Source organism: Campylobacter concisus, from assembly GCF_001891085.1.
GTDB lineage: Bacteria > Campylobacterota > Campylobacteria > Campylobacterales > Campylobacteraceae > Campylobacter_A > Campylobacter_A concisus_O.
In genome coordinates, this window is the sequence record NZ_JXUP01000009.1 from 1 (window position 1) to 53,380 (window position 53,380).

The 53,380-nt window shown below is 36.7% G+C and carries 71 protein-coding genes, 5 tRNA genes and 3 pseudogenes (1 of these 79 cut by a window edge); 56 read left to right on the forward strand and 23 right to left on the reverse strand.

Features of this window, described 5'->3' with window-relative positions; all coding sequences use genetic code 11:
* Positions 1-254 precede the first annotated feature (254 nt).
* Positions 255-395, forward strand: a pseudogene (locus TH67_RS10220) (IS1595 family transposase); the annotation flags it as partial.
* A 14-nt stretch (positions 396-409) separates the two neighbouring features.
* On the opposite strand, the gene TH67_RS08425 reads toward TH67_RS10220, so the two are convergent.
* The 10 genes and pseudogenes from TH67_RS08425 to TH67_RS08465 form a co-directional block, all read right to left on the reverse strand.
* Positions 410-1,276, reverse strand: coding sequence for a TIGR01777 family oxidoreductase (locus TH67_RS08425; protein WP_072595195.1), 867 nt, complete (start codon positions 1,274-1,276; stop codon positions 410-412).
* A gap of 100 nt (positions 1,277-1,376) precedes the next feature.
* Positions 1,377-1,505: pseudogene (locus TH67_RS10395) on the reverse strand (hypothetical protein); the annotation flags it as partial.
* Between the two features lie 745 nt (positions 1,506-2,250).
* Positions 2,251-3,009, reverse strand: coding sequence for an aspartate carbamoyltransferase (locus TH67_RS08430; protein WP_072595196.1), 759 nt, complete (start codon positions 3,007-3,009; stop codon positions 2,251-2,253).
* Positions 3,010-3,060: 51 nt separating this feature from the next.
* Entirely contained in the window at positions 3,061-3,870 is an 810-nt protein-coding gene (locus TH67_RS08435; protein WP_072595197.1) for a phage antirepressor KilAC domain-containing protein, read from the reverse strand.
* Entirely contained in the window at positions 3,848-4,084 is a 237-nt protein-coding gene (locus TH67_RS08440; RefSeq protein WP_072595198.1) for a hypothetical protein, read from the reverse strand. Before TH67_RS08440 ends, TH67_RS08435 begins: the two co-directional genes overlap by 23 nt.
* Positions 4,085-4,088: 4 nt before the next feature.
* The gene (locus TH67_RS08445) at positions 4,089-4,358 is read right to left on the reverse strand and encodes a hypothetical protein (protein WP_072595199.1); all 270 of its coding nucleotides are present in this window, start codon (positions 4,356-4,358) and stop codon (positions 4,089-4,091) included.
* Positions 4,355-4,537 (reverse strand): annotated as a pseudogene (locus tag TH67_RS10860) (helix-turn-helix transcriptional regulator); the annotation flags it as partial. The gene TH67_RS08445 and the pseudogene TH67_RS10860, both read right to left, overlap by 4 nt.
* A 256-nt stretch (positions 4,538-4,793) precedes the next feature.
* On the reverse strand, positions 4,794-5,516 hold the full coding sequence (locus tag TH67_RS08455) for a hypothetical protein (protein ID WP_072595200.1): 723 nt from the start codon (positions 5,514-5,516) through the stop codon (positions 4,794-4,796).
* Between the two features lie 3 nt (positions 5,517-5,519).
* Positions 5,520-6,740 (reverse strand): tyrosine-type recombinase/integrase, encoded by a 1,221-nt coding sequence (locus TH67_RS08460; protein WP_072595201.1) that lies wholly within the window; start codon positions 6,738-6,740, stop codon positions 5,520-5,522.
* 191 nt (positions 6,741-6,931) lie between these two features.
* Positions 6,932-7,007 (reverse strand) — tRNA-Ala (locus TH67_RS08465).
* 106 nt (positions 7,008-7,113) lie between these two features.
* Here TH67_RS08465 and TH67_RS08470 point away from each other — a divergent pair.
* The 5 genes from TH67_RS08470 to TH67_RS08485 all read left to right on the forward strand — a co-directional run bounded on the left by TH67_RS08470 (position 7,114) and on the right by TH67_RS08485 (position 7,699).
* Positions 7,114-7,188 (forward strand) — tRNA-Gly (locus tag TH67_RS08470).
* Positions 7,189-7,196: 8 nt separating this feature from the next.
* Positions 7,197-7,283 (forward strand) — tRNA-Leu (locus TH67_RS08475).
* Between the two features lie 6 nt (positions 7,284-7,289).
* Positions 7,290-7,363: transfer RNA gene (locus TH67_RS08480), tRNA-Cys, on the forward strand.
* Between the two features lie 32 nt (positions 7,364-7,395).
* Positions 7,396-7,551 (forward strand): hypothetical protein, encoded by a 156-nt coding sequence (locus tag TH67_RS10400; RefSeq protein WP_167496266.1) that lies wholly within the window; start codon positions 7,396-7,398, stop codon positions 7,549-7,551.
* Positions 7,552-7,609: 58 nt separating this feature from the next.
* Positions 7,610-7,699 (forward strand) — tRNA-Ser (locus TH67_RS08485).
* Between the two features lie 523 nt (positions 7,700-8,222).
* Here the strand turns inward: TH67_RS08485 and frr are convergent.
* The 5 genes from frr to TH67_RS08510 all read right to left on the reverse strand — a co-directional run bounded on the left by frr (position 8,223) and on the right by TH67_RS08510 (position 11,202).
* Positions 8,223-8,780 (reverse strand): ribosome recycling factor, encoded by a 558-nt coding sequence (gene frr / locus TH67_RS08490; protein WP_072595202.1) that lies wholly within the window; start codon positions 8,778-8,780, stop codon positions 8,223-8,225.
* Complete coding sequence (locus TH67_RS08495) at positions 8,770-9,729, reverse strand: polysaccharide deacetylase family protein (RefSeq protein WP_072595203.1); 960 nt, start codon at positions 9,727-9,729, stop codon at positions 8,770-8,772. Before TH67_RS08495 ends, frr begins: the two co-directional genes overlap by 11 nt.
* A gap of 2 nt (positions 9,730-9,731) precedes the next feature.
* On the reverse strand, positions 9,732-10,061 hold the full coding sequence (secG, locus tag TH67_RS08500) for a preprotein translocase subunit SecG (RefSeq protein WP_072595204.1): 330 nt from the start codon (positions 10,059-10,061) through the stop codon (positions 9,732-9,734).
* A 66-nt stretch (positions 10,062-10,127) separates the two neighbouring features.
* Positions 10,128-10,511, reverse strand: coding sequence for a thiamine-phosphate pyrophosphorylase (locus TH67_RS08505; protein ID WP_072595205.1), 384 nt, complete (start codon positions 10,509-10,511; stop codon positions 10,128-10,130).
* Positions 10,504-11,202: a Bax inhibitor-1/YccA family protein gene (locus tag TH67_RS08510; protein ID WP_072595206.1), complete on the reverse strand. Its 699-nt coding sequence runs from the start codon at positions 11,200-11,202 to the stop codon at positions 10,504-10,506. The genes TH67_RS08505 and TH67_RS08510 overlap by 8 nt, the downstream gene beginning before the upstream one ends.
* Positions 11,203-11,372: 170 nt before the next feature.
* Here TH67_RS08510 and TH67_RS08515 point away from each other — a divergent pair, with 170 nt between their 5' ends.
* Genes TH67_RS08515 through TH67_RS08530 form a run of 5 tightly spaced genes read left to right on the forward strand, consistent with a single transcriptional unit; the run spans position 11,373 to position 16,194 of the window.
* Positions 11,373-12,017: a carbonic anhydrase gene (locus TH67_RS08515; RefSeq protein WP_072595207.1), complete on the forward strand. Its 645-nt coding sequence runs from the start codon at positions 11,373-11,375 to the stop codon at positions 12,015-12,017.
* Positions 12,010-13,854, forward strand: a complete 1,845-nt coding sequence (locus TH67_RS08520; protein ID WP_072595208.1) for a mechanosensitive ion channel domain-containing protein — start codon at positions 12,010-12,012, stop codon at positions 13,852-13,854. Before TH67_RS08515 ends, TH67_RS08520 begins: the two co-directional genes overlap by 8 nt.
* Positions 13,855-13,864: 10 nt before the next feature.
* The gene (locus tag TH67_RS10405) at positions 13,865-14,023 is read left to right on the forward strand and encodes a hypothetical protein (protein WP_180371751.1); all 159 of its coding nucleotides are present in this window, start codon (positions 13,865-13,867) and stop codon (positions 14,021-14,023) included.
* A 46-nt stretch (positions 14,024-14,069) separates the two neighbouring features.
* On the forward strand, positions 14,070-15,149 hold the full coding sequence (locus TH67_RS08525) for a GGDEF domain-containing protein (protein WP_257638067.1): 1,080 nt from the start codon (positions 14,070-14,072) through the stop codon (positions 15,147-15,149).
* Positions 15,142-16,194 carry a GGDEF domain-containing protein gene (locus TH67_RS08530; protein WP_072595210.1) on the forward strand — a complete coding sequence of 351 codons (1,053 nt, stop codon included), beginning with the start codon at positions 15,142-15,144 and terminating at the stop codon, positions 16,192-16,194. The genes TH67_RS08525 and TH67_RS08530 overlap by 8 nt, the downstream gene beginning before the upstream one ends.
* Positions 16,195-16,219: 25 nt before the next feature.
* On the opposite strand, the gene TH67_RS08535 is transcribed toward TH67_RS08530, so the two are convergent.
* The 3 genes from TH67_RS08535 to TH67_RS08545 are packed head-to-tail and all read right to left on the reverse strand — an operon-like array spanning position 16,220 to position 19,047.
* Positions 16,220-17,503, reverse strand: coding sequence for a TRAP transporter large permease (locus TH67_RS08535; protein WP_072595211.1), 1,284 nt, complete (start codon positions 17,501-17,503; stop codon positions 16,220-16,222).
* A gap of 9 nt (positions 17,504-17,512) precedes the next feature.
* On the reverse strand, positions 17,513-18,055 hold the full coding sequence (locus TH67_RS08540) for a TRAP transporter small permease (RefSeq protein ID WP_072595212.1): 543 nt from the start codon (positions 18,053-18,055) through the stop codon (positions 17,513-17,515).
* On the reverse strand, positions 18,055-19,047 hold the full coding sequence (locus tag TH67_RS08545) for a DctP family TRAP transporter solute-binding subunit (RefSeq protein ID WP_072595213.1): 993 nt from the start codon (positions 19,045-19,047) through the stop codon (positions 18,055-18,057). The genes TH67_RS08540 and TH67_RS08545 overlap by 1 nt, the downstream gene beginning before the upstream one ends.
* 445 nt (positions 19,048-19,492) lie before the next feature.
* Between TH67_RS08545 and sodB the strand changes: the two genes are divergently transcribed.
* Positions 19,493-20,110, forward strand: coding sequence for a superoxide dismutase [Fe] (gene sodB, locus TH67_RS08550; RefSeq protein ID WP_072595214.1), 618 nt, complete (start codon positions 19,493-19,495; stop codon positions 20,108-20,110).
* Positions 20,111-20,601: 491 nt separating this feature from the next.
* Here sodB and TH67_RS08560 read toward each other — a convergent pair whose 3' ends face one another.
* Positions 20,602-21,768, reverse strand: a complete 1,167-nt coding sequence (locus TH67_RS08560) for a MalY/PatB family protein (RefSeq protein WP_072595216.1) — start codon at positions 21,766-21,768, stop codon at positions 20,602-20,604.
* 99 nt (positions 21,769-21,867) lie between these two features.
* Between TH67_RS08560 and TH67_RS08565 the strand changes: the two genes are divergently transcribed.
* The 3 genes from TH67_RS08565 to tpx all read left to right on the forward strand — a co-directional run bounded on the left by TH67_RS08565 (position 21,868) and on the right by tpx (position 24,221).
* A complete protein-coding gene (locus TH67_RS08565; protein WP_072595217.1) occupies positions 21,868-22,323 on the forward strand; it encodes a DIP1984 family protein in 456 nt (151 codons plus the stop codon).
* A 216-nt stretch (positions 22,324-22,539) separates the two neighbouring features.
* A complete protein-coding gene (locus tag TH67_RS08570) occupies positions 22,540-23,682 on the forward strand; it encodes a trans-sulfuration enzyme family protein (protein ID WP_072595218.1) in 1,143 nt (380 codons plus the stop codon).
* A gap of 14 nt (positions 23,683-23,696) precedes the next feature.
* A complete protein-coding gene (gene tpx / locus TH67_RS08575; RefSeq protein WP_072595219.1) occupies positions 23,697-24,221 on the forward strand; it encodes a thiol peroxidase in 525 nt (174 codons plus the stop codon).
* Between the two features lie 45 nt (positions 24,222-24,266).
* Here tpx and TH67_RS08580 read toward each other — a convergent pair whose 3' ends face one another.
* The 4 genes from TH67_RS08580 to TH67_RS08595 form a co-directional block, all read right to left on the reverse strand.
* Entirely contained in the window at positions 24,267-24,818 is a 552-nt protein-coding gene (locus TH67_RS08580; RefSeq protein ID WP_072595220.1) for a ribonuclease HII, read from the reverse strand.
* The gene (locus TH67_RS08585) at positions 24,818-25,672 is read right to left on the reverse strand and encodes an S-adenosylmethionine tRNA ribosyltransferase (RefSeq protein WP_072595221.1); all 855 of its coding nucleotides are present in this window, start codon (positions 25,670-25,672) and stop codon (positions 24,818-24,820) included. Before TH67_RS08585 ends, TH67_RS08580 begins: the two co-directional genes overlap by 1 nt.
* A 78-nt stretch (positions 25,673-25,750) precedes the next feature.
* On the reverse strand, positions 25,751-26,845 hold the full coding sequence (locus TH67_RS08590) for an ATP-binding protein (RefSeq protein WP_072595222.1): 1,095 nt from the start codon (positions 26,843-26,845) through the stop codon (positions 25,751-25,753).
* Between the two features lie 36 nt (positions 26,846-26,881).
* Positions 26,882-29,866, reverse strand: a complete 2,985-nt coding sequence (locus TH67_RS08595) for an Eco57I restriction-modification methylase domain-containing protein (RefSeq protein WP_072595223.1) — start codon at positions 29,864-29,866, stop codon at positions 26,882-26,884.
* A 257-nt stretch (positions 29,867-30,123) separates the two neighbouring features.
* Between TH67_RS08595 and rpsJ the strand changes: the two genes are divergently transcribed.
* The 41 genes from rpsJ to TH67_RS08800 all read left to right on the forward strand — a co-directional run.
* Positions 30,124-30,432: a 30S ribosomal protein S10 gene (rpsJ, locus tag TH67_RS08600; protein ID WP_009295257.1), complete on the forward strand. Its 309-nt coding sequence runs from the start codon at positions 30,124-30,126 to the stop codon at positions 30,430-30,432.
* 20 nt (positions 30,433-30,452) lie between these two features.
* The gene (rplC, locus tag TH67_RS08605) at positions 30,453-31,031 is read left to right on the forward strand and encodes a 50S ribosomal protein L3 (protein WP_002941563.1); all 579 of its coding nucleotides are present in this window, start codon (positions 30,453-30,455) and stop codon (positions 31,029-31,031) included.
* Positions 31,028-31,642, forward strand: a complete 615-nt coding sequence (gene rplD / locus TH67_RS08610) for a 50S ribosomal protein L4 (RefSeq protein ID WP_012140561.1) — start codon at positions 31,028-31,030, stop codon at positions 31,640-31,642. Before rplC ends, rplD begins: the two co-directional genes overlap by 4 nt.
* Before the next feature lies 1 nt (position 31,643).
* Positions 31,644-31,925 (forward strand): 50S ribosomal protein L23, encoded by a 282-nt coding sequence (locus TH67_RS08615; protein WP_002941535.1) that lies wholly within the window; start codon positions 31,644-31,646, stop codon positions 31,923-31,925.
* A gap of 1 nt (position 31,926) precedes the next feature.
* Entirely contained in the window at positions 31,927-32,760 is an 834-nt protein-coding gene (gene rplB / locus TH67_RS08620; RefSeq protein WP_002941522.1) for a 50S ribosomal protein L2, read from the forward strand.
* A gap of 2 nt (positions 32,761-32,762) precedes the next feature.
* Complete coding sequence (gene rpsS / locus TH67_RS08625; RefSeq protein ID WP_002941639.1) at positions 32,763-33,044, forward strand: 30S ribosomal protein S19; 282 nt, start codon at positions 32,763-32,765, stop codon at positions 33,042-33,044.
* Positions 33,045-33,055: 11 nt separating this feature from the next.
* A complete protein-coding gene (gene rplV / locus TH67_RS08630) occupies positions 33,056-33,388 on the forward strand; it encodes a 50S ribosomal protein L22 (RefSeq protein WP_009295259.1) in 333 nt (110 codons plus the stop codon).
* A 1-nt stretch (position 33,389) separates the two neighbouring features.
* Entirely contained in the window at positions 33,390-34,088 is a 699-nt protein-coding gene (gene rpsC, locus TH67_RS08635; RefSeq protein WP_002941650.1) for a 30S ribosomal protein S3, read from the forward strand.
* Positions 34,089-34,090: 2 nt separating this feature from the next.
* A complete protein-coding gene (rplP, locus tag TH67_RS08640; RefSeq protein ID WP_021091116.1) occupies positions 34,091-34,516 on the forward strand; it encodes a 50S ribosomal protein L16 in 426 nt (141 codons plus the stop codon).
* A complete protein-coding gene (gene rpmC / locus TH67_RS08645; RefSeq protein WP_002941625.1) occupies positions 34,503-34,697 on the forward strand; it encodes a 50S ribosomal protein L29 in 195 nt (64 codons plus the stop codon). Before rplP ends, rpmC begins: the two co-directional genes overlap by 14 nt.
* Before the next feature lies 1 nt (position 34,698).
* The gene (gene rpsQ / locus TH67_RS08650; RefSeq protein WP_021091107.1) at positions 34,699-34,950 is read left to right on the forward strand and encodes a 30S ribosomal protein S17; all 252 of its coding nucleotides are present in this window, start codon (positions 34,699-34,701) and stop codon (positions 34,948-34,950) included.
* Positions 34,950-35,318, forward strand: a complete 369-nt coding sequence (gene rplN, locus TH67_RS08655; RefSeq protein WP_021091075.1) for a 50S ribosomal protein L14 — start codon at positions 34,950-34,952, stop codon at positions 35,316-35,318. The genes rpsQ and rplN overlap by 1 nt, the downstream gene beginning before the upstream one ends.
* A complete protein-coding gene (rplX, locus tag TH67_RS08660) occupies positions 35,318-35,554 on the forward strand; it encodes a 50S ribosomal protein L24 (RefSeq protein ID WP_002941666.1) in 237 nt (78 codons plus the stop codon). Before rplN ends, rplX begins: the two co-directional genes overlap by 1 nt.
* A 5-nt stretch (positions 35,555-35,559) precedes the next feature.
* Positions 35,560-36,105 carry a 50S ribosomal protein L5 gene (gene rplE / locus TH67_RS08665; RefSeq protein ID WP_002941643.1) on the forward strand — a complete coding sequence of 182 codons (546 nt, stop codon included), beginning with the start codon at positions 35,560-35,562 and terminating at the stop codon, positions 36,103-36,105.
* Position 36,106: 1 nt separating this feature from the next.
* Positions 36,107-36,292 (forward strand): type Z 30S ribosomal protein S14, encoded by a 186-nt coding sequence (locus tag TH67_RS08670; RefSeq protein WP_002941532.1) that lies wholly within the window; start codon positions 36,107-36,109, stop codon positions 36,290-36,292.
* 9 nt (positions 36,293-36,301) lie between these two features.
* Entirely contained in the window at positions 36,302-36,697 is a 396-nt protein-coding gene (rpsH, locus tag TH67_RS08675) for a 30S ribosomal protein S8 (protein WP_021091129.1), read from the forward strand.
* Positions 36,698-36,887: 190 nt separating this feature from the next.
* A complete protein-coding gene (gene rplF, locus TH67_RS08680; protein WP_054197279.1) occupies positions 36,888-37,424 on the forward strand; it encodes a 50S ribosomal protein L6 in 537 nt (178 codons plus the stop codon).
* A 10-nt stretch (positions 37,425-37,434) separates the two neighbouring features.
* The gene (gene rplR, locus TH67_RS08685; RefSeq protein ID WP_072595224.1) at positions 37,435-37,791 is read left to right on the forward strand and encodes a 50S ribosomal protein L18; all 357 of its coding nucleotides are present in this window, start codon (positions 37,435-37,437) and stop codon (positions 37,789-37,791) included.
* A 15-nt stretch (positions 37,792-37,806) separates the two neighbouring features.
* Positions 37,807-38,250 (forward strand): 30S ribosomal protein S5, encoded by a 444-nt coding sequence (rpsE, locus tag TH67_RS08690; protein ID WP_002941646.1) that lies wholly within the window; start codon positions 37,807-37,809, stop codon positions 38,248-38,250.
* A 15-nt stretch (positions 38,251-38,265) separates the two neighbouring features.
* Positions 38,266-38,667, forward strand: coding sequence for a 50S ribosomal protein L15 (gene rplO / locus TH67_RS08695; protein WP_021089212.1), 402 nt, complete (start codon positions 38,266-38,268; stop codon positions 38,665-38,667).
* The gene (secY, locus tag TH67_RS08700) at positions 38,667-39,929 is read left to right on the forward strand and encodes a preprotein translocase subunit SecY (RefSeq protein WP_072595225.1); all 1,263 of its coding nucleotides are present in this window, start codon (positions 38,667-38,669) and stop codon (positions 39,927-39,929) included. Before rplO ends, secY begins: the two co-directional genes overlap by 1 nt.
* Before the next feature lies 1 nt (position 39,930).
* Complete coding sequence (gene map, locus TH67_RS08705) at positions 39,931-40,689, forward strand: type I methionyl aminopeptidase (RefSeq protein ID WP_072595226.1); 759 nt, start codon at positions 39,931-39,933, stop codon at positions 40,687-40,689.
* A gap of 34 nt (positions 40,690-40,723) precedes the next feature.
* On the forward strand, positions 40,724-40,942 hold the full coding sequence (gene infA, locus TH67_RS08710; RefSeq protein WP_002848031.1) for a translation initiation factor IF-1: 219 nt from the start codon (positions 40,724-40,726) through the stop codon (positions 40,940-40,942).
* Between the two features lie 189 nt (positions 40,943-41,131).
* A complete protein-coding gene (gene rpmJ, locus TH67_RS08715) occupies positions 41,132-41,245 on the forward strand; it encodes a 50S ribosomal protein L36 (RefSeq protein WP_002941545.1) in 114 nt (37 codons plus the stop codon).
* 3 nt (positions 41,246-41,248) lie between these two features.
* The gene (rpsM, locus tag TH67_RS08720) at positions 41,249-41,617 is read left to right on the forward strand and encodes a 30S ribosomal protein S13 (RefSeq protein WP_002941610.1); all 369 of its coding nucleotides are present in this window, start codon (positions 41,249-41,251) and stop codon (positions 41,615-41,617) included.
* Positions 41,618-41,639: 22 nt separating this feature from the next.
* Positions 41,640-42,032, forward strand: coding sequence for a 30S ribosomal protein S11 (gene rpsK / locus TH67_RS08725; protein ID WP_021091081.1), 393 nt, complete (start codon positions 41,640-41,642; stop codon positions 42,030-42,032).
* Positions 42,033-42,057: 25 nt separating this feature from the next.
* On the forward strand, positions 42,058-42,684 hold the full coding sequence (gene rpsD, locus TH67_RS08730) for a 30S ribosomal protein S4 (protein ID WP_072595227.1): 627 nt from the start codon (positions 42,058-42,060) through the stop codon (positions 42,682-42,684).
* A gap of 14 nt (positions 42,685-42,698) precedes the next feature.
* A complete protein-coding gene (locus TH67_RS08735; RefSeq protein WP_072595228.1) occupies positions 42,699-43,715 on the forward strand; it encodes a DNA-directed RNA polymerase subunit alpha in 1,017 nt (338 codons plus the stop codon).
* Positions 43,716-43,726: 11 nt separating this feature from the next.
* Positions 43,727-44,083 (forward strand): 50S ribosomal protein L17, encoded by a 357-nt coding sequence (rplQ, locus tag TH67_RS08740; RefSeq protein WP_072595229.1) that lies wholly within the window; start codon positions 43,727-43,729, stop codon positions 44,081-44,083.
* Between the two features lie 275 nt (positions 44,084-44,358).
* Entirely contained in the window at positions 44,359-45,363 is a 1,005-nt protein-coding gene (locus TH67_RS08745; protein ID WP_072595230.1) for a hypothetical protein, read from the forward strand.
* A 123-nt stretch (positions 45,364-45,486) separates the two neighbouring features.
* Positions 45,487-46,095 carry a hypothetical protein gene (locus TH67_RS08750; RefSeq protein WP_072595231.1) on the forward strand — a complete coding sequence of 203 codons (609 nt, stop codon included), beginning with the start codon at positions 45,487-45,489 and terminating at the stop codon, positions 46,093-46,095.
* Complete coding sequence (locus tag TH67_RS08755; protein WP_072595232.1) at positions 46,092-46,841, forward strand: ABC transporter permease; 750 nt, start codon at positions 46,092-46,094, stop codon at positions 46,839-46,841. Before TH67_RS08750 ends, TH67_RS08755 begins: the two co-directional genes overlap by 4 nt.
* The gene (locus TH67_RS08760; protein WP_072595233.1) at positions 46,838-47,530 is read left to right on the forward strand and encodes an ABC transporter ATP-binding protein; all 693 of its coding nucleotides are present in this window, start codon (positions 46,838-46,840) and stop codon (positions 47,528-47,530) included. Before TH67_RS08755 ends, TH67_RS08760 begins: the two co-directional genes overlap by 4 nt.
* A gap of 76 nt (positions 47,531-47,606) precedes the next feature.
* Entirely contained in the window at positions 47,607-48,524 is a 918-nt protein-coding gene (locus TH67_RS08765; protein WP_072595234.1) for an NrtA/SsuA/CpmA family ABC transporter substrate-binding protein, read from the forward strand.
* Positions 48,525-48,732: 208 nt separating this feature from the next.
* Entirely contained in the window at positions 48,733-49,008 is a 276-nt protein-coding gene (locus TH67_RS08770) for a NifU family protein (RefSeq protein ID WP_021091089.1), read from the forward strand.
* The gene (locus tag TH67_RS08775; protein WP_021091130.1) at positions 48,995-49,549 is read left to right on the forward strand and encodes a hypothetical protein; all 555 of its coding nucleotides are present in this window, start codon (positions 48,995-48,997) and stop codon (positions 49,547-49,549) included. Before TH67_RS08770 ends, TH67_RS08775 begins: the two co-directional genes overlap by 14 nt.
* Positions 49,527-50,810: a UDP-N-acetylmuramoyl-L-alanyl-D-glutamate--2,6-diaminopimelate ligase gene (locus tag TH67_RS08780; RefSeq protein ID WP_072595235.1), complete on the forward strand. Its 1,284-nt coding sequence runs from the start codon at positions 49,527-49,529 to the stop codon at positions 50,808-50,810. The genes TH67_RS08775 and TH67_RS08780 overlap by 23 nt, the downstream gene beginning before the upstream one ends.
* A gap of 2 nt (positions 50,811-50,812) precedes the next feature.
* Positions 50,813-51,160, forward strand: a complete 348-nt coding sequence (gene panD, locus TH67_RS08785; protein WP_002941539.1) for an aspartate 1-decarboxylase — start codon at positions 50,813-50,815, stop codon at positions 51,158-51,160.
* A 3-nt stretch (positions 51,161-51,163) separates the two neighbouring features.
* Positions 51,164-51,478 carry a YbaB/EbfC family nucleoid-associated protein gene (locus TH67_RS08790; protein WP_002941513.1) on the forward strand — a complete coding sequence of 105 codons (315 nt, stop codon included), beginning with the start codon at positions 51,164-51,166 and terminating at the stop codon, positions 51,476-51,478.
* Positions 51,475-52,584, forward strand: a complete 1,110-nt coding sequence (locus tag TH67_RS08795; protein WP_072595236.1) for a DUF7488 domain-containing protein — start codon at positions 51,475-51,477, stop codon at positions 52,582-52,584. The genes TH67_RS08790 and TH67_RS08795 overlap by 4 nt, the downstream gene beginning before the upstream one ends.
* Positions 52,581-53,380, forward strand: the 5' portion of a protein-coding gene (locus tag TH67_RS08800) for a polyprenyl synthetase family protein (protein WP_072595237.1). Its footprint extends 100 nt past the window's final position; only the first 800 of its 900 coding nucleotides appear in the window; it begins with the start codon at positions 52,581-52,583; its stop codon lies off the right edge, out of view. Before TH67_RS08795 ends, TH67_RS08800 begins: the two co-directional genes overlap by 4 nt.

The window sequence follows — 53,380 nt, forward strand, 5'->3', positions numbered from 1 at the left end:
CACTTGTAACGTTACATACGTTACAAGTGTTACACACGTGTTACCGATAGAGTGACATATATGCACCCTAGGGTGTCAGCTGTGATGACATCCTTTAAAAGCTACCTAAATCTAACTTACCCAGCTCAACTTTGATCTTGGCTCTAACTACGTAAAATACGATATTTTTTAACATTTAGGGGCGTTTTTGATCTAACTAGATACGCCCTTTTAAAAAAGCTGTATGAATTTAATTCACCCAGCTCAAAATTACGCTATTTAAAGGGATAAGGAAAGAGATTTTCTTATTACATTTAAAAGAATGTGAATTTAAATATGATACTAAAACTACACAGGAAAACTTATATCAGAAACTACTAAAATTGATAAGAGAAAATCTGCTTAAGTTTTGTTGAGCCTTTAAAAAATCTCAGCTTAAAATTTCACTCAAAGCAGCGTTTAAATCACCAAATTTAAACTCAAAGCCCTGTTTTAGTAAATTTACAGGTCGCACATCTGCACCTTCAAGCAATATCGCCGAGCCTTCGCCAAATTTTAGCTGCAAAACAAAGCTTGGGACATTAAAAATGGCTGGGCGTTTAAGTGTGTTTGCAAGGGCCTTTGTGAAGCTTTCATTGGTAGCAAATTCTGGCGAAACAAGGTTAAAAATGCCTGAAATTTCATGATTTAGCACAAGCTCATAAGCTTTTAGCAAATCGTCCAGATGCACCCACGAAAAGCTCTGCTTTCCGCCTGCCAAAACGCCGCCAAGACCTAGCTTAAAAATCGGCAACATCTTAGCCAAAGCACCGCCCGTTTTGCCATCAACCCCTCTGCCAAGCACTACGCCAAGCCTAAAAATCGCCGTTTTCACGCCAAGCTCACTGGCCTTTAACGCTTCATTTTCCCAAGCCACCGCCAATTTTCCCAAAAATCCTTTATTAAAATTCTGCGAACTTTCATCGTGTATTAAACCGCTCTCATAAATGCCAACCGCCGAAGTTGAGATGAAAATTTTGGGCTTTTTTGAAGTCTTTGAAAGTGCCAAAACAAGGTTTTTCGTACTTGCAATTCGGCTATTAAAAAGCTCATTTTTATAGCTTTGACTCCATCTTTGCGAGATGTTTGCACCAGCTAAATTTATTAGAGCATCACACTCTTGCAAAATCTCAGTCAAAGCTGAAATATCCGCATAAATCTCACGCTTTATTTTTAAAATTTCATGCCCTTTTGAAGCTAAAAACTCACACAAATTTGAGCCAACAAAACCACTCGTGCTATTTATCGCTATTTTCAAGTTTATCCTTATCAAATTTTCTTAATTGCAATTTTCACTTTGCTTCAAAGCGTGTATTTTAAGAAGTTCATCCTTTTTTGGTTTTTTAGATTATACCAAGCATGATTTTAAATCTCTCTGACAAGCAATACTTTAAAAGTGAAGTGTCTTTGTAGTCTATAAAATCAATCTTTGCTTCTGTAAATTTGCAATTAACCCATCTCACTTTTTTTGTAAAAAAATTTCTCATTTTTAACCTTAATGTAAATATTTTTAGCCCCTTGATAATTAATTTTTTCATTTAAGGATAAAGGGAGATTTTTTGTAACAAAAAGGTCATTGTAGGGTAGTTTTATAAGGGCACACTATACGTTGCTTTTCTTAAATTGTGATTTTCGCTCGTGCGTGGCTTACGTGCTAAGCTCTAGCCCCTCGGTGCTGGCTTTGATTTTTGATTTTAAAAGATAGACGAAAAACGCTAAAAATATGGCAAGCGGTGGCAATCTCTGCAACTACCTTTTTTATCAAACCTTAAGCAAGCAAAAAAAGGGCTATTTTGGCTTAAGGTTAAAAGCCGTTTTCATTTTTTGGTGAAATCCATTTTTATTGCTAGGGTTTTCCCTTTTTTTATGGATAACCTGCTCCCCTTTTGTAAGGGGTAGGTATTTTTTACCCTCCCCTTGCTGCTATCGTTTCTCTTTTTTGGGAAACGATGAGGTAAGTTAAACTTAGGTCATCTTTTAAAGCTACCTATGTTAAACATAGCCAGCTTTTACGTTTCACTTGCAAGGCTCAGGCTTTGATAATAGGGTTGTTTGGGTTTCATTGTTAGAGCTAGTTAGACGGATAGCCTATTTTTAGGGGTCGGCTCGTGTCCTTAATTTTAAGGGGACGGACAAAGCTCACATTTAGGGGGCTTTGCTGCGTAAGCCAAAAATTAGGCTAACGCATAAAAATATCTGTGCGTTGAGGTAACGAGCCAAAATCTCGGCTGGTTATGCTCTTAGTTCTCTTTTATTCTCTTTTGACTTGTAGGGCTTGATTGTGCCTTGCTCTTTAGTGCTCTTATCCAGTATGGATTTAAACTCATCCAGGGCGTAAGGGAGTTGTAAATTTAGCCTTTGCTTGAGAGGCAAGGGGTTATCTTTACTTTTGGGATTTATGCTTACTACGGCTTCGACTCGGTAGATAGGCAAGTTTAAATTATTCTTTTTTGCCTTGTCATAAAAATACACCCTGGTTAATACATCGTTGTTTTTTAGATACTTGGTATTCTCAAAGCTAATAACCTCATCGCAAAAGGCTTCAAGGTTAAAGGGGCTATCCTTATCAAAACAAAGGTCAAGAGATGAAACGTTATTTATCACGCCTAGGAGCTCCGCTATTAGCTCTCGCGGTGGTGGTGTCTTGTTATACTGCCTAAGTCCATAAACTTCAAATAACGCCTTTTGTGGCTCATTGCCTGCGTTTTTTAATGTAGCATAGAAAATAGGCAAGTCGCTAAGCATATAAATATTAACTATCTCATAATCTCGAAACTCATAACGGCGTTCTATCTTGACGGCTTTTGCTGTCTGCTTATCCAGCTTTAGCCATTTTTTGCCATATTTTCGAGCGATTGACTTTAAAAGGTCAATTTTTTTATGGGTCTTTTGCGTGATAGCTTTTTTGTAAAAAGTCGCCCTTATCGTGTCTATGTAAATTTTGCTCTCGGCTGGGTTGATAATGCTCTCAACTTCTGCTAAAATATCCACGTTCGTAACCTTGTAAAGGGTGGCTGTCTGCTCCACCCTTTTTTGACTTGACTATTTACTTTTTATCGCATTTATTAATTTTTCGGCTAGCCTTACTTGTCCTTTTGGTGTTATTAGGGGTCTAAAGCTTAGACACCGCTCGCCGTTTGGCTTTGTAAATGGTTGTGGTTTATATTCAAAATAGCCCATATTTGAATATTTTTGATAAGGCTCGTTATTTTCTTTTAAAATCTTTAGCTCTCTCATCAATTCAAATAATCGGTTTTGTCCTGTATTTATGCCTTGCTCTTTATTGCAAAGCATTTTCGCATAATCGCCTATTTTAATACTGCCTTTACTGCTTTCAATTGTCTTAGCATATGCAATATAAGGCTTATTTTCTATCGCCTGAGCTTCGAGGCGGTTATTTTCCTCTAGTGTGTCGGCGTATCTTAGGGCTAGTTCTGCAAGTGAGCGAGGATTATCTAAAAGCTCTTGAATAGTAGTAGGGCGGTTATTGCTGTTTAGGATAAAATCGCTCGCCCAGTCCCTAAAAGCTATCGTTTGAGGTGTTTCGGTTAGCTTAAAGCCTAGAGTTATCACGCCCTTTTTAGTCCAAAACACCATTTTTTGACTATTAGACACCCCGCCCGATTTGTCCGGGGGTGTATCATATACGCCACCTTTGCCATCGTTATACATATCTTTGTAATAATAATGCACGCCCTCGATGTATTCGGTCGCACCTTGCGTTCTTTGTTTTCTTACTGCTTCTTGTGTAACTCCAAAGCCCTCGGCTACTTGTCTATCTGATAAGCTCCACGTATCTTTATACTCCAAAACTTCTAAATCTAAATTATTAAACGTTACTATTGCTTTCATCGTTGTATCCTTGTTCTGTTAGTTCTCTTACTTGCTTTCTTAGGTTTTTGTTGATGTAAAATAGGTCGTAAGCCATATTTATTAACCCTTGTGGTGCTTCTTTCACACTCGAAACGCCATAAGCTCTTAAATGGCTAGTAAATTCTTTTATCTTTTGAGGCTCGATAGCGATTATCGCTCCGCCTTTGCCTGCTGTTGTAATTTGAAGTTTCATCTTATTAACCTTTCTTGCGTTGAGGTGCATTACTCGACGGCTTAAAATTTAGCCGTCGTATTTCGTCCTCTAGTTCATTAATCTCTCTTGCTAGCTGTAGCGATGTATCGTAAAAGCTAAGGGCTATGTCTAGGGCTTCATCCGTTTGTTTGCTAGTTTCGCCCTCTTTTATGGCTTTAAGTAGGCTAGGGTTACGCTCTTTTACTATTAGCATAAAGCCTAAATAAAAATCCTCCTCGCTTAGCTTGTCATATCTTGGTTTTAGGGGCTTCATCTTTCGCCCCCTTGCTCTGGTATCGCTCCGCCTTGCTTTTTATACATAAAAGCTTCGAGGTCATCACGTTTAAAGCGTATGGTTTGATTTGTGTAGATGATAGGTTTTGGGAAGTCGCTTGATTTCTTGTATCTGTAAAGCGTCGATACTCCTATGCCTAAAAACTCCGCTGTTTCTCTTGAATTTAGTAATGCTTTGTTTTACATTTTTCAATCCTTTTATATGTAATTTTTCTCAAATGGTTAAGCCTGAATGCTTGCAAGCTTGATATGCTTAAGTTGATTTGATGTAAGAATTATGCGAGTTTTAAAAGGATAAGACAACGAAAAATATTTTTAGTCGGTAGTTAAAAAAGTGGTAAATTTTTATTATTTAGTTGAGATTGTAAGATATTAAAGCCCTCAATTTAGAGCTTATTATGGCGAAAAAATATTTTTAGTCAGCTTCTTTTGGGTAGTAAAATTTTACTACTGCATTAGCAAAAGCTGCTTTATTAAAAAAATCATAAGCGTCTATTTCATAAATTTCTATTAGCCTTAGCATCTCTTTTTTAAATTCATCTTTGGCTTTTTGGTTGTTGGAAAAAGCCTCAAAATCATTTTTAAGCTCTTTAGCAAATTGAAAATACTCGTTGCCTTTATGTTCTAAATCGTAAAAGGCTTTATTTAGCTCAGTTATCACGTTGCTCTTGTCTGGCATAAAATTACCAGAATACACATAAGGTTCATTTTCTCTGCCTGTTGGTGTGAAGTGAGAGGGAATGTTATCTTTTATGCTAAATGCTTCTTTTAATTGCTCTATGCTATTTAAAAATAATTCATATCTTTTTACTGCTAAAGGTTTTTTGGCTTTTGAGGTAGTTATTCTTTGAAAAAAAGTGCAAAAATTATTAATTGCTTTATCCATAACTTCGTGATATATATCGCCGACAAAGTTAAATTTAGTAAATATTGCAAAATCATCTATCGAAATATTTTTAACCTCGCCCTTTTCTACTTTTTTTAAAAAATCTAAAAAAATAGTTGCGGTTGTTAGGTCTTTTTGTTTATCTATCATAAAATTGCCAATAATATTAATAACTTCTCCTGCTTGTTCTTTTTTAATTTTCTCTGTAATTTCTTTGTTCTCTTGTATTTTATCGCTGTAACCTCTAGCCATTTTTCACTCATTTATTAAACTATCTAAATAATCGCTCCACCACTGCATTAATTTAGCCCTCTCGTCCAGCCTTTGGCTTCGGTCGTAAATAGCTTTTACACTCGTTCGCTCTTTATGGTCTAGGCAAAGCTCTATCACGTCGCTACTAAAGCCGTGATTTTTGATATTTTCATTTAGTAGAGTGCTTGCTGTCGTGCGTAAGCCGTGAAATACCATTTCATCGCCAAAGCCTAACCGCTTGATTGCTTGGTTTAGTGTGCTATCGCTTAGCGGTCTTGTTGCACTTATGCCACTAGGAAAGACAAAATCGCCCCTTTTATGCTCTAGCATTGTTTTTAAAAGCTTCTTTACTTGCTTACTAATAGGCATATAAAAAACTTCTCTCAATTTCATTGCCTCGGCTGGAAACGTGATTAAATTATTCTCAAAATCCACGTATTGCCATTTTAGTTCTCTCACGTTTGCACTACGTAAAAAGGTATGCACGCCAAATATTAACGCTTGCTGCGTGCAAAACGAGCCTTGATAGTCCTGCATTGCTCTTAATAGCTCTTTTAGCTTGCCTGGCTCGGTTATTGCCTTGTAGTGGTTATTTGATGAGGTTTTGAAAGTATCATTAAAAATAATATCTCGTGTTGGATTGTGCTCGATGTAGCCCTTATTTACTGCCAAATCTAAGATTTTACGGAGTAGCCTAAATGTTCGCTCTGATATTTCGTGGGTTAGCCCCTTTTTCGTTTCTCGCGCTTGTATCTGCTCGATTACCTGCATATAATCTCTACGCTTTAGAGCTGTTATCTCTTTACTGCCTAAATAAAAGATGAGATGATTTTTTACACGCCCTATTTGCTTATTAGTAGATACAAGGCTTTTGCTCTGCTCTTTTTCTATCCACTCATCGGCTACGTCTTTAAACGTGATAGCCTTTTGCTTTGCTGTGGCTAGCTGTAAATCCTCGCCCTTATCTCTTAGCCTTTCAAGCTCCAAAGCTTTTGCTCTTGCTTCTGCTAGCGTAATGCTTGGATATTTGCCTAGCCTGATCTGTTTTGTTGTTCGCTTCTCGTCGCTCTCTTGATATTTGAAATAAAATGTTTTGGTGGTTTCTTTTTTGGTTTTATATGCAAGCACATATAAAAATTTCACTCCGTCATCTTTTATCCACTCACGAATTTTATTTTTGAGTGTAAATTTTTTTAGTGCCAAATCGTTCGCAAAGCTTGCCATTTCGTAACCCTTGTTTTTGAGTGTAAAAAGTTAGAAAAAATATTTTTTTACACTCAGATATACACTCAAAAGAGTGATATTTGATGAAATGCAATGATAAGAGATGAGATCTTAAAAAGTGGTAAAAGCCCTAAATTTGGGCTTTGAAAAGCATTTTTTGACAAGGTTTGAAAACCCCTGAAATCGTCTATTGGTGGAGTTAAGCGGGATCGAACCGCCGACCTCTTGAATGCCATTCAAGCGCTCTCCCAGCTGAGCTATAACCCCAAAGTGGATTTTGACATTCTATCTTTTTATGGCTTACAATATTTTGAAATTCGTTTTAGTAAAATAAAATTTTAAGCAATTTTTGGATAACATTGCAAACTTTAACGCGGGAATAGCTCAGGGGTAGAGCACAACCTTGCCAAGGTTGGGGTCGCGAGTTCGAATCTCGTTTCCCGCTCCATTAACTTAGCCCGAGTGGCGGAATGGTAGACGCAAGGGACTTAAAATCCCTCGGTAGTTTTTACCGTACCGGTTCAAGTCCGGTCTCGGGCACCACAATATGGCGACATGGCCAAGTGGTAAGGCATGAGCCTGCAAAGCTTTGATCCCCGGTTCGAATCCGGGTGTCGCCTCCAAACTTCAAAAATAACTACTCAAAGGAATAACAGTGAGAAATTTATTTTTAGCAGCTTGTATAGCATTTTTTGTAGCTGGTTGTTCAAATACTTGGCATGGCGTAAAAGAAGATACTCATAATGCTAAAGAATGGACCAAAGAAAAGATAAATGATGGAGCTACATATATTAAAGAAAAAACAGAGTAAAATTTAGAGATTATAGTAAATTTTAAGCAAAGTTGGTTATAATCACAAATCTTTAATTCGGGAGATGGCTGAGCGGTCGAAAGCGGCGGTCTTGAAAACCGTTGAGGTGTGAAAGCCTCCTGGGGTTCGAATCCCTATCTCCCGGCCACCTATCTAATTCCTTGTTTATTTTATAAAGCATTACCTAGATTTATTATTCATAATGCCTATAAGAAAATTTCCATAAATATTCAGCTCAAAATTTACTAGAATTAAAAAAAATCAGTAAATTTCTTATTTAAAGTAAGACATTGTAAGATAAGGGAAAGTTTAAGAGTTTTTATATTTGATTTTTGGCTATCTTAAATTCTCAAAATAATATTTGTAGTAGCACATTCAAAATACATAATAGGTAGTAATCCCGTGTATAAATATACATAAAATTAATAATATTGAGTGAAAAAGTTAAGACAAATTCAAAATAAGAATTTAAATTAAAAATTCATGGAAATAGGTTAAAGACAAAGTGGTGGCTATGTTTTATGTAGTTAGGATCTATTTGTATTTAATAGGTAAAAACACAATAGACAAAAAATTAAACTACTTGCTGATAAATATTTTTCTGAAATATTATTTTGAGAGAATATCTAGCTACATAAAAGTAGCTAGATAAGGAGAAATTTCTAAAAAATTTAGATTTTTAAAAGCTCAGCCTCTTTCTCTTTTACAAGAGTATCGATTTTTGCAGTGTAGGTGTCAGTTATCTTTTGAACCTCATCTTGTCCCTTTTTGCTCTCGTCCTCAGTTATAGCTTTGTCTTTTTCAAGCTTTTTGACTTCATCGTTTGCGTCTTTTCTTACGTTTCTTATACTAACTTTGGCTTTTTCTCCCATTGATTTTGCATGTTTTGCATTTTCTTGGCGTTGCTCAACTGTCATAGGTGGAAAAAATAGCTTTACACTCTCGCCATCACTATTTGGATTGACGCCGATATTTGCTGCTTGGATAGCTGAAGAGATCGCTTTTATCATACTCTTTTCCCAAGGCGTGATAGCGATAGTTGAAGCATCGCTTGTAAGCACAGTGGCTACTTGGTTGAGTGGAGTCGGCGAGCCGTAATAATCAACCATTACATGATCTACAATATTAATGTTTACCTTGCCCGTTCTAAGCGTTGTAAAGTCGCGTTTTAATGAAGCTATTGCTTTCTCGCAGCCTTCTTTTTGTGTTTCGTAAATTTTATTTAGCATTGATGTCCTTTATTAGAAGTTTTGTGCTTCGTTGATGATCTACTTTTAGTGATATTAAAACTTTGCGTTTATCGAGAGGTGGGTTAAATTTACACTCAAAAACACCATTCGTCATAGGTACCTTTTTAAAGCCATTAAAGCCAGTCATAAAAAAACTACCTTCGCTAGCATTTGTATCAGTTTTTATAATAAGTTTGTCTATTGCATTATTTTGCGGATAGCCCTCTGGAAATATCCACTGGGCATTTAAAAATTTGCTATTAAACGTTAGTGATATTTTTGTACCGTTCATTACTGGTGTTCTATAAAGATCGTAAACATCACTCTTATCTGAAACCGCACCTGAGTTTTGATTTAAAAGCGCTAAAAAACCAAATTCTTTTGCAAGTTTTACAACTCGACTATCGATCTCACCATAAGGTACTGCAAAAAATTTTGGCTTATAGCCCATATGTTTTTCAAAGGTCTCTACGCCTTTTTGAAAATCCTCTCTTAATGCCTCATCGCTAAGTTTTGTCATCCTTGGATGGGCGTACGAGTGGTACCCAATCTCGCCATAAGCCTCAAGTTCTTTAATCTGATCAAAATCCAAATAATCGCCATATTTATTTGCACTGGCTTCCACATAAAGCATTAGCGCAAATGGATAGTTATACTCTCTAAATACGCTAAGGGCATTGTCATAGAAGCTTTTATAACCATCATCTACAGTGATGACAATCCAGTTATCAGGTATTTTTTCGCCAGCATTTACAGCATCGACTAGCTTTGAGAGTTTAACGACTTCATAGCCATTATTTTTGAAATATTCAAACTGCTCTCTTAAATTTTTAATAGAAATATCAGTGCTTGTGTGTCTTGGATCATCAAAGCGGTGATAAACTAGGATGTGAGCGTCTGCTAAAGCAAATGTTAGCGCCAAGAATGACGCTAAAAGTGTTTTTATCATTGTTATTTTGCTGGAGTTTGTGGTGCACTAGGAGCTGATGGTACGTCGTTTGACTTTGGTATGACTAGAGATTTACTATCGACGCTATCAACGATAGAGCGTTTTAGATCTTTGTTGTAAAAATATCCAAGTGCAAGTGTGTTTAGGATAAACAAAACGCCTACCACAAAGGTAAATTTAGCTAAAAATCCAGCTGGTCCTTTTGCTCCAAAAAGACTCTCGTTACTTCCGCTATATGCCCCAAGTCCGATAGATGAGCTTTTTTGAAGTAAAACAGCGATAGTTATGATGACAGCTAGAGCAAACTGTAAGATCAAAAATATTAAACTCACGAAATTTCCTTTAAATTTTTAAAAATAATTGGTTGCGATTATACAAGAAAAGATTTAAATTTTTAGTTAAAGTTCTTTTTCAAGCTCATAAAGCTCGTATCTTATGCCTTTAAAAAGCTCGGCTTGTTCTAAATTTACGAGCTTAAAGCACTCTTCAAGCACGCGAGCACTCTCCTGAGCACGCTTGAAATTTGCAGTGATTATCTCGTCTAAATTTTCTCTAGCTTGCTCGCTTTTTGTGCTAGTTTTTAAGACATCATTTTGAGAATTTCTAAATTTTAAAAATTCTTTTTGTGGGATCTTTGCTTTGTGGCGGAGGGATTTTATTTTGTAGGCGAGCTTAGCGTCATCAAAGACATATCTTTTTATATCTTCAACAACGCGAAGCCCTTCTTTTAGCCTATTTAGATTCGCATCTATTACTCGGTAGATGCGCTCATCTTTAGTCATTTCTATTAAAAATTCCTAAAATTTGTAGTAATGATGTAAATAGATTTATAAAATCAAGATACAAAGCAACTGCGCCTTCAACTGGAGTTTCATAGTTTCCACGGATAATATTTTGCGTATCAAAAAGTATATATGCACTAAATAGGATCGATGAAATACTTGCGATTACAAGTTGAAACATTGTACTTTTAACAAAAATATTGATAATAGCTGCTGCAACGATAACAATTAAGGTTATGAACAACATTTTACCCATTGTTGTAAAGTCACGTTTTGTATTCATTGCAAAGACACTTAATGCACCAAAAGCAACTGTTGTTAGTCCAAATGCTTGAGCTACAATACCAGCACCGCTTGGCATAGCAAGGATCGCTGAAAGTAGCGGAGTTAGCGTAAGGCCACTTATAAAAGTAAATGCAAATAGAAGTATTAAATTTAATCCCTCTTTACGTTTAGCTGCCATTAAGCCAAAAAGTAGTGCAAACTCGACTATAACAAGCCCCCAAAACAAAAATCTATTTGCCGCAAAAACGCCAGCAATGCTAATACCTACATAAGCGCCAGCTGTTGCTGAAAGTAGTGATGCTGCAAAAAGTTGATAAGTTTGTTTTATAAAAGTGCTTAGCGAGCTTTGAGAGTACGCAAGTTCTTCTTGATTTTGTTTTGCGTAGTTCCTATCATACAGACTCATTTTATCTCCTTATGAATTTTTGAATGAGTTTAGCCTAAAATAATTAAACAATGAATAAAAAGAATTTTAATAAATTATATTAGTTAAAAATTTATATATTAAAGTATTTTTTAGATTAAATAAAAGTTGCTATAATCGCGTAAAAATATAAAAAATGGAGATAAATTTCTATGGATGACTCGCTACTTGAAGGTGCGGTAAAATTTATGGAAGATGGCTTTTTAGAGCATGAAGAGCTCTTTAAAAGTCTACAAAATAGACAAGACCCACATACCCTTTTTATATCCTGTGTTGATTCAAGAGTAGTACCGAATTTGATAACAAACTGCCTTCCGGGCGAGCTTTTTATGGTACGAAATATTGCAAACATCGTGCCGCCTTATAGAGTGAGCGAGGAATTTTTGGCAACGACTTCTGCTATTGAATATGCATTAGAGCTTTTAAATATCAAAAATATCATTATTTGCGGGCACTCTGATTGTGGTGGATGTGCAGCGCTTTATATGGATGAAAAAAAGCTCAAAACTACACCAAATGTTAGAAATTGGATAAAGCTAATAGAACCAATTAAGAGAGAAGTTTTAAAATTTACAAGCGACGATCCAGCAAAGATGGCGTGGCTAACTGAGAGATTAAATGTGATAAATTCGATCGAAAATATAATGACTTATCCAAATGTAAAAGAGGAGTATGAAAGAGGAAACCTTCAAATTTATGGCTGGCACTACATTATAGAAACAGGTGAAATTTTCAGCTACGATTTAAAAGAGGGCACATTCAAACTTTTAGCAGATAAGAGGGGTGAAAATGCGTAAAATTTTAACCATCGTCTTGCTCTCATTTATAATGCTTTTTGGTGCTGAAAATAATAAAACTCAAGAAGAAAATATACTAAGCCTAACAAATCAAATTTTGACTTTAAACAATCAAATCCAAATCATAAAAGCACAGCAAAAAGATACGAACTCAACAAAAGCTGATAATTCAAATTTAGCTGGACTTCAAAAGAAAAAAAATGACCTTTTGGAAAAAATTCCACTATATGTTATGCAGATTGAAGTAACTCAAAACGATATTGATAAATTTATTTTGCAAAAAAATAATTTAGAAAAAAAAGTAGCTAGATTAGAGAAGCAATCAAATAAAGATGCTTACGTTCAAAGTGCTATTGAGCTTGAGAAAATGAAGATAGATTATGCTTATTTATCGGCTTTAATTAATCTTGAAGAGATATTTAAAAAAGGTGCTAAAGCAAACTCTATAAAAGAGGTTATAGATAACGGACTTTTAAATTTACAAACAAATTCTTACGTCAGCATAAAAGAGCTAAAAGATTCGCTAAATGAGACTTCAAGCTCTTACGATAACGCATTTGCCGAGCTTGATTTAAAAAAAGAGACTGATGAGGAAATTTTAATCTATCTTAAAAACAATGCCGATCTTCTAAGCTCAAGCATGATCTTATCCGAGCTAAATTTAGTCGATACGGTCGAATATATAAATAAGCTAACTTCTATAAATTCGGCAAAATTTAACGTTGGTAAGATCGTAGTTATAATCGTAGTATTTTTATTTTTTGTCTCACTTACAAGAATTCTCGCCAAACTCACATACTGGCTTATGTCACTTATTGCATCAGGCGAAGGCGTAAAGGAGGCAAAGGATCAGATAGTAGATATCGTTAAAAAGCCTATCTCTGCACTTCTTATCATTTATGCGCTAAACATTTGTATCGGTGTTGGCTTTTATCCAGTGCCAGTACCACTAACTCTAGCAAATATCTTCTCAATCGTCTATATAGTCGCATTTTCATGGCTTGTTTTAACCATCCTAAATGGTTATGGCATAGTAATAATCGATAAAATCGCACAAAAGAGTAGACGAAAAGAGGTTGTAAATTTAGTTTTAAAAGTAGTCTATGTAATTGTATTAATAATCGCACTTTTACTAATTCTTCAAAAGCTTGGCTTTGATATATCAGCACTCATAGCTTCACTTGGTATCGGCGGTCTTGCTGTTGCATTTGCTGCAAAAGACATTATCGCAAACTTCTTTGCATCTGTTATGATGCTCTTTGATAACTCATTTTCACAAGGAGACTGGATAGTTTGTGGTGATATAGAGGGCACTGTCGTTGAGGTTGGCTTTAGAAAGACGACTATTAGAAGTTTTGATAACGCTTTAATCTTTGTGCCAAACTCAAAACTGGCAAGTGATCCTGTTAGAAACTGGAGCAGAAGAAAAGTCGGTAGACGTATCAGAATGGTTATCGGCATCGAGTATGGACCAACTACAGAAGAGATCAAAAAATGTGTAGATGACATAAAAACTATGTTGATAAATCATCCAGATATTGCTAAAAGCGAGGATATAACAGCCAAGAAAAAAGGGCTAAAATATAGACAAAGTATAGTTTCGGTTGATGATTATGCTGGATATAAATCAAATTTATTTGTCGTGGTTGATGATTTTGCAGATAGCTCAATAAATATCTTAGTTTATTGTTTTGCAAAGACTATCGTTTGGGGAGAGTTTTTAGATGTCAAGCAAGATGTAATGCTAAAGATTATGGATATTTTAAAGCAAAATGGTCTAAATTTCGCATTCCCAAGCCAAAGCTTGTATATTGAAAGTGTCAAAGATAAAATTTAAGGAGAAAACAATGAGTGATGAATTTGATTATGAAGAAGTAGAAGAAGACTACTCTGAATTTAATGACGATGAGGACGATAGTAGCGGTAGTTATGACTATAATTACGATGAAAATGATTACAACTACGAAGATAGTGATGAGGATGAAGATAGTTACGACTCTTATTAAAAATACTTAATGAAATTTAATGGAATAAATTTACAGGGAGTTTTGTTTGACACACGATTTTGTAGATCAAAGTAGTTATAAAGCGATCGATGATATCTATAAAACGATATTAGACGTTATGATAGCTGTGAATGCACTATCTTTGTTGCTTTTTATGATCATAGCTACACCGCTACTTTTTATGTGCTTATTATTTATAGCAGCTGGGATATTGCTTAGAATAAAATTTGACATAAAATATAGAGTATTAATATCTCTTGCATTTCACCTAAATATTATATTGCTTGTTACTATTATTGTTACTACTATGGGTTGGAATACTGGAATTTGGATAATACTTGTTGGTGTAATTTTTATAAACTACTTCCTAGCGTTTGATTCAAAGAGTCTTACTTATATAATGGCATTTTTAGAATTAATCTTGCTTATACTTCTTTATTTTATTCATAAAGATGAGACGCCGCTGATCCCATCAGCTATACGAGGGACGATAGTCGTGTGCAGTATTGTTTTTGCTTTTTTTATTGTTTTAAGACTTTCAATGTTTGCAGATGTTATCACGTCTAGTGGATATCAGCAAATAAGAAAAGAGACAGAAGAGCTTGAAAAGGACTCAAAGCATGATTTTTTAACGCAGCTTTTAAACAGAAGAACAATAGAAAAAACTTTAGGATTTGAACTAGTTGCTAATAAGGAAAGAAGCGGTAATACAAATTTAGTCATAATGCTAGGCGATATTGATAATTTTAAAAAAATAAACGATACATATGGGCATGACTGTGGCGACGAGGTCTTAAAAGATGTAGCCAGTGCTTTGAAGAAATCATTTAGAGGTAAAGACTATGTTTGCCGCTGGGGCGGAGAAGAATTTTTGATAATCTTGCCCGATACAAAGATAGAATTTATCCACGAAGTGAGTAAAAGGCTTAAAAAACAGATAAACAACGCAAAACTTCCAGATAAAACTCCAGTTACTATGACCTTTGGCATGCTAATATGTGCAAATGGTGTTGAGGTGGATTTTGAGCAAGCCATAACTTTAGTAGATAAGCTGCTTTATGAAGGAAAGCTAAATGGCAAAGACCGTATCGAATTAGAAATTTTAAAAAAGGGCTCGGATGCGTAGAATTTCACTCTATACGGCTCAAAAAATTATCATATTTTCAATATTATTAACTCACGTCTGTTATTTTTTCATTTTTTTATTTATGAAAGAAGAAATTCTAGCAGTTACGAATGTATTTTCAGTAGCAACCTATCTTTTTCTTTTAAGGCTTATTTACGATAGCCCTGAAAATAACAAGATAACAATGCTTATAGTCCAGCTTGAAATTTTATTTCATGCATTAGTTTGTATGCTGACACTTGGATGGGGATATGGATTTGGGTTATTGTTTTTAGCATCGTCACTAATACTATTTTTTACGTCATTTACCTATAAATTTTTTAACTACATAATAGTTGCAACGCAAATAATTTTATCCATAGTCTGCTATATATATTTAGATGGCCAGCCTGTAAAAGATTTTGACGGCTTTAAAGATCTACTTTTTGTTTTTAACTTAAGTATGGTTTGCGTATTTTCGGTTATCGTTTCGTACCTTTTGGAAAGCTCAAATTTATTTATATTTTTAAGCATCTTAGAGGAAAAAGAGGTGGCTGAAAATATCTTAAATCACGATCCATTAACAGGACTTTTAAATCGCACTTCAATGCAGAAAATTTTAAGTCAAAACGATCTTTATAAAAATAGGGACTTTGCTATCGTTATGTGCGATATTGATAACTTTAAAAAGATAAACGATACCTATGGACACGGCGCAGGAGATGCTGTTTTAAAAAGCTTATCAGGCATATTTAAAAGCACTTTTAGAGATAAAGATAGAGTAGCTAGATTTGGTGGAGAAGAATTTTTAGCAGTCGTCTTGGGTGTAAAAAAAGATGCAGCTGTAAGTATCGTAGAGCGTGTTAGAGAGACTTTGAGTAAAAATATAGTTGAGTTTGAAAACATAAAGATCAATGCAACTATGACTTTTGGAGTAGTTGCTCATGATGGTACGGGAGAATTTAGCTTAGAAAAGATGATAAAACAAGCCGATAATCTACTTTATGCTGGTAAACGAAGTGGTAAAAATATCGTTATGAGTGCGGATTACGACTCAAAAGCATAAATTTAGAGGCAAGAGCCTCTAAATTTTAATGTCCATACATTAGGTTTGGTAACCAAAGAGAAATTTGCGGTATATAAGTAACCAAGATAAGGCCAAAGAATAAAGTAAGTGTCCAAGGCAAGCATGCCATGATGACCTCTTTTAAGTTCATATTTGTAAGACCGCTTGCGACAAATAAATTTAGTCCAACAGGTGGAGTAACCATACCTATCTCCATATTTACAACTAAGATAATGCCAAAATGTATCGGATCTATGCCAAGTTGCGTTGAAATCGGAAGCAATAGTGGAACCATGATCATGATGACGCTTGAAGGCTCCATGAACTGACCCATGATAAAGAGTAAGATATTTACAAATATCAAAAATCCTATCATACCGATATTTGCGTCAAGTATCATCGAAGCGATCGCTTGTGGGATCTGTTCGCTAGTTAGCAAATATGCAAAAACAACGGCGTTTGCGATGATGAAAAATATCATAGCTGTTGTAAGGGCTGAGTCTAGGCAGATGTCCCAAAGATCTTTTATCTTTATATCTCTATAGATAAAAAGTGAGATAAATAGCGCATAGACCGCACTTGCCGCAGCAGCTTCAGTTGGAGTGAAAATTCCTCCATAAATTCCGCCGATGACCACAACGACGATCAAAAGCGCCCAAAATGCTTTTGCAAATTTTTGCACTCTTACTTTAAATGGTTCAGCTTTAGTTGCTTTAAAGCCAAGCTTTTTTGCGCCAACATAGGTTTGAACGAGCATAAAAGCGCCGAGCATAAGACCGGGTACAACGCCTGCCATAAAAAGCTTGCCGATACTTACCTCAGCAGTTACACCATAAACTATCATAACAACTGAAGGCGGGATCAAAATTCCAAGCGAGCCAGCCGTTGTTATGCCGCCCACTGCGTACTCTTTTGGATAGCCAGCCTCTTTTATAGCTGCAAACATAATTGAGCCAATGGCTACAACCGTCGCAGGCGAGCTTCCAGAGACCGCTGCGAAGATGATGCAGGCAAATATCGCACTCATAGGCAAGCCACCTGGCAAATGTCCGACCATAGACTTTGCAAAGTCGATGATACGCCTTGCTGAGCCGCCTTTACTTAGTAAATTTCCAGCCAAGATAAACATCGGTATCGCCATTAGCGAAAATTTATTGATACCATCAAATATGAGCTGTGGGATCGTAGCGATGTCGATATCTGTAAAAAATATCATCGTTAAAACAGTACTTGTGCCTAGCGAAACCGCCACTGGCACGCCTATTAGCATCAGTGCAAAAAGCAGGATAAATAAAAATGCTATTGTCATTTTTTCTCCTTAGTCTTTGACTACGCTGCCATGAGCTAGCTCGTGCGCTTCGTTGCTTACGACGTTTTCTGCAGGCGTTAGAGCTACTTTTATGGCTTTTTCGGTCGAGCGGTAGCTAGCTGTGACAAAGGCTATCGGGAGCACTAGCATAGGTACCCATTGTGGTATGCCAAGGTCTATTATCATCTGCTCGATCTCGTGAAGAATTTTAAGATAATCAATCGAATAAACTGCGATAAATAACAAAAACACAGTAGTTAGTACATGAGAAAAGATTAAACACGCTTTTGCAAGGGTTGGTGGAAATTTTTCCACCAAGATAGTTACGCTCACGTGAATACCCTTATTAAAGCCGTATGCCGCGGCAAAAAACGCCGACCAGATAAAAAGATAGTTTGATAGCTCGCTTGCCCAAGACCAGCTTTTGTCGAAAAAGTATCTAGCCATAACATTTGCAAAGGCTAGCAATGTTCCACTCGCGAGCCCAACTACTGCGATAGTTTTATTTAGTGAGGCTATCGCTATATCAAGGACATTAAAAAAGCTCTTCATTATTTTGTCCTAAGAGTCTTTTCTATGAGATCTTTACCGATAACATCGTAAAATTTAGGATAGATTGACTGCATAACCTTTTGCCATTCGGCCTTTTGTGCGTCATCGATCTTATAAATTTCTAGTTTTTTACTAGCAGCGATGTATTTTTCAAGTTCAGCTATGACGTGAGCGTCTTCTTTTGCTGTCTCTTCTCTCTCGAAAGCTGTTGCTTCGCTTAGAGCTTGTTTTACATTTGCTTTCAGATCATCTGGTAGCTTGCTCCAAAATTTATCGCTCATAACGACTAAATAGCCTAGATATCCGTGGTGTGAAAGCGTAAGAGAGCTTTGAACCTCGTGAAATTTAGAGTTATAGAAATTTGATAGTGGGTTTTCAGTCGCATCAACTACGCCTTGTTGAAGTGCAGAGTAAACCTCTGAAAATGGTAGAACTTGTGGATTGCCACCAACTACTTTGATCTGTTCTTCAAGTACCTTTGAGCTTTGGATTCTAAATTTTTGTCCTTTTGCATCTTCTGGCACAAGAACTGGTTTTTTGCTTGAGCTAAAATGCTTAAATCCAGCATCCCAATAATCAAGTGCCACAAAGCCTTTTTTTGTAACAAGGGCTTTTAGCTCCTCGCCAACTGCACCATCTTGAACCTTGTGAAGGTGGTCTGCATCTTTAAAGATGAAAGGCAGGTCAAATAGCTGAAACTGCGGCACGATAGGCGTAAATTTTGAAAAACTTGGAGCTGCCATTTGAACATTGCCAAGCTTTAACGCGCCAAAAACTCTATCGTCGTCAAGTAGCTGAGCTGATGGGAAGACTTGAACTTTTAATTTACCGCCGCTTAGCTCCTCAGTACGTTTAGCAAAAAAGTCAGCTGCCTTGCCTTTTGGTGTAGAAGCTGCAACAACGTGAGCAAATTTGATCGTATAGACCTTGTCTGCACCAAATGCTAAGCCACTGATGGCACAAGTAAAAAGTAAAGCTTGTAAGAATTTCATCTTTTATCCTTTGTAATGGTTTTGTTAAACGCATTATAAATTTCAAAAATAAAAATTTAGAAATTTTGTTTCGTAAATTCACAGCTATTTATTTTTATATGTGTATTTTAGTAACAATTGTGCTTTTAAAAGCTAATTTATATTTTCAAAAAATTTTTATAATTTTTCAATAACTAAACTTTTAAAGTATATTTGTTACTTTTTTACACATAAAATTTATTTTATTTTTACATTTAATAAATTTTTTTGAATCCATTTAACCAAATGCATGGGATATTTTGCCCTAAATTTTTCTTTTCTATAAGTTTAAAAGTCAGCCAAAAAATGTAAGTTTAGGTTTGCTTAAATTTAACCTATATTTTGTGGCTAAATTTAAAAGATTTTTATTTATTAATTTTTTATGGCTATAATACGAAACAACAAATTTTATTATTAAGGAATTATTATGTTTGAACTTAGAAAACTTCCATTTGATGCAAATAGCAATGCAGTAGTTAGCGCAAAAACCTGTGAATACCACTACGGCAAGCATCATGCAACTTACGTAGCAAATTTAAACAATCTTATAAAAGATACAAAATTTGCTAACGCATCTTTTTATGAAATTCTAACAAATAGCGAAGGTGGGCTTTATAACAACGTTGCTCAAGTTTACAACCACGACTTTTACTGGGACTGCATCGCTAAAAAAAGCGAGATGTCAAGCGAGCTAAAAGCTGCGATCGAAGCAAATTTTGCAAATTTCAAAGAGGAATTTTTAAAAGCAGCTACAACGCTTTTTGGCTCAGGCTGGGCGTGGCTTGTATTTGATCCAAGCAGTAAAAAGCTAGAGATCGTACAAACTAGCAATGCAAAAACTCCAGTGAGCGACGGCAAAGTACCGCTTCTAGTTGTTGATGTTTGGGAGCATGCTTACTACATCGACAACTTCAACGCTCGTCCAAAATACCTAGAGACTTTTTATGAGAATATAAACTGGGAATTTGTAAGCAAAGCTTACGAGTGGGCGCTAAAAGAGGGCCTTGGCTCAGTTGAGTTTTACACAAAAGAGCTTCATAAATAATATCTGGCGGGGCTTTCCCGCCTTTAAATTTCTACTTTTATCTAAATTTTTAAAATCATCAAATTTATCAGCAAGAACTACCTTGTTTTAAAAGAAAGTGCAACTTCAAAAATGGCTCAAAATTTTGTTTTAGCAAACAATTTCTCTTAAATTTAAAACCAGTACGAGATGGCTCATCTTTAAATTTTTGGTTTTAAACACACTGCTAAATTTATAAGCTACGGACACGATCTTTACCACTTCAAAAAGGCATAAAATGCTCGCTTTTATCGGTCTGCTACATTGTGGTTGGGCGGTTTTTGTACTTAAATTTAAAGCAACCAAATAAAAACTAGTGTAGGCCATCTTGTCTTTAAATTTATTAGCAAAACTTGATTTGATATTTAAAATGATGGGGCAATATTTACTGCTTCAAAAATGCCCCGAGCTGTATTAATATTAGGCAGGAGTAGCTTAAAATTCAAAAGCCACCCAGCCAAATTTGGTCAATTTTATTTTCTTGAAGTATATAAATTTATACCATTTTGCAAGCGTTTTAATCCTTCAAGCACTCTTTCACGCTGCGTTGCGATATTCATACGAAGAAAAAATTTATCACCCCTGTAAGCATTGCCGTCATTAAGCCAAAGTCCTGCTTTATCACGCAAAAAATTCATGAATTGGCTTGAGTCCTCACAAAACTCACTGCAATCGAGCCATAAAAGATAAGTTGCATTTGATGGCAGAAGTTTCACTGGTAAATTTTGCTCTTTTATAAAATTTGCAACGATTTTTTTGTTTTCAAAGAGATAATTTCTAAGCTCATCAAGCCATGTTTGACTATCATTAAATGCCGCTATTGTCGCAGTTATCGCAAATGCATTTGCTTCACCTATCTCATCATAATTTACAGCCGCATTTATTCTGGCGCGTATCTGTTTATTTGGCGTGACGATGGCTGAGCTTTGAAGTCCTGCGATATTAAAGGCTTTTGTAGGTGAGATGCATGTGATTGAGTTATTTTTACACTCTTCACTAACGCTGATAAATGGCACATAGCTTAGACCAGGATCAGTTATGTCGCAGTGGATCTCATCGCTGATAACCAAAACATCATGTTTGTAGCAAAGCTCGCCTATTTTTTTAAGCGTCTCTTTGTCCCAAATTTTTCCTATTGGGTTGTGAGGATTACAAAGAAGCATCATAGTTGTTAGCGGTTGAGCTAGCTTTGCCTCAAGGTCGTCAAAATCGATCTCGTAAGAGCCATCTTTATAGATAAGGTCATTTGATAAAATTTCACGACCATTATTTTTAATGCAGTTAAAAAATACGTGATATACGGGAGCTTGAACTAAAATTTGATCTCCTGGATTACTAAATCTTCTAATCGCAGTAGAAATCGCTGGTATAACGCCAGTGCAAAAGCACATCCAATCGTTTTCAAAGCTAACATCATGACGCCTTTTCCACCAGCCTTTAATCGCTTCGTTCCACTCTTTTGGGATAAATGAGTAGCCAAAGACGCCATTATCAAGACGCTTTTGTAGGGCATTTAAAATTTCAGGTGCAGCCTTAAAATCCATATCAGCAACCCACATTGGCAAAATATCGTTTTTCATTCGCCATTTTGATGAGTTAGTGCCATCTCTGCTAATAAGCGTATCAAAATCGTACTTCATAGCTTTTCCTTAAAATAAAATTTTAAATCAATTATAACCCAAAAGATACTAATATAATTTGAAATTTTCTCTCAATTTAATATTTCAAAAGGAAAAATGATGAAATTAGCTCAGGCTCTCATTTTAAGAGCCGATACACAAAAACGTTTAGAGCAGCTAAAAGGCAGGTTGCTTGATAATGCAAAAATACAAGAAAATGAAAGACCTAGCGAAGATCCAAAGCTTCTTTTAAAAGAGCTTGATAGGCTAAGTGATGAGCTATTTAGACTGATCTTGGCTATAAATTTAACAAACTCAAGTGCAAAATTTGAAGGCGCGAGTCTAACTGAAATGATCGCTAAAAAAGATACGCTAAGCCAAAAAGCAAGCGTGCTTAGGGAATTTGCCAAAAGCGCAAGCCAAAAGGTCGATCTTTACTCAAATAGTGAGATAAAAATTTTAAGTAGTGTTGATGTGGCTATGCTTCAAAAGCAAATAGACGAGCTTTCTAAAGAGATCAGAGAGCTAGATATGAAGCTACAAGAGGCAAACTGGCAAGTTGATCTTGTAGAGTAAAATTTATGGTGAAAATTTAGCTAAAGGCGAGTAAAAAGAAAAATTTATTAGGCTTGCGGGGAGAGAGCAAAAGTTTAAATTTATCCCAGCAATTTAAAAAATGCATTCTTAAAAATAAATGTTACTACCACTTACTGATTTAGCTACGTTTTGGGTGGGTTTGGGGAAGATTAATCTTTATTATGTAAGATTTCATAAAATTTTAAAAGGAAATTTATGAAACTTGACACCTTGATCGTAAAAGGCATTGAAGCTAAAAATAATCCAAATAAAGCGGTCATTCCGCCTGTTTTTTTAGCAAGCACATTTGTGCAAGATGATCTTGAAAATTTTCAAGAATTTGCATATTCTCGTGGTAGCAACCCTACAAAAAAAGCATTTGATGAAATTTTTGCAAAGGTTGAAGGCAGCAAATACGCTTTTAGCTTTGCTTCAGGCATGGCAGCAACAGCCGCGGCACTTAGCCTTATAAAAACTGGGCAAAAGGTCCTACTAAATAGTAACGTCTATGGCGGCACTTATAGATATGTCACGACCGTTTTTGAAAGCCACGGCATAAAGAGCGAATTTATAGACGATCTAAATTTTTTAAACGAAGATGACATAAGTGACGACGTGGCGGCGATATTTATCGAAACTCCGTCAAATCCTCTCTTAAGAGTGACAGATATCGCTAGAATTTCAAAGATCGCTCACAAAAAGGGCGCTCTAGTCATCGTGGATAACACATTTTTAACGCCTTATTATCAAAGAGTACTTGATCATGGAGCTGATATCGTGGTTTATAGCGCTACAAAATATATCGGTGGACACGCTGATGTGATCGCTGGTATCGTCACGCTAAACGATGATGCTTTGGCTGAGAAGATAAAATTTGCTAAAAACACTCTTGGTGGCATCATAAGCCCGATGGATGCCTACTACCTAATACGTGGGCTTAAAACGCTTAGCGTTAGGTTTGACAGACAAACGCAAAATACACATAAAATAATCAAATTTTTGCAGAATAATGACGCCGTTAGCGTGGTGCATTTTGCTGGCTCATATAGTGAGCAAGAGGCAAAGATGCAAGCGGCTCAAGCAAGTGACATCGGCGCGCTTATCTCATTTGAGCTTGATGAAAAATACGATGTAAATAAATTTGTAAAATCGCTAGAAATTTTTGATCTAGCAGTAAGCCTTGGTGGCGTAGAGAGTCTTATCTGCAGGCCTGCAACTATGACGCATGAGGCATTTCCAAAAGAGGTACTAGATAAGATCGGTATAAAGCAAAACTTGCTTCGATTAGCAATCGGTATCGAAAACGCTGATGATCTAATAGCGGATCTTGATCAAGCATTTAAAAAAGCAAAAAAATAATAAAGGAGACAGATATGGCAACTACAAAATTTAAAGGTAGTGAGGTAAATTTAAGTGGAAATGAGCTATTCGTCGGCTCTTATGCACCTGAGGCAAAAGTCGTAGCACAAGATCTTAGCGAGTTTAGCGTGGGTGGAAATAATGGTGTAGAAGTACTTGTTTGCTTGCCATCACTTGATACTGGCGTTTGCGCAGCAGAGGCTCGCAAATTTAACGAAAAAGTAGCTGGCAAACATGGTGTAAAACTTAGCATCATCTCAAATGATTTGCCATTTGCGATGGGTAGATTTTGCACGACTGAAGGCATAGAAAATTTACGTGTAGGAAGTGACTTTAGATACGGAGAATTTGCTAAAAACTATGGCGTTTTAATGAGCGATGGCCCACTAAAAGGACTACTTGCAAGAGCGGTATTTGTCATCAATGATGGCGTAATAATTCATAAGCAAATCGTCCCTGAAGTGACAGAAGAGCCAAACTATGATGCTGTATTTGATGCTATTAAAAGTAGTGGTAGTTGTGGTTGTGGCTGCCATTAAAAAGGACGTTATCTAAGCATCTATTTGATGCTTAGATAATTAATCTTAGTCAAATAGAGATTTTTCAAAAGACTTTACTACAAAGCTTTTTCTATGAAGGCTTGAATAGCCAAACTTGGCAATGGCATCTAGGTGAGCCTTTGTGCCGTATCCTTTGTGCCCCGCAAAGCCATACTTTGAGTAAATTTTATCCCAGCCTTTCATCAAACTATCACGACTAACCTTTGCTAATATGCTAGCAGCGCTTACCCCAGCGACTTTGCTGTCAGCTTTTATCATCGTTGTGATACCAACGCCATAGTCTAAATTTCCATCATAAATAATCTCAAAACCCTCAAAGTGCGCCTTAAAAATTTTGAGCGCTCGTCTTAAGCACTCGCTTAGCCCAAGTTCGTCTATTTGCGCATTTGAGAAGTAGATGATGAGAAAATTTGAGCTTTTTATGATCTCTTTAAAAAGCTCCTCACGCTTTTTTGCGGTTAGTTTTTTGGAGTCGTTTAGGCCTGAAATTTCTTTATTAAGCACGCAGGCCGCTACGCTTAAAGGCCCAGCTAAAGCCCCACGTCCAGCCTCATCTATGCCACAAATTTTTGCCATTAAAGTCCGATTTCATCGCTAAAGTAAGGTCTTAGCTCATCAAGTGGCACGCTAATTTGCTCCTCGTTTAAAAAGGTAAGCCCAAGTGGCGAAAGTACAAAATTTTCACTAACGCCTGCTGTTGCGAGGATTGCTTTTAGATGAGGGTCGTTCATATCTTTAAAAATCTGCTTTAACTTTAGCTTTTTGTTGGTTTTAAGTAAGACGACATCGCAGCTAGTTTTATTATTTTTATAGGTGCAGATGCTTTTTATTTTGTCATTTATATAGTAGATGTTATCTAGGCTCTCAAATTGGTTATTTGGCCATTTTTTACGCTCACTTTTTAGGTCATAAAGTGTCGAGAGTAATTTATTTTTATTTTTTTTAGCCGATTCTTTGGCAAATATATCGTTAATTATAGCTTCGTATCTCGTGCCATTTGCTTCGATCATTTGGATGCCAATATTTAGCATTTCATACTCTTTTTCTTTTTTAATAGTCGCATTATAGGCTTTGTTTTTAACGATTATTTTGCCCTTTAGCTCGCCATTTTCATTTTTAACGTCTAAATTTATCTTATCAGATACAGCATTTAGAGATGAAATTTCACTGCTATTTTGCTCAAGATTACCTTTTTCGTAGTCGTATTTTGTACCATCAAAAAAGATATGCCCGCCTATCTTGGCCGGCACTTTAAAGCTCTTACTTTGCTTAAAATTTTCAAATTCATCTTTAAAATAGTTCATATAAACTTCAAATTTTATACCATTTGCCTCGCCAATAAATTTATAAAATTTCGCCCAGTTTTCGTGATTTATCTCATAGCCAAATAGGCTTACTATAAGTATAAAAATCCCAATAAATGCTCTCATGTCCGTCCTTCATAGTTTTTTTGATTATAGCTTCTTTACTTTAAGCTTTTAAAACAATAATCAAATAAAGGTTTAAATTTATAAACCTAGACTCCACCTAGAAAATGGCAAAATTTCACATTTTATGCCCTCAAGGCTAAGCTCAGCTTGGTTTGCGACGCTGATTATCTGAAGCTTACTTACACCTAGCTCTTTTAAGCTTGCATGGAGTTTTTTAAATTTCAAAAAGATGATCTCTGGCGCAGAAAACGGCACACAGATGATTGCAATCTTCCTTTTATTAAGGAAGAAATCAATCTCTTTTGTGTAGTAAATTTCATCTTTAAATTTAAGCAATTCGCAAAAAACTACATTTGCAAAGACAGCTAAAAAATCCTTTTTTAGATACAAAGCGTTACGAAGTGCAAAATTTGTAAAGTAGAGCTTTTTGCTCGTGCTGCTCTCATCTAAATTTGGTACTAATTCTATAAAGCCATTTTCATTAAGGCTGGCTACCGCGTTATAGACACTATCTTTTGAGATTTTCATCTGTTCTTTTAGGTTTTTGTAGATACCAAAAGTACTAAGCACATCGTGGCATTTTGGAGCACATTCTTTTAAAATCGCAATGCTTTGCTCGCTTAAATTTGCTTTTAAGAGCTGCTGCAAGTGCGCTGTGACCTCACTCGAGTCCAAAAAAGCACTTGCTATCTCGTTGCCGTGAGCCAAAAAATAGCTAAAAAGCAGGTCTTGATCCAAATTTTTCTTAAAAAATAGTATAAATTCCTCGTAATCGAGATAGTTTAAATTTATGCGAGCAAAGCCGTCAATCGTGAGTGAAAATTCCTTGCTTGTAAGGATGATATTTTCAAGTGTTGCGCCCTTTAAAAAGCTTAAATTTATAAGATCAGTGGCTTGTAAATTTTCAACTGCGAGCACCTTTATCTGGGTATTTTTTTCTAAAAATTCTTTTAGATTTGCTAAAAGTAAGGCTCTGTCTATCCTTAGATCGTCTAAATTTACATAAAGTCTCTCCTCGCTTTTATAACGGCTCAAAAACTCATAAACAAGGGCTGTTTTGCCACTTGAAATGGCGCCTATTATAAGCGTCTTTGGCGAGATGATTTCGTATTTTCTGGGGATAAATTTACTTGATTTAAGCGGCTGATTGTAATAAAGCTCTAATTGGTTCATTTTTTCCCCTTTGTAAGATGTATATGTAAATTTTTGTTATACCGTCAATTTCCCCCCCCCTGTTATAAGCGCGATCTCATCGCTTGTTAGTTCATAAAGCTCAAAAACAAGTTTGTCTATTTTTTCGTCACTTGCTTTGATTTTGTCGTTTAGCGCGTCGATATTTTCTTTGGCTTCTAGCTTTTCATCAAGGCTTAAAGTAGGTATGTGCTTCTCGTAAAGCTTGATTTTTTCATTGGCTTTTAAAATTTCATCGACCAAATTTATTATCTCGTTTGCTAAATTTTCATTTTGTGGCGTGATTTGTGGGATAGGTAAAATTTCTAATCGATTTATTTTTATTTCGCCTTCAAGTCCGCCTCCAGCATAGAAAAAGTTAAAAATTTTATAAACAGCTGTTGAATTTAAAAAGGCTAATAAAAATTTTAAATTTTCGCCAGTTATGCAATATACAGTATTGTCTGGAATATTATTATTTATATCGTAAGCAAATTTTGGGCTTTGCACCATTCTGGCACATAAAATTTTCTCTTTTTCGAATTCCTCATAATAAGCGATGTTATCTTGCGTCTCAAACCATTTATTTGATGTTTTTTTGCGGCATTTTTTACCATTTATGGTTTCGCCACTTTGTGCTATATAAGGCAAGAAATTTTGTAAATATCCCTTAAGGCTTGGAAAAATTTCAATATCTATCTTTAACGCTGGAAATGTGCAAATGAGCCACAGCCCAGCCCACTCATAGTCATAACGCTTTATATCTCGACCTCGTAAGATCGGTCTAATGAGCTTTTGCGTCCGTTCTCTTTCTTCTCCAATGCAAGTGCTTAAAATTTTGTCACGAGTTTTGCTATCAATAATGAAAGCTTCGTTTAGCCCACTTTTGACACCATAATTGATATTCACACCCCAATCTTTTAATGGCTTTGCGACTTTTTCGATCTTGCTTTTTAGCTCAAATTTGCTCTTATCAAGAAAAGTGAAATTTGTTTTGTTTAGCGTGGATTGTGGTATTTGGATAAATTTTTGTGTTTTTAAATTTATGGTGCTTGAAGCTAGGAAATTAAATTTTGAATTTTCACCAGCTCTTATTTTTCTAAAAATAGTAATCGCACTATCTACGCTCGCATCTTCAAAAACTTTAACCCCAGCAAAATCAATAATGTGTGTTATTTGCGTATTTTCTAATATAAATCTGCGTAAATTTTCACCATAGCTGGCACGGAAAAATTTATTTGAACATATAAAACCTAAAAGCCCATTTTCTTTTAGATGTGTAATGCCAAGCTCATAAAAATAGACAAACAAATCAGCTGTGCCACTATAAACTTTATATTCTTGTAAGGCAGGCTTTTGCTCTTTTATCGCCTCTTGTCTGACATAGGGAGGATTGCCTATAACGACATCAAATTTAAAGTCAAAAGGAAATTCTAAAAGCGAGTTTGCTGCTACTAAATTTTTACTAAGATCTGTCAAAACTCGCCCCTTTGCAGCTGTGCGGAGCCAAAGAGATAGCCTAGCGATCTCGACTGCATCGGCATTTATATCTACGCCGTAAAGATTATTTTCTAAAATGGTGCTTTCTATATCGTAAAGTCCCAAGCCCTCGCCCTCATATACTTTGCGGTAAGTGTCTAATGTGCCATGCTCGCTAATTAGAAATTCTAAAGCTTGGTTTAAAAACGCACCAGAGCCACAAGCTGGATCAAGTATCTTAAGGGATAAGAGCCACTTGCGGTAAGCATAAATTTTGTCTTTGATCTCACTTTCTGCTTTGGTTAATTTTTTGGGATTTTTTGGTGCTAATAGCTCATTTAGATCAAGCCCTAGCTCATCTTTTTTGGCTTTACAAAGCGCACCAAGCGAATTTTCAATTATAAATTCTGTTATAAACTCTGGTGTATAAAATATGCCATCTTTTTTGCGTTTGCTCTGTTTGGCATCAAATTCATTACCATTTATTTGCGCATTTAGCTCTTCAAGGTCGTTTAGTGAGCTTTCAAAGATATGTCCTAGGATATTTACACCGATGTCGCTTAAAAAGTCATAGTCACTTAAAAACTGCGCTTCAAGCACGCTATCGTCTATCTTTAGTGCATCAAGCTCAGTATCTGTGGCAAAAAGTCCGCCATTGTAGCGTTTGATATCAAGACGTTCACTGCCTTCATCAATGGCTTTAAAGTAAATTTTGTAAAAGTCATAAAAACTAAGCTCAGTAACTTGGTTTTGAAATTTATCTTTTATCTCGGCTATCGTGCGAAGTCTTAGTAGTCCGCGGTCTTCAGCAAATAGTATAAAGACAAATCTATCACATAGTTTTTGAGTTAGGCTTAAAAGCCTATTTTTATCAATGCTAGTATTGTTTTTGCAAATATTTTTTAAAAGAGTGAGTCTAAATGCGCTAAAGTCTTTATAAAATTTATTTGAAATTTCGCGCTCGTGAGTGGCAAATTTCTCTTTTAGCTTTAGCGGCAGATCCGTGCTAATGCTCTCAAAGCTAAGCAGCAAATGAAGTCTTTTAAACTCGTCAAAGCTTGCTGTAAAAAGGTCAAATTTTTCAAATGTTGTTTTATTGCCGATGTAAAAACGCAGTTCATTAAAATTTGAAACAACGACATATTTGGCATTTTCATGCGAGATAAAATAGCGAAAGGCTTGATCTACCGGGCTAAGCTCGCGGTTGGACGGAGTTTTATCAAGATGCTGTGTGGTCTGATCTTTTAGCTCGATCACGCATCTAACTTCGCCATTTATCAGTATCGCCCCATCTGCTTTTTTGCCGTCAGTTTCGTTCTTTTTCTCGCGCTCAAGGTTAAAAGTTGTAGGATTAGTAGTGTCCAAAGTGTAGCCAAGGCAGTTTTCAAAGATATCTTTTAGAAACTGCGTTTGAAATTTCTCTTCTTTGAAACTCTTAATGTCGCTAGCTTTTGCCTGATACATTTGCAAATTTACATAACGCCTTTTAAGCTTTTCTTCGTCTTGATCTTGAGTTAATAAGAATTTTGTATTAAAGATCGGCATCTTTTCTCTTTAAAATTTTAATTTCTTGGAATTTTATCTTTTTAAATTTTATATCTTCCTTATTAAAAGGAAATAATTAATAAAAATTCATCAAAAAATAACGTTTTTCTTGACAACTATAATAGCTTTTTTGTAAAATCGCGTTCTCTTTACGAAAAGACAAGCGTCTTTGCTCGTACGATCGCTTGATCCTATGCGAGTTATTTTGATGTAAAGAGGTCGCGAGTTTGCGACAAGTTCTTTTTAAAGGAAAACACATGGAAAGAATCAGGTTAAAGCTAAAAGCTTACGACCATAGAGTTCTAGACCGCACTGTTGCAGCAATCGTAGAAGCTGTCAAACGAACAGGTGCCGACGTTCGTGGCCCGGTACCAATGCCTACAAAAATCAAACGCTATACAGTCTTAAAATCTCCACACATCAACAAAGACTCACGTGAGCAGTTTGAGATGAGAATACACGCTCGTATGCTTGACATCGTAGCTGCTACTCCAGAAACTGTAGATAGCCTAACAAAACTCGACCTAGCTCCAGAAGTTAATGTCGAAGTTCGTGCGATGAAATAAGCGGACAAAAGGATAAGAGTATGGAATATATTGTAGAAAAAATAGGCATGAGTAGAACGATTGCCACGAAGAGTACGCCAGTTACACTACTTAAGCTAGTTGAGGCTAAAGTATGTGAGATCGACGAAAACAAACGTGCTATCGTAGCGTATGCCCACACTAAAGCAAACAACAAAGCTATCGCTGGTCAGCAAAAGAAATACAATCTGACTGCAGAATTTAACAAATTTGCTACGCTTGAAGTAGCTAATAGCGAAGTTGGAAACCTAGACTTTACACCATTAAATGAGGCTAAAATTTTAAAAGTTAGCTTTAACTCAAAAGGCAGAGGCTACCAAGGTGTCGTAAAAAGACATGGTTTCGGTGGTGGTCCAAAAAGCCACGGCTCACGTTTCCACAGACGCCACGGTTCAATTGGTAACTGCGAATGGCCAGGTCGTGTTCAACCAGGTATGAAAATGGCAGGACACATGGGCAATGAGAAAGTTACTGTTAAAAACGAGCTAATAAGCTTTGACGCTCAAAATGGCATCGTAGTTGTAAAAGGTTGCGTTCCTGGTCACAATGGTGCAATGGGTAAAATAAGGATTGTAAAATGAGTAAAATTCACGTATTAAACGATAAATTTGAAAATTCAGGCGAGTTAGAGCTTCCTGCAAGCTACGCTGAAGTAAATCCGCACAACCTATATCTTTATGTAAAATCTTACCTTGCTGGTATAAGAGCAAATTCGGCTCATACTAAAAGCCGTGCTTTTGTAAGCGGTGGTGGTAAAAAACCATGGAGACAAAAAGGACGTGGTGGTGCAAGAGCGGGTTCAACTAGAACTAACGTTTGGGTAGGCGGTGCAGTTGCATTTGGTCCAACAAACGAGAAAAACTATTTTCAAAAAGTCAATAAAAAACAAAAAAGACTAGCTCTTGAGTACGCTTTGGCAGTAAAAGCACAAGATGGTAAAATTTTCGCAGTAGATAGCATCTCAATCGAGTCTGGAAAGACAAAAGATGCAGCTAATATCATCAAAAATTTAAAAGTAAAAGACGCGCTTATCGTTAAAGATTTACTAGACGATAAAACACTACTTGCTTTTAGAAATTTAGCAAACTGCTATGTAGTAGATGCAAATGAGGTAAATGCTTATCTTGTCTCTACATTTAGTTCGGTTATTATTGAAAAAGCTGCACTAAAAACTATAACAAAAGAGGGCTAAAATGGCGGATATAACTGATATCAAAACAATTATTTATACAGAAAAAACTCTAGGCCTTCAAGAACAAGGCGTTGTTGTTATCCAAACTTCACCAAGAGTTACAAAAAACAGCTTAAAAGCGGTTTTACAAGAGTATTTTGGAGTAACGCCTGTTCGCGTAAATTCACTTAGAATTAGCGGCAAGGTTAAGCGTTTTAGAGGAAGAGCAGGCCAACGTGACGAGATAAAGAAATTCTACGTTAAGTTACCTGAAGGCGTAAGCCTAGAAAATACGGAGGCGTAAGATGGCTATAAAATCATATAAACCATATACACCTAGTCGTAGATATATGACTGGACTAAGCTCTGAAGATATAACAGCTAAACCAAGCGTTAGAAGCTTGCTTGTTAAACTACCTGCAACTGGCGGTAGAAACAACAATGGTCGTATAACTTCAAGACATAAAGAAGCAGGTGCAAAAAAACTTTATCGTATCATCGACTTTAAACGTCGCAAATTTGGTATAGAAGGTAAAGTTGAAGCGATCGAGTACGATCCAAACAGAAACTGCCGTATCGCTCTTATAGCTTACAAAGATGGCGAAAAACGCTATATCATTAGACCAAATGGCCTAAATGTTGGCGACGTTATCGCATCTATCGATGAGGGCTCACTAGATATTAAACCAGGCAACGCTATGAAATTAAGATTTATCCCAGTTGGTACTATCGTTCATAACGTAGAGTTAAAACCCGGCAAAGGCGCTCAGATAGCTCGTTCAGCTGGCGGTTATGCTCAGCTAATGGGTAAAGAAGAGAAGTATGTTATCTTAAGAATGCCAAGTGGCGAGATGAGACAAGTACTAGCTGAGTGTATGGCAAGTATCGGTGTAGTAGGCAACGAAGACTGGGCTAACATCACTATAGGTAAAGCTGGACGTAATCGCTACCGCGGTATCCGCCCACAAACACGTGGTTCTGCTATGAACCCAGTTGATCACCCACACGGCGGTGGTGAAGGTAAGAAAAATTCAGGCCGTCACCCAGTTACTCCATGGGGTAAACCAACTAAAGGTGCTAAGACTCGCCGTAAAAAAGCTAGCGATAAGCTTATAATTTCAAGAAGGAAAGGAAAATAGAGATGGCAAGATCACTCAAAAAAGGTCCTTTCGTAGATGATCATGTAATGAAAAAAGTTATTGCCGCAAAAAATGCAAACGATAACAAACCAATCAAAACTTGGTCAAGACGTAGCACGATTGTACCTGAAATGATTGGACTAACATTTAACGTTCACAATGGCAAGAGCTTTATTCCTGTATATGTTACAGAAAATCATATAGGCTATAAACTTGGCGAATTTGCTCCAACACGCACATTTAAGGGTCATAAAGGCTCAGTGCAAAAGAAAATCGGCAAGTAAGGGAAGATAATATGAGTAAAGCAATTATAAAATTCGTAAGACTTTCTCCTACAAAAGCAAGACTTATAGCAAGAGAAGTTCAAGGCATGAATGCCGAGCTAGCACTTGCAAGCTTGCAATTTATGCCAAATCGTGGTGCTAAATTTATAGCAAACGCTATTAGCTCAGCAGTAGCAAATGGCGGATTTGAGCCAGAAGAGGTTGTAGTAACTAGTTGCCGCGTTGACGCTGGTCCTGTATTAAAGAGATTTAGACCAAGAGCAAGAGGAACAGCGAGCAAAATTCGCAAACCTACTTCTCATGTAATGGTAGAAGTATCTAAACCTGAAAAGAAGGAAGCATAATATGGGACAAAAAGTAAATCCAATAGGTCTTAGACTAGGAATTAACCGCAACTGGGAATCTAGATGGTTTCCAACCAAACAAAGTCTTCCTGAAAACATCGGTGAAGATTATAAAATTCGTGCATTTTTAAAGAAAAAACTTTACTATGCAGGAATTAGCCAAATTCTAATCGAAAGAACGGCTAAAAAACTTCGTGTAACCGTAGTTGCAGCTCGTCCTGGTATCATCATCGGCAAAAAAGGTCAAGATGTTGAAAACCTAAAGAACGAAGTTAGCAAACTTATCGGCAAAGAAGTAAATGTAAATATCAAAGAAGAAAGAAAAGCTCAAGCTTCAGCTCAACTTGCTGCTGAAAACGTAGCTATGCAACTTGAAAAGCGTGTCGCATTTAGACGTGCTATGAAAAAAGTTATCCAAGGTGCTCAAAAATCAGGCGCTAAAGGTATCAAAATTTCAGTTGCTGGTCGTTTAGGTGGCGCTGAGATGGCAAGAACCGAGTGGTATCTAGAAGGTCGCGTTCCGCTTCATACTCTTAGAGCAAAGATTGATTACGGTGTAGCTGAGGCTCATACGACTTATGGAAACATAGGTATTAAAGTATGGATTTTTAAAGGTGAGGTTCTTCAAAAAGGTGTTCAACCTGAGAAAACCGAAGAAGAAGCACCTAAGAAAACACGTAGAGCAAGAAGAGGTAAATAATTATGTTGATGCCTAAAAGAACGAAATTTCGTAAGCAAATGAAAGGTCGCAACCGTGGTTATGCGACTCGTGGAGCATCTTTAGCAACTGGCGAATTTGCACTTAAAGCTGTTGAGGCTGGTAGAATAAATTCTCGCCAAATAGAAGCTGCTCGTCAAGCTCTAACTCGTCACGTAAAAAGACAGGCTAAAATTTGGATTAGGGTTTTCCCTGATAAGCCACTTACTAAAAAACCTCTACAAACTCGTATGGGTAAAGGTAAGGCTGGAGTTGAAGAGTGGGTTATGAATATCAAACCTGGTCGTATAATATTTGAAATGGCTGGTGTTAGCGAAGAGTTGGCTCGTGAAGCTCTAACTTTGGCTTTACACAAACTTCCTTTCAAATCAAAATTTGTAACGCGAGAGAGTGAAAATGAAATATACTGAGTTAAAAGATAAGAGCGTTGCAGAATTAAACGCGTTGCTAAAAGAGAAAAAGGTGCTTTTATTTACTTTAAGACAAAAGCTAAAAACTATGCAGTTAAGCAACCCTAATGAGATTAGTGCTGTTCGCAAAGAGATAGCTCAGATCAACACTGCAATTAGTGCAACAAGACAAGGGGCGTAAAATGGCATTAAAAAGAGAAATTCAAGGTGTTGTTTTACAAAAAGCTGGAGATAAGACAGCTACTATTTTGGTAGAAAGACGCGTTATGCACCCAAGATACCATAAATTTGTAAAACGCTTTAAAAAGTATTTAGTTCACGATGAGAAAAATGAGACAAGAGCAGGCGATACAGTTGTTGCGATCGAGTGCAGACCACTTTCAGCTCGCAAGAATTTTCGCTTAAAAGCTGTATTAGCAAAGGGAGTTGAGTAATGATTCAAAGTTTTACAAGACTTGCAGTTGCTGATAATAGTGGTGCAAAAGAGTTAATGTGTATAAAAGTTCTTGGTGGCAGCAAAAGACGATACGCTACACTTGGCGATATTATAGTTTGCTCTGTTAAAAAAGCTCTTCCAAATGGTAAGATCAAAAAAGGGCAGGTTGTAAAAGCTGTTGTTGTAAGAACTAAAAAAGAGGTTCAAAGAGATAATGGTTCGCTAATCCGCTTTGACGAGAATGCAGCTGTTATACTTGATAGCAAAAAAGAGCCAGTCGGCACTCGTATTTTTGGACCAGTTGGACGTGAAGTTAGATATGCTAACTTTATGAAGATTGTTTCGCTAGCTCCGGAGGTTTTATAATGGCTAATGTAAAATTTAAAGTCAAAAAGGGCGATACTGTTAAGATCATCGCTGGTGACGATAAAGGCAAAACTGGTAAAATTTTAGCAGTTCTTGCAAAAAAAGGTCAGGTTATAGTTGAGGGATGCAAAATAGCTAAAAAAGCTATCAAACCAAGCGAAAAAACTCCAAATGGTGGTCACGTAAATAAAGAGATGCCAATTGACATATCAAATGTCGCGAAAGTTGAAGGATAAGAGATATGAGTAGATTAAAAGATAAATTTAACGAAACTATCAAGCCAGCTCTCGTAAAAGAATTTGACATCAAAAATCCAATGCTTATCCCTGCGCTCGAGAAAATCGTGATCAGTGTAGGCGCTGGAGACTCTGCTAAGGATCAGAAAGTGCTTCAAAATATGGCTGATACCATTTCACTTATCGCTGGACAAAAAGCAGTTATCACTGATGCTAAAAAATCAGTTGCTGGCTTTAAAGTTCGCGAGGGTTTTCCTGTTGGTATCAAAGTAACTTTGAGAAAAGAGCAAATGTATGCTTTCTTGGATAAGCTAATCAGCGTTGCTCTTCCAAGAGTTAAAGACTTCCGTGGTCTTCCAAAAAATGGTTTTGACGGACGTGGAAACTATAACTTCGGTCTTAGCGAGCAGCTAATGTTTCCAGAGGTTGAGTATGATAAAATTTTACGAACTCATGGTATGAATATTACGATTGCTACTACGGCTAAAAATGATAAAGAGGCATTCAAATTGCTAGAGCTATTTGGTGTGCCGTTTGCAAAAGGAAAGTAAAATGGCAAAGAAATCAATGATAGCAAAAGCTGCACGCAAGCCAAAATTTGCGGTTCGTGGCTATACTAGATGCCAAATTTGCGGTCGTCCGCACTCTGTTTATAAAGATTTTGGAATTTGCCGTGTTTGCCTAAGAAAAATGGCTAACGAAGGCCTAATACCTGGTCTTAAAAAAGCAAGTTGGTAAGGAAGAGAAATGTTAAACGATTTAATATCAGATGGATTAACACGCATTAGAAATGCAAGTATGAGAAAGCTTGAAACTGCGAAATTGCTTCATTCTAAGGTTGTTGAGGCTACTCTTTCTATCCTTGCAGCAAAAGGCTATGTAGAGAGCTACAACGTTATCGAAGAAGGTAACAAGAAATTTATAAACGTAGTTTTAAAGTATGATGAGTACGGCAGAAGCGTTATAAACGAGCTTAAAAGGGTTTCAAAACCTGGTCGTCGTGTTTATCAAGGCAAAGACGACATTAAGCGTTTTAAAAATGGTTACGGAACAGTTATCGTTAGCACAAGTAAAGGCGTTATGAGCGGTATTGAAGCAAGTAAGGCTGGCGTTGGCGGCGAAGTTCTTTGTACGGTTTGGTAATAAACTGCATTAAACGCTATTTAACCTTATGATTTTAAGGTTAAATTTTTAGCTTGGTAAAATTTTAGATTTTGCCAAAGCTAAATTTAGAAATTCAAATGAAGGTTTCGTCAAATTTGACGATAAAATTTACGGCATTGTGGTGTTTATTCGTAAATGTAGGAACACCCTAGACAAGTAAAGGAAAAAAATGTCACGTATTGGAAAACAGCCTATCGCTATCCCAAGTGGTGTAGACGTTAGCGTTGAAAATAATGTCCTAAAATTTAAAAAGGGCAATCATATAAAAGAGCTTGACACAAAAGGTCATGTTGATGTCAAGGTAGAAAATGGCCATATAGTTTTTGCTCCAAAAGGTGAAGATCGCCAAAGTAGAGCTTACTGGGGAACATATAGAGCACTTGCTAATAATATCGTAACTGGTATCACTGCGGGATTTACTCGCCAGCTTGAGATCAACGGCGTTGGTTATAAAGCAGCTGCAAAAGGTAAAATTTTAGAGCTTTCTCTTGGTTTTTCACACCTTATCAACTATGAGCTACCAGCAGGCGTTGAAGCTAGCGTTGAGAAAAACGTTATTACTATCAAAGGCGATGACAAACAAGTAGTAGGACAAGTGGCTGCTCAAGTTAGAGGATTTAGACCACCTGAGCCATATAAAGGCAAAGGCGTTAAATATCTAGAAGAACGCATAATCCGCAAAGCGGGCAAGACATCTAAGAAGTAAGGAGCGGTAAATGACAGCAAAAGTACTAAAAAGAAAAATCGCTCTTAGAATTAAGAGAAAAAGAAGAATCAGAGGTAAAATTTCTGGTATTGCAACTTGCCCAAGAGTTTCTATTTTTAAATCAAACAGAACTCTTTATGTTCAAGCGATTGACGACGTTACAGCTACTACACTAGCTGCAGTTGATGGTAGAAAAATAGGCATAAAAGCAAATAAAGAAGGTGCGGTCACTTTAGCTAAAGAATTTGCTAAGGCTTTAAAATCTAAGAAGATAGATGTTGCAGTTTTTGATAGAAATGGTTATTTGTATCATGGTGTTATTGCAGCATTTGCTGAAGCTTTAAGAGAAAATGGCATCAAGCTATAACCCAAAGGAAAATCGATGGAAAAATATAATAGAGAAGAATTTGAAGAAGTAATCGTCGATATCGGTCGGGTTACAAAGGTTGTTAAAGGTGGTCGTAGATTTAGATTTACAGCTTTAGTTGTTGTTGGTAATAGAAATGGTCTAGTTGGCTTTGGTTATGGCAAAGCTAAAGAGGTACCAGATGCGATGAGAAAAGCAATTGACGACGCATTTAAAAATATTATCCATGTTAAGATCAAAGGCACAACTATCCCTCACGATGTAGAGGTAAAATACAACGCAAGTAGAATGCTACTTCGCCCAGCTAGCGAGGGTACTGGTGTTATCGCTGGTGGTAGTGCACGTCCTATTATCGAGCTTGCAGGTATTAAGGATATCCTTACTAAATCACTTGGCTCAAACAACTCAGCAAACGTCGTTCGTGCTACTATAAAAGCACTTAGTTTGCTAAAAAGCTAAGAGAAAGGAGTTAAGATGGCATTAGAAAAATTAACACCTGCCGCAGGTTCAACTCATGCAACCAAAAGAATAGGTCGTGGTCAAGGTAGCGGCAATGGCAAAACTGCTGGCAAAGGTAACAAAGGTCAAAGAGCAAGAAAAGGCTACAATGAGAAAAGAGGTTTTGAGGGCGGACAACAACCACTTCAAAGACGTCTTCCAAAAGTAGGCTTTACTTCTAAATTTGAAAAACCTTATGTTATTAATGTCGAGAAAATTGCAGCTATAAAAGAGCTTGCTGAAATTTCAATAGCAACAATAGCTAGCGTTCATAAAATTTCAAAGAGCGTTACTAAGATAAAACTAATCGGTGCAAGTGCAAAAGCTCTTGCTTCTAAGATCAAAGACGAGAACGTTAGCGTTAGCGGAACAAAATAATGGATAAAACACTGACCAACAAGATTTTAATCACGTTGGCATTTTTGTTCGCATACAGGATACTGGCTTATGTGCCAGTTCCTGGTGTTAATGTCGACGTAATTAAAGAATTCTTCAATTCAAATAATAGTAATGCCTTGGGCTTATTTAATATGTTTAGCGGTAAAGCTGCTGAGCGTTTAAGCATTATCTCTCTAGGTATCATGCCTTACATTACAGCTTCGATCATTATGGAGCTTTTAGCAGCAACATTTCCAAAATTAGGTCAGATGAAAAAAGAGCGTGACGGTATGCAAAAGTACATGCAAATCATACGTTATGCAACCATCGTTATCACTCTTGTACAATCAATCGGTGTTTCTATCGGACTTCAAAGCTTAAGCGGACGTGGTGGCGAACAAGCTATCATGATAGATATAAATTTATTTATCGCGATCTCTGCCGTATCTATGCTAACTGGAACTATGCTACTTATGTGGATAGGCGAGCAAATAACGCAACGTGGTATAGGCAATGGTATAAGCCTTATCATCTTTGCTGGTATCGTCTCTGGCATACCTAGTGCAATCGGCGGAACTATAAATTTAGTAAATACTTCTGAGATGAATTTTCTAACAGTTATCGCTATTTTGGCGATTATCTTAGCTACCATTGGGGCTATTATATTTGTTGAGATGGGTGAAAGGCGTATCCCTATTTCTTACTCAAGAAAAGTTATAATGGAAAATCAAAACAAACGTATAATGAACTATATACCGATCAAAGTAAATTTGAGCGGTGTTATTCCACCGATATTTGCTAGTGCGATTTTGATGTTTCCAAGTACGATTTTACAGGCTAGTACAAATCCGATTATCCAAGCTATCAACGACTTTTTAAGTCCAAATGGCTATATGTTTAACTTTTTAACATTTTTATTTATCATCTTCTTTGCGTTTTTCTACGCATCAATCGTGTTTAACACAAAAGATATAAGCGAAAATTTAAAGAAACAAGGCGGATTTATCCCAGGTGTTAGACCAGGCGAGAGTACAGCTAGTTATCTAAATGAAGTAGCTGGCAGGCTAACTTTGGGCGGTGCTTTATATCTAGGCATCATCTCAACCTTACCATGGGTACTTGTAAAAACTATGGGTGTACCATTTTATTTTGGTGGCACGTCAGTACTTATCGTGGTATCTGTCGCTCTGGATACTATGAGGCGTATAGAAGCTCAGTCTTATACAAACAAATACCAAACTCTAAGTGCAGTAGGTCTATAAAATGGCTATCACGCTAAAAAGACCAGCTGAGATAGAGAAAATGAGAGCGGCGAACAAGATCGTCGCTCGAACTCTTGATCACATTTCTACGATTATAAAGCCTGGAATTTCCCTTCTTGAGATAGATAAAATTTGTGAAGATATGATAAGGGCTGCTGGGGCAAAACCTGCTTTTAAAGGTCTTTATGGCTTTCCAAATGCAGCTTGCATAAGCGTCAATGAAGTGGTGATCCACGGAATCCCAAATGAATACAAACTAAAAGAGGGTGATATCGTTAGCGTTGATATCGGCTCAAATTTAGATGGTTATTTTGGTGATTCGGCTAGGACATTTGGAGTTGGTAAAATTTCAAAAGAAGACGAGGCTTTGATCGCTTGCTCAAAAGATGCACTATATTTTGCGATTGACTATATAAGAGCTGGTATGCATTTTAAAGAAATTTGCTATGAGCTTGAGAAATTTATTCTTGGTAGAGGTTATGTGCCTTTACGTGGATATTGCGGTCACGGTATAGGAAAAAGGCCACACGAAGAGCCAGAAATTCCAAACTATCTTGAGGGGCATAACCCAAAAGCTGGACCAAAGATAAAAGAGGGAATGGTATTTTGTATAGAGCCAATGATCTGCCAAAAAGACGGCACGCCAGTTTTAGGAAGCGATAACTGGAAAGTAACCTCAAAAGATGGTTTAAGAACCAGCCATTATGAGCATTGTATGGCGATAGTTAATGGCAAAGCCGAAATTTTAAGCCAAGCGTAAAATTTATGGCAAAAATTTAAAGAAAGGAGAGTTTGTGGCAAAAGACGATGTCATTGAGATTGATGGAAATGTTGTTGAAGCACTGCCAAATGCAACTTTTAAAGTTGAGCTTGACAACAAACATATAATTTTATGTCATATCGCTGGAAAAATGAGAATGCATTATATAAAGATAATGCCTGGCGACCGTGTAAAAGTAGAACTTACGCCATATAGCCTAGACAAGGGCAGGATCACTTATAGATATAAGTAAATTTGACTTTGTGGCAAATATGCTAAGTAAATTTAAAGCTGGTTTTGGATAAAATCCAAGTTTTGCGAAAAGCTGTATGAAGAATTATTTTCAAAGTTCCCCACTTATTTTGAAAATAGTTGGTTTAAATTCTTTCTTTAGACCTGATGCAGCCCCTAAAAAAGTGGAATAAATTTTTAGGAGACTAAAATGAAAGTTCGTCCTTCTGTAAAGAAGATGTGTGACAAATGTAAAATTGTCAAACGTAGTGGCATAATTCGTGTTATCTGCGAAAATCCAAAACATAAACAAAGACAAGGATAAGGCATGGCACGTATTGCAGGTGTAGATTTACCAAACAAAAAGAGAATAGAGTATGGTTTGACTTATATATATGGTATAGGTCTTTACAAATCTCGTCAAATTCTTGACGCAGCTGGAATTTCTTATGACAAGAGAGTCTATGAGCTTAGTGAAGATGAAGCAGCAGCTATCCGTAAAGAAATTCAAGAGCATCATATCGTTGAGGGTGATTTGAGAAAACAAGTTGCTATGGATATCAAAGCTCTTATGGATCTTGGAAGTTATAGAGGTCTTCGCCACAGAAAAGGTCTTCCTGTTCGTGGTCAAAAGACTAAAACTAATGCTAGAACCAGAAAAGGCAGACGTAAAACTGTCGGTGCAGCTACTAAGTAAGGCAAGGGTTAAAGGATAATAAATGGCGAAAAGAAAAATTGTTAAGAAAAAAGTAGTTAGAAAAAGCATAGCCAAAGGTATCGTTTATATCAGTGCAACATTTAACAACACTATGGTAACTGTAACTGATGAAATGGGAAATGCTATTGCATGGAGTAGTGCAGGTGGCTTAGGCTTTAAAGGTAGTAAAAAATCAACTCCTTATGCAGCTCAGCAGGCAGTTGAAGATGCTCTAAATAAAGCAAAAGAGCATGGTATAAAAGAAGTTGGTATTAAGGTTCAAGGTCCAGGTAGCGGACGTGAAACGGCTGTTAAAAGTGTAGGAACTGTTGAAGGAATTAAGGTATCTTTCTTTAAAGACATTACACCTTTACCACACAATGGTTGTAGACCGCCAAAACGCCGCCGCGTATAATTAGAGAAAAATAGGAGAAATTATTATGGCTAGATATACAGGACCTGTTGAAAAATTAGAAAGACGTCTTGGTGTGTCTCTTGCGTTAAAAGGCGAAAGAAGACTTGCTGGTAAAAGTGCTTTTGAAAAAAGACCTTATGCACCAGGACAACATGGACAAAGAAGAGCAAAAATAAGCGAATATGGCTTACAACTTCGCGAGAAGCAAAAAGCTAAATTTATGTATGGTGTTTCTGAGAAACAATTTAGAAGATTATTTCAAGAAGCAGCACACCGCGAAGGTAATACCGGTGCTCTTTTGGTTCAACTATTAGAGCAAAGATTAGATAATGTTGTTTATAGAATGGGCTTTGCAACAACTCGTCGTTTTGCTCGTCAGCTAGTAACTCATGGACATATTTTAGTAAATGGCAAAAGAGTAGATATACCATCTTATAGAGTTGAGCCAGGTGCAAAAGTAGAGATTGTTGAAAAATCTAAAAACAATCCACAAATTGTTCGTGCAATAGATCTTACAGCACAAACTGGTATTGTTGCTTGGGTAGATGTTGAAAAAGAGAAAAAATTTGGAATTTTCACTAGAAATCCAGAAAGAGAAGAGGTTATCATTCCTGTTGAGGAAAGATTTATAGTAGAGCTTTATTCAAAATAATAGAGGGTATAAAGATGAGAAAGATTACTACATCAGCTTATATGCCAACTGAAATTGAAGTTAAAAGTGTTAGTGAAAATGTTGCTAACATTACAGCATATCCTTTTGAGGCGGGCTATGCTGTTACCTTGGCTCACCCATTGCGTCGTCTTCTTTACACAAGTACAGTAGGTTTTGCTCCTATTGGTGTAAAGATAAAAGGCGTTAGCCACGAATTTGACAGTATGCGTGGTATGCTAGAAGACGTAGCTTTTTTTATTATAAATTTGAAAAAAATCAGATTTAAATTAAAAAGCATTAGCGAGCGCGAAGTTATAGAGTATAGCTTTAAAGGACCAAAAGAGATAACTGGGGCTGATCTAAATAATGATCTAGTTGAGATCGTTAACCCAGACGCATACCTTGCTACAATAAATGAAGATGCTGAGTTAAATTTTTCAGTTATCATTCAAAAAGGTATCGGATATGTTCCTAGTGAAGAGATTAGAGAAGAGATCGAAGACGACTATATCGCACTTGACGCTTTTTTTACACCTGTTAAAAAAGCAGTTTACGATATACAAAATGTCTTGGTTGAGGATGATCCAGACTATGAAAAGATTGTATTTACTATAACAACTGATGGTCAAGTTAGTCCGATAGAGGCTTTTAAAAATTGTTTAGAAGCTATGTATCAACAAATGTCAGTATTTAAAGGAATTTTAGATATTGATGTTAGTACTCCAGTTGCTAGCTCAACTGCAGGTGGCGAGTTTTCAAAGTTACTTTCTAGCGTAGAAGATCTAAATTTAAGTGCTAGAAGTTTTAACTGCCTTGACAAAGCTGATATTAGATTTATCGGCGAGCTTGCATTAATGGACGAAAATGAGCTTAAAGAGCTTAAAAATTTAGGTAAAAAATCTCTTGAAGAGATTAAAGCGGTTATGGAAGAGATAGGCTATCCAGTTGGTGCCGATGTGTTAAAAGATGGCAAAGAGCAACTAAGAAAGAAAATAACCGAGCTTAAAGCACAAATGAGTGTAAAAGAATAAAAGGACAATAGATGAGACATAAACACGGATATCGCAAACTTGGTAGAACGTCATCTCATAGATCTGCATTGCTTAAAAATTTGGCGATAGCTATCATCAAAAGCGAAAAGATAGAGACGACTTTACCAAAAGCAAAAGAGCTTAGAAGCTATGTTGAAAAGCTAATTACAAGAGCTAGAAAAGGCGACTCTAATGCTCACAGAGCAGTATTTGATTCTTTACAAGATAAAGAAACAACAAATAAATTAGTTACTGAAGTAGCTCCAAAATTTAAAGAGCGCAATGGTGGCTATACAAGAATCATCAAGACTCGTGTTCGCAGAGGCGACGCGGCAGAGATGGCTTATATAGAGCTAGTAGCTGAATAATTATTAGAGAGCTTCGGCTCTCTTTTTTATTTTTTATATAAAATTTCTCACTTTTAAAATAAAATCCTTCTTTTCAAAAGCTTTCTCAAACTATAAATTTCTTTAATTATCTACCAAAATTATTAACCAAAACTATAAATTTTATAGTTAAAAGTTGTAAATTCTTTAATCTAAAATCATATATTTAAATTTTTACCTTTGAACTCTATGCTAAAATTTTATTTTATTAAGACGATATTTGTTTCAAATATCTTATAAATTTCAAAGGATTTGAGATGATAGGTAGTGTAAATGGAGTTGGGACAAATTTTTATGTTGGCTCACAAAGTAGTAGAGCGCAAGAGCTTGATACTAAAAATACTAAATCCAATATAGACAAAAATTCTTTAAATGATTTATCTAGCAGTTTGGTTGATGAGCAAAAAAGTCATACCGATACTAGAGGTGAGCCAATAAATTTAAATGAAACAAATACGATAAAATTTCAAAAAAATAGCGAAAATCTAACATTTGTTAGCAATTTCTCACTCTCAGGCATGGCTGCTAATGGCAAGATAAGCATCTGGGGTAAGCTCATGGGTTACGACAAACAAGTCAGCCAAGATGAGATAAATGATCTCAAAAATTTTATCAACCAGACCAAAGCACTTGGTTTTGGCAGAGCTCACGAAGAGATCATAGGATATTATCCAACAGATGTTGATCTCTTTGCAAAAGAATACACATCAAAACTTGATGGCAACACACTTCTTGGGCTTGGTCACAAGAGCCATGTGGAAGGGTTTGAGATACTTGATAAGGACCTAAGCATAGATGAGTTTAAAGATAAGTGGATTGATTATGCGCTTAGGCAGTATCTTGGCGAAAGAGTTGGCGTGGAGAGCATTACAATAGGTAAAAAGGCTATCTCCATGCTAACGAGCACTAATAAGCCACCAATCGAGTATCAGACGCTACAAAATATAAATTTCACTGACGAAGAGAGCAGACAGAGATTTCTTACGCTCATGAAAGCTGGCATGAAGAGTGGGGCGGATTTTAAAGAGGTGGTAGAGGGCGTGCTCTCGCTTTATAATGTGCAAAATACGGACAAACTTGATGGCAACAAAGTCTATGCTTCAGTGATCGGACGAAGCGAGAAACTGGCTACTTACGACATCAATAAAGATGAGAAATTTGCCTATCTTAAGGAGCTAATGCAACTTGAGAAAAACGGAGTTGATATACTAAAGCTAATGGAAAAAGTGGAGCAAAAACAGAAATTAGATATAAAAGTATAGGCTAAGTTTAGTTTTTTGTACCGCCTATCTTTTATGATTTTAGTCATAAGAGGCTCTTTTTACTTGATTTAAATTTTTAAATGATAGAATCTTGATTTCTATTATTAAAATTACGGAGAACTCGTGAGAAAGCTACTTTGGCTAAATCCCGTTGTAAAAAATATGTATGACTTCTCTGCATTAAAAGAGCTCTTGCAAAACAAGGACTTTAACATAGTAGAGTGCGAAAAAGATCATGTTCGTGATGTCAAAAATTCATATAAAAATTTATGCTCTAAAGGCATGGTTTTAGATAGTCGCTGTCCAAGAGCTGTAAATTTTATAAGATCAAATTTCAAAGAATTTTCAAACAATATTTCAAGCTTAAATCCCATTTTAATTGAAAGCGCCATTGAACTTAGTTCGAAGCTAAAAGAAAATGAGTGGCTTTATATAACAACGCCTTGTGAGGACTTGGCTGAGCTTGGAAATTCTTTAAAATTAGAGCGAACTACATTTTTAACATGGAAAAATTTTAAAGAGCTAAACGATATAAATTTACAAATAAGCAAAATAGAATCAAGCCCGATCCCACCTGGATTTTTTGAAAATTTAGGCATAAAAACACTAAGCTTATGCAGTAAAGAAAAGATACAAAACGCATTTTCATATAAATTTAGCGAGCTTAAAAACTATCAGATCATCGAGCTTTTGTACTGTGAAAACGGCTGTCACAATGGAGATGGGCTGTGATAGAAATTTTTAAAAAGAGCGTTTTGATCCTAGCGATCTTTGTCCTCTGGCAGGTCGTTTACGAGCTAGAAATTTTCACGCCCTATATCTTGCCAAGTCCTATTACGACACTTAAAACGATGTTTGATATGAGCTTAAGCGGCGAGCTAATAACGCATGTGATGATTAGCTTTAAGCGTATATTTGTTGGTTATATTTTGGCTTTTGTTTTGGCATTTATTTTTGGTGGAGTGGCGGCGCTATTTCCTAAAGCTAGCATTTATTATGAGTGGATTTTAGAATTTTTTAGAAATGTTCCACCACTTAGCCTTATTGCTATTTTGGTGCTTTGGTTTGGTATAAACGAAACTCCAAAAATTATTATTATCATCCTAGCATCGTTTTTCCCGATGTTTTTAAGCATTTCAAAAGGGCTAACTAGCTGCGATGTGAAGCTTATTGAAGTTGGTAAAATTTTTTGTTTTAGTAAATTTGAAATTTTTTACAAAATCATCCTAAAAAATGCCATAAAAGATATTTTTGTTGGTATGCGCATAGGTTTTGGCTACGCGATGCGAGCGATTGTAGGAGCGGAGATGATCGCAGCTTCTAGCGGACTAGGCTATCTCATACTTGATGCGGAGGAGCTTTCACGCGCGGATAGGATATTTGTAGGCATTTTTACGATAGGAATTTGCGGCGTGCTCATAGATAGGATATTTTTGTTTTTGATATCTAAATTTAGCCTTTTGCGAAGTGAAAGATGATAGAAATTTTAAATTTATCAAAGCATTTTTTTATTAATGACAAGCGTATTGACGTTTTAAAAGAGCTAAATTTAAGCATAAAAAAGAATAAAATCACCGTTATACTTGGCAGAAGTGGTTGTGGTAAAACGACTCTTTTAAGGCTTATTGCTGGACTTGAGAGCGTAAGTCTAGGCGAGATAAAATTTAAAGATCGAGCAAAGATCGGTTTTGTCTTTCAAGAACCTAGGCTCATGCCTTTTTTAAATGTCTATGAAAATATCGTATTTGCGCTTAAAAAGCATGAGATAGACGAGGCAAAGATAGATAGGCTCATATCGATGATGGGGCTTAGCGAGTTTAAATTTGCCGCTGTTTCGCAGCTATCTGGCGGCATGAGTTCGCGCGTTTCTCTTGCTAGAGTGCTTGCATATGAAGCAAATTTGATCCTTATGGATGAGCCATTTGCGGCACTTGATGCTTTTACGAGAGCCAGCATGCAGGCTGAAATTTTGAAGCTTCAAGCCGGCAAAACCATCATTTTTGTCACTCATAATGTCGATGAAGCCCTATATTTAGCAGACGAGATAATTTTGCTTGAAAAAGGTGGGATAAAATCAAGCTATGATCTATCAAATCTAGCTAAGCCAAGAGATTTGCTTTGCGATGAGCTAATAAATTTAAAGCGTAAAATTTTAAGTGAAATTTAGCATTTTATAAAATGATAATTAAAACCAAAACGAAGCAAAAAGTTATATAATTTGGAAAATTTTTAAAGGAGCAAATATGAGAAAGTTTTTTAAGATTTTGTGTGCAGCCTCTTTGCTTTGTCTAGTCGCAAACGCAAGCGAGCTAGATAAGATCGGCATGACCTATGTCAAATCGCCGCTAAACGTCCCCTCAATCGTCGATAAATTTAAAGGCTTTTATGCTAAATCTTTTGGTATACCAGTCGAGTACTCTGAGATAACATCAGGCGCAAAGCAGACTCAAGCTCTAGCTTCAAATTCGCTCCAGTTTCTAAACTGCGTGGGCGGAACTTCAGTCATACTTGCTGCAGCAAATAAAGCTGACATAAAGATCATAAGTGCATATTCAAGAGCACCTGAAGCTTTTGCGATATTTGCTAAAGATAAAGGTATAAAAACCGCTAAAGACTTAAAAGGTAAAAAAATAGCAGGCCCAAAAGGCACGATATTAAATGAGCTTTTGGTTAGGTATCTTGCTCTTGGCGGTCTAAGCATAAATGACGTAGAGTTCGTTTCTATGGGCATCCCAGCTGCACAAGCTGCACTTGAAAATGGCAGTGTCGATGCAGCACTTCTTGCTGGACCAGCTGCTTATAATGCTAAAAAATCAGGACTTAGTGTCGTAACAACAGGCAAGGGCGTCATCACTCCAGTCATCGTTACTGCCACAAGCGGAGAATTTTACAAAAAGCATAAAGATATAGTTGAAAAATTTAAAAAGGCTCAAGATGAAATTTTGGCTTTTATGAAAGCAAATGAGGAAGAGGCATTAAAATTTACAGCTGAAGAGACCGGGCTTAGCATAGAGGCGGTAAAGAGTATGTATCCGCAGTATGACTTTAGTCCAAAGATCACGCCTGAAGATATAAAAGCACTTGAAGCTACGCAAGAATTTATGCTTGAGAGCAAGATGATCGAGCAAAAAGTAGATATAAAATCACTTCTAATAGATTAAACAAAAAGGGCAAAATTTGCCCTTTTATCCTAAAGCTTATAATCAAAAATTTACTAAATTTTAGCTCAAATATTTAATAATCAAAACTGACTAGGTGTGTCAAAAAGGTTTAAATTATAAAGCAAAATTAGCACTAAGCAAAAATATAGCCATTATTTTTTGCATTTTTATTTTGCTATAATAGCCCAAAAATTTAATAGGAAAAGATATGATCCCATTTAGCGATGAAGAACTTTTAAAACCAGTCAGTGCAAGTTTGCAAAAGGTATTACCGATGCTTGAAAATGATGGCGGTGGCATGGAGCTACTTGGCATAAAAAATGGCAAAATTTATGTAAGACTTACAGGGCATTGTCATGGATGTGCAGCTAGCACAACTACACTAAAATATGGACTCGAAAGACAACTTCGTATGGATATTCACCCAGAGCTTGAGGTCGTAAATATCCCGATTGGCGAGGAATTTGACATTGATAGATTATAAAAAAATAGGCATTAAACACTTCAAACGTTCTAAATTTAAAGAAGCAATCTTTTACTTCTCTCTAGCTTACGAAAAGACACAGGATAAAAATTTACTATTTTTGATACAAATTTGCTCCCTTGGCGAGAAAAATGCAGAGGAAGCAAAACTTTTATTTGACTATTTTATGGATAAATTAAGAGCTGGCGAAGATGATGAAGGAATGGATGAAATTTTAAAAATTTTAGAATCAAGATTGGCTAGCGATGAGTATTTTGAAGAGCAAGACGCGATCAGCTACGAGGACTTTAAAAAGGCCGTTTATAAGGACGGAAGCTTCAAAAAAGTCTTTGAAAATATCATGTTCTCAACCAAGGTTATGATCTCAAACAAAGATGATTTTTTAGAATTTTTGGGAAATTTGATAAAAAATGACTTTATCGAAATGAGCATAAACTATCTTGAGAGTGCGGCGGTGATGTTTGGCGGTGATGAGCGCATAGATCAGCTTTTTAAAGAGATACAAAAAAGACAAAACGATGAAAATATCAGTAGAAAATAGCTTCATAACAGATGACTCAAACGAGTGCGAAAATGGCTCATTTTTCGTGCAAACTACTGCAAATGCAAAATTTGCAGAGGCTGCGGTAAAAAATGGCGCTAAGATAATCAGCCTTGAAGAGTGCAAGAAGCTTTTAAAAATCGATGAAAGCTTAAAGATAGTTGGCATCACGGGCACAAATGGCAAGACCACAACGGCTGCTGCTATCTATGAGACTTTGCGAAATTTAGGCAAAAAATGCGGCCTAAGTGGCACAAGAGGGGCATTTATAGAGGGCAAGCAGATAGATGATAAGGCGCTTACGACGAGTGCCATTTTAAAGACCCTTTCTTACCTCAAAGCAGCCAGCGAGCAAGACTGCGAGTACTTTGTGATGGAGGTTAGCTCACACGCGATAGCTCAAAAGCGCATAGAGAGCTTGAAATTTGCTCTAAAAATTTTTACAAATTTGACTCAAGACCACCTCGACTACCACAAGAGCATGGAGGAGTACGCTAGGGTAAAGTCGAGCTTTTTTGATGATGATTGCATGAAGCTTATAAATGCTGATGATAATGGCATTAAATTTAACCCAAAAAACGCCTATACGTATTCGCTCAAAAAGCCAGCCAGCTTTGCGCCGATAGTTTATGGGTTAAAGGACGGCATAGACGCGGTTATCAAGACGCCAAATGGTGATGTGGAGATAGACTCAAGCTTGCAAGGTGAGTTTAATCTTTATAACCTAATCGCAGCCCTTGGCGCAGTTTACCTGCTAGAGCGCCCAGATACAGCCACACTTTCAAAGGCGATAAGCAAATTTAAAGGTGTTAGTGGCAGAATGGAAGTGGTTAGCACCGATCCGCTAGTCATCGTGGATTTTGCCCATACGCCAGATGGTATCGAGAAGGTGCTAAACTCGCTTAGACATCTAAATTTGATAGCTGTATTTGGCGCAGGCGGTGATAGAGATAGGACAAAGCGTCCAAAAATGGGAGCAATAGCCCAAAAATACGCAAGAATTTGTATCGTCACAAGTGACAATCCAAGAAGCGAAGAGCCAGAGAGCATAATAGATGAAATTTGTGCTGGTATGAGTCAAAATGAAAATTTGATACGAAACGCTAACCGCAAAGAGGCGATCGCACTAGCCATTAGCAAGCTAGAACCCGGCTGGGCGCTTGTCATACTTGGCAAAGGCGACGAGCCATATCAAGAGATAAAGGGCGTCAAGCACCCATTTAGCGACAAAGAAGTAGTAAGAGAGCTTTTAAAGAGGTAAAAATGAATATAGAAATTTTAGCTAGTAAGATCCATAGAGCCGTCGTAACAGACGCAAATTTAAACTATGTTGGCTCGATCAGCATCGGCGAGGAGCTTATAAAAGCTGCAAATTTGATAGAAAATCAAAAGGTTGAAATTTTAGACGTAAATAATGGCGAGAGATTTGCCACCTATGTGATAAAAGGTAAAAAAGGCGAAATTTGCCTAAACGGCGCAGCTGCGAGAAAGGTCTGCGTGGGCGATGTGGTCATCATCGTGGCTTACGCTAGCATGAAATTTAAAAAGGCTAAGAAATTTAAGCCAACCATCGTGCACGTAAATAACAAAAACGAGATCATAAAGGAGTAGGCGATGTTTGAGGGATTTGACTTTTCAAAGATGGGGCAGATGCTTGAGGATGTGCAAAAGCAGGCCAAGCAGATGGAAGAAGAGAGCAAAAATAAAGAATTTGGAGCAAAAAGTGGTGGCGGACTTGTAAGCGTGAGAGCAAACGGCAGTGGCGAGATACTTGATATTAGCATAGATGATAGCTTGCTTGAAGATAAAGAGAGTATGCAAATTTTACTAATAAGCGCCGTAAATGACGTGCTAAAATCAGTTGAGGCCGATAAGAAAAACACCGCTTCAAGGATGCTTGGCGGCCTTGCTTCGATGGGGATAAAATGAGATTAAAATATAAATTTACTCTTGCATTTTTGCTATCAGCGCTTTGTCTAAACGCCGATCCTAGGCCTACTCAAGAGGACTTTAACGCCTGCTTTGAAAAGAACAAAAACTCGATCGTCTCTGTAAATAAACACTTTGGCGTGGCTATCACTAAAAATTTGATCGCAGTACCAAAAAGTGAGGGAGCTCCACTTGGCGAATATGTCAAATTTGACCCATATTTGCAGCTCTTTTTGGTCCGCTCTAGCAAGGAGCTAAGCCCTGTCGTGATGGCTGATGAGACCAACGAGGAGCGCATCAAAAAGAGCACCTGGGTTGGCATCTTAAATGACTCTAACAACACAGTGATGGGTCACATCAAGTCTTTGGGGCAAAATTTAGGCGACTTTGATACGCTAAGCTTCGAGTATAACGCAACTGGCGAGATAAACACACCTTGCTGCAAGATGATAGGCATAGCTGTTGGAGCTGATAAATTTATACCAAATCGCTATTTAAAGCATTTTGTATCTTACGATGATGTCTACTACGGCGATATTGGCGTGAAATTTTTACAAAAAGAGGATAAATTTTTTGTAGGGCTTGTCGATCCTTTGGGCCGTGGCAAGATGATGATGGTTGATGATGAGTTAGTTAGTGTAAATGGTATCAAGCCAAAAAGCTTAAGAGAGCTAAATGAGATGGTACTTTTTGCTCCAAAGGGCGCAAAGCTTGACATCATCGTGAAGCGCGATAAGCAAGAAATGCTCTTTCAAGTGCCAGTAAGTGGGGATGTTAAATTTAACCAAAGTCTTGATGTAGACGCCCCTTCGAGCCTTGATATACCAAATTTTAATATCATGCCAAAAGAGCCACAAACGATGCTTGATGATAAGATTTTGGTGGATTATGGTATCACGGTGGATAAAAATTTAGTCGTTACAAAGGTCGAGCCAAAGTCAAATGCAGAAATTTTTGGTATCAAGATTGGTGATAAAATTTTGGGTTTTGATAAACAAAGCGTGAGTAGCCGTGAAGAGCTTTTAGAGAAGCTTGGTGAATTAAAAAATTTTACGCTTCTATTTACTAGAAATGACTTTCAGTTTTTTGCAAGAGTGCCAAAATGAGCCTACTTGAGGACTTTGTAAAATTTCTAAACGCAAATTTGCCAAAGGCGCCTAGCTTTCACCCTTATTATGAGGAGGCGCTTGGCGTTATGCTAAAGGCTGGGGGCAAGCACTTTAGGGCGCTTTTGCTTCTTGGCGTGGTGGAAAGTGTGGATAAAAGCCTCACGCAAAAGGCCATGAGAGTGGCTTTAGGGCTTGAGATGATGCATACATACTCGCTTATCCATGATGACTTGCCTTCGATGGACAATGCAAGCCTAAGACGCGGCACCCCAACGCTTCATGTCACATATGATGAGACTACTGCCATACTTGCAGGAGATGCGCTAAATACACATGCTTTTTATGAAATTTCACGTGCCGATTTACCAGCTGAAACGCGTATAAAATGCGTAGAAATTTTAAGCGAAAATGCTGGCGTTAGCGGCATGGTGCTAGGTCAGGCACTGGATTGTTTTTTTGAAAATACGAACAAAGAGGATATCAAAAGAGCAAAGGCTAAATTTGGCCTCTCTGGCAAGATGCTAAGCCTAGATGAGTTAGTCTTTTTACACATCCACAAGACCGCAAAGCTCATCGCTGCAAGTCTAAAAATGGGCGCTGTGATAGTAAATTTAAGTGAAATAGAGTGTGAGAAAATTTATGATATCGGCCTAAAGCTCGGCCTTGCTTTTCAGATACAAGATGACATCATTGATCTTACGAGCGACGAAGCGGCCGCTGGAAAGCCTGTGCATAACGACCTAGCTAAAAACTCATTTACAAATTTACTTGGTCTATATGGCGCAAAAAAGAA

What these genes read in the sequence shown, in the direction of transcription:
- TH67_RS08435 (WP_072595197.1), bottom strand. Translation starts at nt 3,870, where the DNA reads ATGAAAGCAATAGTAACGTTTAATAATTTAGATTTAGAAGTTTTGGAG.
- TH67_RS08440 (WP_072595198.1), bottom strand. Translation starts at nt 4,084, where the DNA reads ATGAAACTTCAAATTACAACAGCAGGCAAAGGCGGAGCGATAATCGCT.
- TH67_RS08445 (WP_072595199.1), bottom strand. Translation starts at nt 4,358, where the DNA reads ATGAAGCCCCTAAAACCAAGATATGACAAGCTAAGCGAGGAGGATTTT.
- TH67_RS08455 (WP_072595200.1), bottom strand. Translation starts at nt 5,516, where the DNA reads ATGGCTAGAGGTTACAGCGATAAAATACAAGAGAACAAAGAAATTACA.
- TH67_RS08460 (WP_072595201.1), bottom strand. Translation starts at nt 6,740, where the DNA reads ATGGCAAGCTTTGCGAACGATTTGGCACTAAAAAAATTTACACTCAAA.
- frr (WP_072595202.1), bottom strand. Translation starts at nt 8,780, where the DNA reads ATGCTAAATAAAATTTACGAAACACAAAAAGAAGGCTGCGAGAAAGCA.
- TH67_RS08495 (WP_072595203.1), bottom strand. Translation starts at nt 9,729, where the DNA reads ATGATAAAAACACTTTTAGCGTCATTCTTGGCGCTAACATTTGCTTTA.
- TH67_RS08505 (WP_072595205.1), bottom strand. Translation starts at nt 10,511, where the DNA reads ATGACTAAAGATGAGCGCATCTACCGAGTAATAGATGCGAATCTAAAT.
- TH67_RS08510 (WP_072595206.1), bottom strand. Translation starts at nt 11,202, where the DNA reads ATGAGTCTGTATGATAGGAACTACGCAAAACAAAATCAAGAAGAACTT.
- TH67_RS08515 (WP_072595207.1), top strand. Translation starts at nt 11,373, where the DNA reads ATGGATGACTCGCTACTTGAAGGTGCGGTAAAATTTATGGAAGATGGC.
- TH67_RS08520 (WP_072595208.1), top strand. Translation starts at nt 12,010, where the DNA reads ATGCGTAAAATTTTAACCATCGTCTTGCTCTCATTTATAATGCTTTTT.
- TH67_RS10405 (WP_180371751.1), top strand. Translation starts at nt 13,865, where the DNA reads ATGAGTGATGAATTTGATTATGAAGAAGTAGAAGAAGACTACTCTGAA.
- TH67_RS08530 (WP_072595210.1), top strand. Translation starts at nt 15,142, where the DNA reads ATGCGTAGAATTTCACTCTATACGGCTCAAAAAATTATCATATTTTCA.
- TH67_RS08535 (WP_072595211.1), bottom strand. Translation starts at nt 17,503, where the DNA reads ATGACAATAGCATTTTTATTTATCCTGCTTTTTGCACTGATGCTAATA.
- TH67_RS08540 (WP_072595212.1), bottom strand. Translation starts at nt 18,055, where the DNA reads ATGAAGAGCTTTTTTAATGTCCTTGATATAGCGATAGCCTCACTAAAT.
- TH67_RS08545 (WP_072595213.1), bottom strand. Translation starts at nt 19,047, where the DNA reads ATGAAATTCTTACAAGCTTTACTTTTTACTTGTGCCATCAGTGGCTTA.
- sodB (WP_072595214.1), top strand. Translation starts at nt 19,493, where the DNA reads ATGTTTGAACTTAGAAAACTTCCATTTGATGCAAATAGCAATGCAGTA.
- TH67_RS08560 (WP_072595216.1), bottom strand. Translation starts at nt 21,768, where the DNA reads ATGAAGTACGATTTTGATACGCTTATTAGCAGAGATGGCACTAACTCA.
- TH67_RS08565 (WP_072595217.1), top strand. Translation starts at nt 21,868, where the DNA reads ATGAAATTAGCTCAGGCTCTCATTTTAAGAGCCGATACACAAAAACGT.
- TH67_RS08570 (WP_072595218.1), top strand. Translation starts at nt 22,540, where the DNA reads ATGAAACTTGACACCTTGATCGTAAAAGGCATTGAAGCTAAAAATAAT.
- tpx (WP_072595219.1), top strand. Translation starts at nt 23,697, where the DNA reads ATGGCAACTACAAAATTTAAAGGTAGTGAGGTAAATTTAAGTGGAAAT.
- TH67_RS08580 (WP_072595220.1), bottom strand. Translation starts at nt 24,818, where the DNA reads ATGGCAAAAATTTGTGGCATAGATGAGGCTGGACGTGGGGCTTTAGCT.
- TH67_RS08585 (WP_072595221.1), bottom strand. Translation starts at nt 25,672, where the DNA reads ATGAGAGCATTTATTGGGATTTTTATACTTATAGTAAGCCTATTTGGC.
- TH67_RS08590 (WP_072595222.1), bottom strand. Translation starts at nt 26,845, where the DNA reads ATGAACCAATTAGAGCTTTATTACAATCAGCCGCTTAAATCAAGTAAA.
- TH67_RS08595 (WP_072595223.1), bottom strand. Translation starts at nt 29,866, where the DNA reads ATGCCGATCTTTAATACAAAATTCTTATTAACTCAAGATCAAGACGAA.
- rpsJ (WP_009295257.1), top strand. Translation starts at nt 30,124, where the DNA reads ATGGAAAGAATCAGGTTAAAGCTAAAAGCTTACGACCATAGAGTTCTA.
- rplC (WP_002941563.1), top strand. Translation starts at nt 30,453, where the DNA reads ATGGAATATATTGTAGAAAAAATAGGCATGAGTAGAACGATTGCCACG.
- rplD (WP_012140561.1), top strand. Translation starts at nt 31,028, where the DNA reads ATGAGTAAAATTCACGTATTAAACGATAAATTTGAAAATTCAGGCGAG.
- TH67_RS08615 (WP_002941535.1), top strand. Translation starts at nt 31,644, where the DNA reads ATGGCGGATATAACTGATATCAAAACAATTATTTATACAGAAAAAACT.
- rplB (WP_002941522.1), top strand. Translation starts at nt 31,927, where the DNA reads ATGGCTATAAAATCATATAAACCATATACACCTAGTCGTAGATATATG.
- rpsS (WP_002941639.1), top strand. Translation starts at nt 32,763, where the DNA reads ATGGCAAGATCACTCAAAAAAGGTCCTTTCGTAGATGATCATGTAATG.
- rplV (WP_009295259.1), top strand. Translation starts at nt 33,056, where the DNA reads ATGAGTAAAGCAATTATAAAATTCGTAAGACTTTCTCCTACAAAAGCA.
- rpsC (WP_002941650.1), top strand. Translation starts at nt 33,390, where the DNA reads ATGGGACAAAAAGTAAATCCAATAGGTCTTAGACTAGGAATTAACCGC.
- rplP (WP_021091116.1), top strand. Translation starts at nt 34,091, where the DNA reads ATGTTGATGCCTAAAAGAACGAAATTTCGTAAGCAAATGAAAGGTCGC.
- rpmC (WP_002941625.1), top strand. Translation starts at nt 34,503, where the DNA reads ATGAAATATACTGAGTTAAAAGATAAGAGCGTTGCAGAATTAAACGCG.
- rpsQ (WP_021091107.1), top strand. Translation starts at nt 34,699, where the DNA reads ATGGCATTAAAAAGAGAAATTCAAGGTGTTGTTTTACAAAAAGCTGGA.
- rplN (WP_021091075.1), top strand. Translation starts at nt 34,950, where the DNA reads ATGATTCAAAGTTTTACAAGACTTGCAGTTGCTGATAATAGTGGTGCA.
- rplX (WP_002941666.1), top strand. Translation starts at nt 35,318, where the DNA reads ATGGCTAATGTAAAATTTAAAGTCAAAAAGGGCGATACTGTTAAGATC.
- rplE (WP_002941643.1), top strand. Translation starts at nt 35,560, where the DNA reads ATGAGTAGATTAAAAGATAAATTTAACGAAACTATCAAGCCAGCTCTC.
- TH67_RS08670 (WP_002941532.1), top strand. Translation starts at nt 36,107, where the DNA reads ATGGCAAAGAAATCAATGATAGCAAAAGCTGCACGCAAGCCAAAATTT.
- rpsH (WP_021091129.1), top strand. Translation starts at nt 36,302, where the DNA reads ATGTTAAACGATTTAATATCAGATGGATTAACACGCATTAGAAATGCA.
- rplF (WP_054197279.1), top strand. Translation starts at nt 36,888, where the DNA reads ATGTCACGTATTGGAAAACAGCCTATCGCTATCCCAAGTGGTGTAGAC.
- rplR (WP_072595224.1), top strand. Translation starts at nt 37,435, where the DNA reads ATGACAGCAAAAGTACTAAAAAGAAAAATCGCTCTTAGAATTAAGAGA.
- rpsE (WP_002941646.1), top strand. Translation starts at nt 37,807, where the DNA reads ATGGAAAAATATAATAGAGAAGAATTTGAAGAAGTAATCGTCGATATC.
- rplO (WP_021089212.1), top strand. Translation starts at nt 38,266, where the DNA reads ATGGCATTAGAAAAATTAACACCTGCCGCAGGTTCAACTCATGCAACC.
- secY (WP_072595225.1), top strand. Translation starts at nt 38,667, where the DNA reads ATGGATAAAACACTGACCAACAAGATTTTAATCACGTTGGCATTTTTG.
- map (WP_072595226.1), top strand. Translation starts at nt 39,931, where the DNA reads ATGGCTATCACGCTAAAAAGACCAGCTGAGATAGAGAAAATGAGAGCG.
- rpmJ (WP_002941545.1), top strand. Translation starts at nt 41,132, where the DNA reads ATGAAAGTTCGTCCTTCTGTAAAGAAGATGTGTGACAAATGTAAAATT.
- rpsM (WP_002941610.1), top strand. Translation starts at nt 41,249, where the DNA reads ATGGCACGTATTGCAGGTGTAGATTTACCAAACAAAAAGAGAATAGAG.
- rpsK (WP_021091081.1), top strand. Translation starts at nt 41,640, where the DNA reads ATGGCGAAAAGAAAAATTGTTAAGAAAAAAGTAGTTAGAAAAAGCATA.
- rpsD (WP_072595227.1), top strand. Translation starts at nt 42,058, where the DNA reads ATGGCTAGATATACAGGACCTGTTGAAAAATTAGAAAGACGTCTTGGT.
- TH67_RS08735 (WP_072595228.1), top strand. Translation starts at nt 42,699, where the DNA reads ATGAGAAAGATTACTACATCAGCTTATATGCCAACTGAAATTGAAGTT.
- rplQ (WP_072595229.1), top strand. Translation starts at nt 43,727, where the DNA reads ATGAGACATAAACACGGATATCGCAAACTTGGTAGAACGTCATCTCAT.
- TH67_RS08745 (WP_072595230.1), top strand. Translation starts at nt 44,359, where the DNA reads ATGATAGGTAGTGTAAATGGAGTTGGGACAAATTTTTATGTTGGCTCA.
- TH67_RS08760 (WP_072595233.1), top strand. Translation starts at nt 46,838, where the DNA reads ATGATAGAAATTTTAAATTTATCAAAGCATTTTTTTATTAATGACAAG.
- TH67_RS08765 (WP_072595234.1), top strand. Translation starts at nt 47,607, where the DNA reads ATGAGAAAGTTTTTTAAGATTTTGTGTGCAGCCTCTTTGCTTTGTCTA.
- TH67_RS08770 (WP_021091089.1), top strand. Translation starts at nt 48,733, where the DNA reads ATGATCCCATTTAGCGATGAAGAACTTTTAAAACCAGTCAGTGCAAGT.
- TH67_RS08780 (WP_072595235.1), top strand. Translation starts at nt 49,527, where the DNA reads ATGAAAATATCAGTAGAAAATAGCTTCATAACAGATGACTCAAACGAG.
- panD (WP_002941539.1), top strand. Translation starts at nt 50,813, where the DNA reads ATGAATATAGAAATTTTAGCTAGTAAGATCCATAGAGCCGTCGTAACA.
- TH67_RS08790 (WP_002941513.1), top strand. Translation starts at nt 51,164, where the DNA reads ATGTTTGAGGGATTTGACTTTTCAAAGATGGGGCAGATGCTTGAGGAT.
- TH67_RS08795 (WP_072595236.1), top strand. Translation starts at nt 51,475, where the DNA reads ATGAGATTAAAATATAAATTTACTCTTGCATTTTTGCTATCAGCGCTT.